This window comes from Enterobacter pseudoroggenkampii, assembly GCF_026420145.1.
Lineage (GTDB): Bacteria > Pseudomonadota > Gammaproteobacteria > Enterobacterales > Enterobacteriaceae > Enterobacter > Enterobacter pseudoroggenkampii.
This window is the reverse complement of the sequence record NZ_JAPMLV010000008.1, coordinates 1-57,235: the sequence shown is the minus strand read 5'-3', so window position 1 is coordinate 57,235 and position 57,235 is coordinate 1. Positions and strand designations below refer to the sequence as shown.

Below are 57,235 nucleotides of genomic sequence, written 5' to 3'. Positions count from 1 at the left end.
AGCGAGGTTCTTCTGCACCAGCTTATCGCCCTTCTTCAGCGGCTCACCGTCTTTCCAGAAGATCGCTTTGCTGTTTTCATGATTCGGAATGACTTCGCTACCGTAGGTTTTGAGATCGTCCGCCAGCGCATCGTTTACCACAAAGCCGTCCCGCGCCAGCTTGATGGCAGGCTGCACTACCTTGTTCAGCGGCAGGGTGCCGTATTTTTCCAGCGCCAGCGAGAAGCCCGCGACGGTGCCCGGCGTGCCGGTCGCGAGATGCGAGGTCAGGGATTTTTTGCTGTCAGGGTTACCCTGGTCGTCGAGGAACATATCGCGGGAGGCCTGAGCAGGCGCCATCTCGCGGAAGTCGATGGCCGTCGTTTTGCCGTCTTTGGTGCGCAGCATCATAAAGCCGCCGCCACCCAGGTTCCCCGCCTGCGGATGCGTTACCGCCAGCGCATAGCCGACGGCGACCGCCGCATCCACCGCGTTACCGCCCTGCCTGAGAATATCGACACCCACGCGGGTCGCCAGCGCATCCACCGACGCCACCATGCCGTGGGTTGCCCGCACGGGATGAAAGACATCTTCCTCCACGCCGTAAGAGACCGGAGGCGCCGCGGGCGGGTTGGCCGCCACGCTAAATGTACCGCCTGCCATCAGCGCGGCGAGGGCGACCCAGCGCAAAAACGTTGGTTTCATCATTATTGTTCTCCAGGTGAAGGGATCCATATTCCCCGCTTAAGCCTGGTTCACAACTCCTAAAAAATCATCGTCATGGTGAAATCAGGGTAAACTTAAGAGAGACCTCAAAAGGAGGAAATGACAATGAAACGCTTATTGATTCTGACGGCGCTGATGCCCTTTGCCGCGCTCGCACAGCCACTCAACACCATGAATAACCCGAACCAGCCGGGTTACGTTATCCCGAGCCAGCAGCGTATGCAGACCGAGATGATGAGCCAGCAACAGCAGCAAAAAGGGATGCTGAATCAGCAACTGAGAACACAGACCCAAATGCAGCAGCAAAGCCTGCAAAATCAGATGAACGCCAACACCCAGCGCGTGCAGCAGGGGCAGGTGCGCGAGCAGCCGTTGCCGAACAAAAACGGCGGAATGTTAGGTGGGATGACCTCGTCAGGCAGCGGACAGCAGCATATGCTGCCGCCGCAGTCGAATGGCAGTATGCTTAATCCGCAGAACTAAAGTCCGGGCCGATCAGGTCAATCGCATCGGTACAGATGCTGTCCACGCCCCAGCGCAGCAGTTCGGCCGCACGCTGGGGTTTATTGACGGTGTAAACCAGAATATGCAGGCCCGCGTCTTTCAGCATCTTCACCCGCGCCTCATCCAGCAGCTTGTGATTAAGATGAATAGAAACACACGCTAAGCGCGTCGTCAGCTCGCGCCAGTCCTCGCGCCACTCGTCAAGCAGCAGCCCGCGAGGCAGCTCCGGTACGGCCGCCTGTGCCGCTTCCAGTGCGTCAATTTCAAATGATGACAGCAGCGGCGCGGTCATCCCTTCCCACAGCTCGCGCGCGGCCAGAGCAATCACTTTGCCCGTCAGCGGCCCGGTACCGGTGGTCGGTTTAATTTCGATATTGGCCATCATGCCGTGCTGGCGACAGCGATCCGCCACTTCCGCCAGCAGCGGCAGCGGTTCGCCTTTGAATTCACCGCTGTACCAGCTTCCTGCGTCTACCTTCAGCAGGTCGCGCCACGGCAGCTCGCCCGCCACGCCCCAGCCGTTGCTGGTGCGCTCGAGGTTATCGTCATGCAGCAGGAAAATCTCGCCGTCTTTCGACAGCTTGGCGTCGAACTCGATCATCGTGTGACCGTAGCGCGCGCCAACGTCAATCGCCGCCAGCGTGTTTTCCGGCGCCAGCTTACCGCCGCCCCGGTGGGCGACGACGTGGGGATAAGGCCAGTTACTCATACTCGTTGTCCTGTTTCACCGTCAAACAGGTGCAGATGGTTTTCCGGCAGGTGGAGCCACAGCGTGCTGCCGGCTTTAGGGCGTTCCTGATGCGCCAGACGCACCACCATTTTTTGCTCGCCCCAGCGCCCGTGCGCCAGGTTATCTGCACCCAACATCTCCAGCGTGTCCATCACCAGCGGCACGCCGCCTTCCGCCTGAGAGGTTAAACCGATATGTTCCGGGCGGATACCGAGCGTCATCTTACGCCCGGCGTAGCCACGATAGTACCAGTTGATCGGCAATGCCATCCCGCTTTCCAGCTCAAAGTGCGAGCCCGCGCTGCTGATGCGCCCTTCCAGCAGGTTCATCGCCGGGCTGCCGATAAAGCTCGCCACAAAGCGGGTAGCCGGTTTCTCGTACACCTCCACTGGGGTGCCAATCTGCTCAGCGATGCCTTTGTTCATCACCATCACGCGCTGGGCGAGCGTCATGGCTTCGACCTGATCGTGGGTCACGTACAGGGAGGTGGTTTTCAGACGACGGTGCAGCTGCTGCAACTCAAGACGCATCTGCACGCGCAGCTTGGCGTCGAGGTTAGAGAGCGGCTCGTCGAACAGGAATACCGCCGGATCGCGCACGATGGCGCGCCCCATCGCCACGCGCTGGCGCTGTCCGCCGGAGAGCTCGCGCGGGCGGCGCTTAAGCAGGCCGTCGAGTTCCAGAATGCGGGCGGCCTCTTTCACGCGCTCGTCGATATGGCCTTTGCCCATGCCGCGGATTTTCAGCCCCCAGGCCATGTTCTCTTCCACGCTCATGTGCGGATAGAGGGCGTAGTTCTGGAAGACCATCGCGATGCCGCGGTCTTTGGGCTCCATCTCGGTGACGCGCTGGCGGTCAATCCAGATATCCCCGGAGGTCACGCTCTCCAGCCCCGCCACCATGCGCAGCAGCGTTGATTTGCCGCAGCCGGACGGGCCGACCATCACGATAAACTCCCCGTCCGCCACGTCGAGCGTCAGCGGCTGAATCACCTGGGTTTTACCGTCCCAGCTTTTGGTTACTGCCTGAAGTTTTAAACCTGCCATCTTATTTCTCGCTATCGACCAGGCCGCGGACAAACGCGCGCTGCATGGCTAAAACAATGACTACGGGTGGGATAAGGGTAAGCAGCATCGCCGCCATCACCTGGTTCCAGAGGGTGGTGCCTTCGCCGGTGGCGATCATGCCTTTGATGCCCGCCACGGCGGTGCCGAGGTTAACGTCCTGAATAATCAGCAGCGGCCACAGGTACTGGTTCCAGCCGTAGATAAAGGTGATCACAAACAGCGCCGCAAGGTTGGTTTTCGACAGCGGCAGCACAATGTCGCGGAAGAAGCGCATCGGCGACGCGCCGTCGATGCGCGCCGCTTCAATCAGCTCGTCCGGCAGGGTCATAAAGAACTGGCGGAACAGGAAGGTGGCGGTCGCCGAGGCCATCAGCGGCAGGGTTAAGCCCGCGTAGCTGTCGAGCATCTTCAGGTTGGCGATAACTTCCACCGTCGGGAAGATACGCACCTCCACCGGCAGCATCAGGGTGATAAAAATCATCCAGAAAAACAGATTACGCAGCGGAAAACGAAACCAGACGATGGCGAAGGCCGAGAGCATCGACACCGTAATTTTGCCGACCGTAATGCCGAACGCCATGATGAAGCTGTTGAGCATCATCAGCCAGAACGGCGCGCTGTTGGCGCCCACGCCCTGGGTCCAGATGGTCCTCATATTCTCGAAAAGATGCGTGCCTGGGATCAGCGTCATCGGCGTGTCGAACACCGCTTTGGTGTCCAGCGTGGCGGCGACAAAGGCCACGTACAGCGGAAACAGGATGACGATGATCCCTAAAATCAGCATGGTATGGCTGAAAATAGTCAGCCCGCGACGGTTCTCAATCATTGGTAGCGCACCTTACTTTCAACATAGCGGAACTGCACCACCGTGAGGATGATGACGAGGAACATCAGCACCACCGACTGCGCGGCAGAAGCGGAGAGATCCAGCCCGGCGAAGCCTTCGCGGTAGATCTTATAGATAAGCGTGGTCGTCGCCTGCACCGGACCGCCTGCGGTCGCCGCATCGATCACCGGGAAGGTGTCGAAGAAGGCGTACACGAGGTTAACCACCAGCAGGAAGAAACTCACCGGGGCGATCAGCGGCAGCGACAGCCTGAAGAAGCGACGAACCGGCCCTGCGCCGTCAATTGCCGCGGCTTCCACCAGCGAGCGCGGAATGGACTGCAGCGCGGCAAAGAAGAACAGGAAGTTATAGCTGATCTGCTTCCACACCGAGGCGAACACCACCAGGAACATCGCCTGACCGCTGTTCTGAGCGTGGTTCCAGTCGTAGCCGAACTCTGCCAGGAAATGGGTAATCAACCCACGGCCGGGGTTAAACAGGAAGATCCACAGTACGGCGGCGACGGCGGGTGCCACGGCGTAAGGCAGCAGCATCAGGGTCTGATACAGGCGGCTGCCGCGCACCACGTAGTCCACCAGCGCGGCGAAAAACAGCGAGGCGACAAGGCCGCTGACGGTGACCAGCGCGCTGAACTTCATCGTCGTCCAGAAGGCGTCCAGGTAGTAGCTGTCATGGAACAGCGCGGTGAAGTTGTCCAGGCCAACAAACTGGCTGGAGAGCCCGAACGGATCGACGCTTTGTACCGAGTACCACAGCGCTTCGCCCGCAGGCCAGATAAAGAAGATAACGGTGATGACCAGCTGAGGCGCGACCAACAGATACGGCAGCCAGCGGGAACGGAACACCGGACGGGATGATGACATAGGTTTGCTCTGTAGGTATTCACCCCTCACCCCGGCCCCCTCTCCCCAAAGGGGCGAGGGTGTAATCGTCCCCTCTCCCCTTTGGGGAGAGGGTTAGGGTGAGGGGGATTAGTTTGAATTACGATTTGGTCGACTGCTCAAAGCGGCGCAGCAGCTGATTTCCGCGCTCTACCGCAGAGTCCAGCGCCTGCTGTGGCGTTTTCTTCCCGGTCCACACGCTTTCCAGCTCCTCATCCACGATGGTGCGGATCTGCGGCATGTTGCCCAGGCGCAGGCCTTTAGTGAACGGCAACGGCGGCTTGTTCAGCATCTGGCGCGTCGCGATGTCCGCGCCTGGGTTCTTGCTGTAGAAGCCCTGCTCGCGGGTCAGGTCATACGCGGCTTTGGTGATCGGCAGGTAACCGGTCTTCTGGTGCCACTCGGCGGCGTTTTCAGGCTTGGCCAGGAAGTCGAGGAATTCGGCCACGCCTTTATAGGTGCCCTTGTCTTTACCCTGCATCACCCACAGGCTCGCCCCGCCGATGATGGCGTTCTGCGGCGCGCCCTTCACGTCAGCGTCATACGGCATCATGCCCACGCCATAGTTGAATTTGGCGTAGTGACGGATATCCGCCAGCGAGCCGGACGAGGCGGTGGTAATGGCGCAGTCGCCGTTGTAGAACTTCTCGGTGGATTCGTCTTTACGCCCGAAGTAGCTGAAGTCGCCCTTCTTGTTCAGGTCGGCAAGCAGCGCGATGTGCTTCACCTGCTCCGGCTTGTTGAACTCCAGTACCGCATCGGTGCCGTCGAAGCCGTTGTTTTTGGTCGCCACCGGCAGGCCATGCCAGGCGCTGAAGTTTTCAATCTGGATCCAACCCTGCCAGCCGCTGGCGTAGCCGCACTTCATCCCCGCCGCTTTCAGCTTCGCGGTGTACTCCGCCAGGTCCTGCCAGGTTTTTGGCGGCTGCTCCGGGTCTAAACCGGCTTTTTTGAAGGCGTCTTTGTTGTAGTAGAGCACCGGCGTAGAGCTGTTAAACGGCTGGGACAGCAGATGGCCGGTTTTGGAATCGGTGTAGTAACCCGCTACGGTCGGCACAAACTGGGATTCATCGAAGTTGATGCCCGCTTCTTTGAACACTTCATAGACCGGCTTGATGGCTTTGGAGGCCATCATGGTGGCGGTGCCCACTTCATAAACCTGTAACAGTGCAGGCGCGTTGCCGGTACGGAAGGCGGCGATGCCCGCGCTCAGGCTCTGCTCATAGTTGCCTTTGTACACCGGCACAATTTTGTAATCCGGGTGGGTGTCGTTGAAACGTTGCGCCAGGGAGTCAACTTCTTTACCCAACTCCCCTTCCATTGAATGCCAGAACGGAATGGTGGTGACAGCCATTGCGTTCGCCGCAAAAGCCAGACCCAGTGCCAGACCCAAAGCTGTGTGTCGTAACGATGTCATTGTCATCTCTCTTATTGTGCCGGATGCGCGATATCACGCGTTTTATGCTCGCGAGGTAACATGACATGCTCGAATTACAGAAAAATAACTGTTTGTTTACAGATAAGTGACAGCCAGGCGTCAGGGGGATGATGGTTGTGTGAAGGGGGTTGGGGGGTTGGATGGTTGGGTGCGGTCTGGTGCCCTGACCCCGGCCCTCTCCCACAGGGAGAGGGAGAAAACACTAAAAAAGGCAACTTGCGTTGCCTTTTTGCTTTTACCTATCCGCCCAGATACGCGCTCCGCACCGCTTCGTTCGCCAGCAGCGCGTCGCCGGTGTCTTCCAGCACTACGCGGCCGTTCTCCAGCACGTAGCCACGGTCAGCGAGCTTCAGCGCCTGGTTGGCGTTCTGCTCGACGAGGAAGATGGTCATCCCCTCTTTGCGCAGCTGCTCAATGGTGTCGAAGATTTGCTGGATGATGATCGGCGCCAGACCGAGAGACGGCTCGTCCAGCAGCAGCAGGCGCGGCTGGCTCATCAGCGCGCGGCCAATCGCCAGCATCTGCTGCTCACCGCCGGACATGGTGCCCGCACGCTGGATGCGGCGTTCCCACAGGCGCGGGAAGAGTTCGTACACCCACTTGATGCGGGTCTGGTATTCATCGCGGTGAGCAAAGAAGCCGCCCATCGCCAGGTTCTCTTCCACCGTCATACGCGAGAAGACCCGGCGCCCTTCCGGGACAATCGCCACCGCTTCACGCATGATTCTGGCGGTCTGCCAGTCGGTAATGTCTTTACCATCAAACACGATCCGCCCGCTGGTGGCGCGCGGGTCGCCGCACAGGGTGCCGAGCAGTGTAGTTTTACCCGCGCCGTTGGCTCCAATCAGGGTCACGATTTCACCCTGATTGATGTGCAGGCTGACGTCGTGCAGCGCCTGGATCTTGCCGTAGTGCGCGTTGACCTTGTCGAACGTTAACATCGCTTTTTCCATCTTATGCCTCACCCAGGTATGCGCGGATCACGTCCGGGTTGTTGCGGATCTCTTCCGGCGTGCCGTTTGCCAGCGGCGTACCCTGGTTAACCACGTAGATACGGTCCGAAATGCCCATCACCAGCTTCATGTCGTGCTCGATCAGCAGAATGGTGGTGTCGTGGTGATCGCGCAGTTCGGCAATCAGCTCGTCCAGCTCTTTGGTCTCTTTCGGGTTGAGCCCTGCCGCCGGTTCGTCGAGCATCAGGATCTCCGGCTGGGTCACCATGCAGCGCACAATCTCCAGACGACGCTGGTCGCCGTAGGCCAGGTTGCTCGCCTGACGGTTGGCGTGCTGCAGCAGGCCAATTCGGTCGAGCCAGGTCGCCGCGCGGTCAAGCGCTTCATCCTGCGCGCGGCGGAAGGCCGGGGTTTTCAGCAGGCCGGAGAACAGCCCGGTTTTCAGCTGCTGATGCTGAGCGACCAGCAGGTTCTCAATCACCGTCATCTCGCGGAACAGACGCACGTGCTGGAAGGTACGCACCACGCCCATGCGGGCAATCTGCTGGCCCGGCAGCCCTTCAAGATGCTTGTCGCGCAGCATGATGGTGCCGCCCGTCGGCTTGTAGAAGCCGGTCAGGCAGTTAAAGACCGTGGTTTTCCCCGCGCCGTTCGGGCCAATCAGGGAGACAATCTCTTTCTTGTGCAGATCCAGTGACACATTGTTGACCGCCAGCAGGCCGCCAAAACGCATCATCAGACCGTTAACGGATAATAATGGCTGACTCATGCCTGCTCTCCTTTCGCCTGAGTGCGTTTCAGCTTCAGCTGTGGACGAGTCATCGGCAGCAAGCCCTGCGGACGCCAGATCATCATCAGCACCATCAAACCACCCAGCATCAGCATGCTGTATTCGTTAAAGTCGCGCATCAGCTCGCGCGAGACCACCAGCAGGATGGCCGCGAGGATAACGGCGAACTGCGAGCCCATACCGCCCAGCACCACAATCGCCAGCACAAAAGCGGATTCGGCAAAGGTGAACGATTCCGGGCTCACAAAGCCCTGACGGGCGGCAAACAGCGTCCCGGCGAAACCGGCAAACGCGGCGCTGATGGTGAACGCGGTCAGCTTGATGCGGGTCGGGTTCAGGCCCAGGGAACGGCAGGCGATCTCATCTTCACGCAGCGCTTCCCACGCGCGGCCCAGCGGCATGCGCAGCAGACGGTTAATCACGAACAGGGTAATCACCACCAGCAGCAGCGCCACCAGATAGAGCCAGATCACGCGGTCGGATGGGTCATACTTCACGCCGAAGAAGTTACTGAAGGTGTCCCAGCCGCCTTCGCGGGCGGTACGGCTGAACTCCAGGCCAAAGAAGGTCGGTTTCGGGATCTGGCTGATGCCGTTCGGGCCGCCGGTCACTTCGGTGTTGTTAAGCAGCAGGATACGGACGATTTCGCCGAAGCCTAAGGTCACAATCGCCAGGTAGTCACCGCGCAGGCGCAATACCGGGAAGCCAAGCAGGAAGCCGGCAGCGGCAGAGACCAGCCCCGCCAGCGGCAGGCAGGTCCAGAAGCCGAGGCCGTAATAGTGGTTCAGCAGCGCGAAGGTGTAGGCGCCGATGGCGTAGAAGCCGCCGTAGCCCAGCACCAGCAGGCCGGAGAGCCCCACCACCACGTTCAGACCGAGACCGAGAATCACGTAGATCATGGTCAGGGTAGCGATATCTACGGTGCCGCGAGACACCACAAACGGCCACGCCACGGCGGCTACCAGCAGCGCCACGAGGAACAGCTTCTGCTTCACGGTAGACCCGTCGATGGCCGGCAGAACGAATTTCGGCCCGGAGACGTTTTTCAGCGATTTCTGGAACAGCGGACGCAGCAGCTGGAACAGGAACACCACGGCGGTGCCGATAAATACCCACTGCCAGCGGATGTCGGGGGCGGTATCCACCACCAGCTTCGTCCCGTCCAGACTTAACTGGACGCCCATAAAGACGCCCGCCAGCACGAAGAACATGGCGGCAGAGAGCAGCGCCATTGCAAAATGCATCGGTTTCATACTTTCTCTACCTCCGGACGGCCCAGAATACCGGTAGGCATCACCAGCAGAACCAGAATCAGCAGGGCAAACGACACCACGTCTTTATATTCCGTGCTCAGATACGCCGAGGAGAGCGCCTCCGCCACGCCCAGGATCAGGCCGCCAATCATGGCACCCGGAATACTGCCGATACCGCCCAGTACCGCCGCGGTGAAGGCTTTCATCCCGGCCATAAAGCCGATGTACGGGTTGATCACGCCGTAGAACTGGCCGAGCAGGACACCCGCCACCGCCGCCATCGCGGCGCCAATCACGAAGGTCAGGGCAATCACGCGGTCGGTGTTGATGCCGAGCAGGCTCGCCATCTTCAGATCTTCTGCGCAGGCGCGGCAGGCGCGTCCCATACGCGAGTAGCGGATGAACAGCGTCAGGGCGAGCATCGCAATAAAGGTCACGACCCAGATAACCAGCTGCATGGTGGTGATAGACGCCGCGAAGTTTTCGCTGGCCCCCACAATCCACTGGCCGTTAAACAGGCTTGGCAGCGCCACGTCGCGCGAGCCTTCGGTCAGGCTGACGTAGTTTTGCAGGAAGATCGACATCCCGATGGCGGAAATCAGCGCAATCAGACGCTTGGAGCTGCGCACCGGCCGGTAGGCCACGCGCTCAATGCTCCAGCCGTAGGCGCTGGCAATCACAATCGCGCCGACAAACCCGGCGGCGACCAGCAGCCAGCTGCTGTCGATGCCCATCATCATCAGGGCGGCAATAATCATAAAGGAGACGTAGCTACCGATCATGTAGACCTCGCCGTGGGCGAAGTTGATCATGCCGATAATGCCGTAAACCATCGTATAGCCGATGGCGATCAGCGCGTAGGTGCTTCCCAGCGTAACGCCGTTAAACATCTGCTGCAGGAAATAGAGAAACTGCTCGGACATATGCAAACCTTTTTATACCCGCCCGGCGGTCCGGGCGGTGGGATAATTATTTGGCGGCCGAGGACGAACCGTCGGCGTGCCACTTAAAGACACCAAACTCAAATCCCTTCAGATCGCCTTTCTCATCCCAGTTCAGCGGCCCAATCACGGTGTTCGCCCCGTGTGCTTTTAAATCTTTCACCAGATCCAGCGGTTCTTTGCTGCCGGAGCGATCCAGCGCGGCGGCCAGAGACTGTACGGCCGCATAGGTGATCCAGACGTACGGACCACTCGGATCTTTCTTCTGCGCCTTGAGCGCATCCACGATAGCCTTGTTGGCCGGATCCTGGTCATAGCGTTTTGGCATCGTCACCAGCATGCCTTCGGCAGAATCTCCGGCGATGTTTGACAGGGAGGCATTGCCCACGCCCTCTGGCCCCATAAACTGGGTTTTCAGACCGGTGGCACGCGCCTGACGCAGCATCTGTCCCATCTCCGGGTAGTAGCCGCCGTAGTAAACGAAGTCGATATTCTCTTTTTGCAGACGGGCGATCAGCGCGGAGAAGTCTTTCTCACCGGCGGTAATGCCGTCGAAGAAGACGATGTTCGCGCCGCCTTTTTTCAGGCCGTCCTGAACGGAGCGCGCCAGGCCTTCGCCGTACTGCTGCTTGTCATGAATAATGGCGATACGCTGCGGCTTAACGGTTTCAAGGATGTATTTGGCGGCGGTGGGCCCCTGAGAGGAGTCTAGACCGGCGGTACGCATAATGTGCTGATAACCGCGCTGGGTCAGCTCAGGGTTAGTTGCGCCAGGGGTGATCATCAGGATGCCTTCGTCTTCGTAGATATCAGACGCAGGCTGGGTGGAGGATGAACACAGGTGGCCGATCACATACTGGATGCCATCGTTGACGATTTTGTTGGCGACCGCGACGGCCTGTTTCGGATCGCAGGCGTCGTCATATTCCACGCCCACCAGCTTGTCGCCTTTGATGCCGCCCTTAGCGTTGATGTCTTTGATGGCCTGGCGCGCACCGTTGAACTCCATGTCACCCCACTGGGCAACAGGGCCGGACATCGCACCCACTACCGCAACTTTAATGTCCTCCGCCATAGCGGCATGCGAGATCGACAGTGCGACCATCCCCGCGATTAACGTCTTCGCGTTCCTTTTCATCTCTGAATCCCCATTCGTGATGTCGTGTTTATATTTTGTTTTATTATGGTTAAAAAGCATTCTGTACTTTTAATGAACAACGCTATTTTTACCAGTGCCTTTAATGGTTTAGCGCAGGTTTTTGTCAAAAACCAGACTAAAATCTCTATTTTTCAGGCGATTAAGCAAAGATAATATTCTGAAATCAGGCAGAGATAAACAAATAAAAGTGCAGTTTGCAGCATAAAATAACGGTACAAAGCGCCGAATAAATCACTACCCTTCAGGTTAAAATTCTGCTTATTTTTCGATCCATGTGTTTTCAAACTGCCCATCGCGTTGCCAAAAAACTAATCACCTGGTTAATGAGAATAAAAAGAGGAAGCCGCTGAGTGAATAAATTGAGTACACTGCCCCTACTGAATCTGATTTGGACAAGTAGCTAATGAAACTGACTATCGTGCGTCTGGTGACCTTTAGCGACCAGGATCATATCGACCTGGGCAAGATCTGGCCGGAATATTCCCCTTCGTCGCTACGCGTGGATGAGACCCACCGCATTTATGCCGCGCGTTTTAACGAGCGCCTGCTGGCCGCGGTTCGCGTCACCCTGAGCGGTACAGAAGGGGCGCTGGACTCGCTGCGCGTACGTGACGTCACCCGTCGTCGCGGTGTGGGACAGTATTTAATTGAAGAAGTGATCCGCGAAAACCCGAGCGTGACCTCATGGTGGATGGCTGACGTCGGCGTGGAAGACCGCGGCGTGATGGCGGCGTTTATGCAGGCGTTAGGGTTTACGGCGCAGGAGAGCGGTTGGGAGAAGCGTTTGGGGTGAATTGTGCGGGGTGATGCGTGCGGTGCGGCCTGATGCCCTCACCCCGGCCCTCTCCCACGGGGAGAGGGTGCAAACACTAAAATGGCAACCTTACGGTTGCCATTTGCGTTTATTTGGCGTCAGTAGCAGTCCCGTTAGCATGCCAGTCAAACACGCCGAACTCGAAGCCCTTCAGGTCGCCCTTCGCGTCCCAGGAGAGTGGCCCCATGACGGTCTGGACCGTGTTCGCTTTCAGCCAGGTGGCAATCTCAGCCGGTTCGGCTGACTGGTTCAGGCCCGCCTGCAGAGACTGCAGCGCCGCATAGGTGGTCCAGACGAACGCGCCGCTTGGATCCTGTTTCTTCGCCTTGATGGCATCTACGATAGGTTTGTTCGCTGGCACCTGGTCGTAGTTCTTCGGTTTGGTCACCAGCAGGCCTTCGGCTGATTCACCTGCAATGTTAGACAGGGAAACGTTCGCCACGCCTTCCGGACCCATAAACTGGGTTTTCAGGCCCGCAGCGCGCGCCTGGCGCAGGATCTGCCCCATTTCCGGGTGGTAGCCACCGTAGTAAACGAAATCAATATTCTCTTTCTTCAGACGCGCCACCAGGGTGGAGAAGTCTTTCTCACCGGCGGTGATCCCGTCGAAGAACACCACGTCGGCATTGGCTTTCTTGAGGTTGTCCTGCACTGAACGCGCCAGACCTTCACCGTACTGCTGCTTGTCATGAACGATGGCAATACGCTTCGGCTTCACTTTTTCAACGATGTATTTCGCCGCGGTTGGGCCCTGGTCAGAGTCCAGACCGGTGGTGCGCAGGGTCAGCTTATAGCCGCGCGCGGTCAGCTCCGGTGCGGTCGCCGCCGGAGTGATCATCAGGATACCTTCGTCTTCGTAGATGTCAGACGCGGGCTGAGTAGAGGAAGAGCACAGATGACCGATAACGTATTTGATCCCGTCGTTCACCACTTTGTTCGCGACCGCGACCGCTTGTTTCGGGTCACAGGCATCATCATATTTTACGATCTGCAGTTTTTCGCCCTTGATACCGCCCTTAGCATTAATGTCTGCAACCGCCTGCTCAGCGCCGGTAAATTCCTGGTCGCCGTACTGTGCTACCGGACCGGACATCGCGCCAACCACAGCCACTTTGATGTCTGCCTGTGCCATGGTGCTGAATGCCAACGCGATACATCCTGCCAGTAACGCTTTACCCTTCATGTTCATCCTGAGATTCCCCATTATTATGGTTATTACGATTGTTGTGATGTTGTTGTGCAGCGCTTTATGTCAGTTATAGGTGTGCTGTTCGCGCTTTTTCAGCATACTCTGCTAAAACATACCCGATTTTTATGATTTTGGAATAGCTAATTTGAAATGAATATATGCCAGGCCCGGCAGGGATTTTCGCCGGGCATATGGCTTTAACGTGTCAGCGAGGCGGAGATAATGTCCAGCGCTTTACGGAACTGCACTTCAGGGATCGTCAGCGGATAGAGGAAACGAATGACGTTGCCGTAGACGCCGCAGCTCAGAAGAAGCAGCCCTTCCTGCAACGCGCGCTCCTGCACCTGGCGGGTAAATTCCGGCGAAGGCTGGCCCGTTTGCGGGTCGTTAAACTCCACCGCCACCATTGAACCCTGGGCGCGAATGTCCGCGATATACGGGCAGTGTTCCTTCGCTTTGTTCAGCACTTCCACCAGGTGATGGCCCAGATGCGCCGAGCGCGTGCAGAGATCTTCCTCATCAATCACGTCGAGCACGGCATGCGCCGCGGCAATCGCCAGCGGGTTTCCGGCGTAGGTACCGCCCAGCCCGCCCGGCGCAGGGGCGTCCATCACCTCAGCACGGCCCGACACCGCCGAGAGCGGCATCCCGCCCGCCAGGCTTTTCGCCATGGTGATCAGATCCGGTTTCACGCAGTGGTGTTCCATCGAGAACAGCTTGCCGGTGCGGGCGAAGCCGCTTTGCACCTCGTCGGCAATCAGCAAAATGCCGTGGGTATCGCACAGGGCGCGCAGCGCCTGCATAAAATCAGCAGGAGCAATGTTGAAGCCGCCCTCCCCCTGAACCGGTTCGAGAATGATCGCTGCGACCTGGTCAGGAGCAATATCCGCTTTAAAGATACGTTCCAGGCTTTTCAACGCCTCAGCGGTGCTGACGCCGTGCAGTTCATTCGGATACTGCGCGTGATAAACCGAACCGGGGAACGGGCCAAAGCCGAGCTTGTACGGCGCAACTTTGCCGGTCAGCGCCATGGTCATAAAGGTGCGGCCGTGGAACGCGCCGCCGAAGGTGATAAGGCCGGGACGTTTGGTGTACGCCCGGGCAATTTTGACCGCGTTTTCGACCGCCTCTGCTCCCGTGGAAAAGAACGCCGTTTTGGCAGGGCCTTCAACGGGCACGCGTTCGTTGATACGTTCGGCAAGCGCCACATAGCCTTCATACGGCACGATCTGGTACGCCGTATGGGTAAAGGCGTGGAGTTGTTTTTCGATGGCGGAAATGACTTTGGGATGGCGATGGCCGGTATTCAGCACCGCGATACCGGCGGCGAAGTCGATGTACTCGTTGCCCTCGACGTCCCACACCGTGGCGTTTTCAGCTTTATCGGCATAGAAGTTACACATCACGCCGATGCCGCGCGGCGTCGCCTGTAAACGCCGGTCGTTCAGTTCGTTGTTTTTCACCCTGTCCCCCTGAGAAAGTCGCCTGCTTAGCGCATCAGTAAGTGTTTGCCAGGGGGAGGGAATTCGCCAGAGCGGGCGCTAAAAAAACAAAACCCCCGGATTCACATCCAGGGGCTCTCGTCATACTTCGCAGAAATTACGCTTCGATAGCGGCGCGAAGTTTTTTCATGGCGTTCTTTTCAAGCTGACGGACACGTTCCGCAGAAACGCCGTAGCGGTCGGCCAGCTCCTGCAGCGTGGACTTGTTGTCTTCGTCCAGCCAGCGGGCGCGGATAATATCCTGGCTACGTTCGTCGAGGCCTTCCATCGCATGGGTCAGCTTGTTCGCGGCCTGATCTTCCCAGTTATCCTCTTCGATGCCATCAGCAAAGTTAGAGGTTTTATCCTGCAGATACAGAACCGGTGCCATTGGCTGGCTGTCAGAGGCGTCGTCGTCGGAGGACATATCAAAGGTCATGTCCTGCGCGGCCATACGGGATTCCATCTCACGCACGTCTTTGCTGGTTACGCCCAGCTCGCGCGCCACCATTTCCACTTCATCCTGATTGAACCAGCCCAGACGCTGCTTGGTTTTACGCAGGTTAAAGAACAGTTTGCGCTGCGCTTTTGTCGTGGCGACTTTCACGATACGCCAGTTGCGCAGCACGTATTCGTGAATTTCTGCTTTGATCCAGTGCACGGCGAAGGAGACCAGTCGCACACCCACTTCCGGGTTAAAGCGACGTACAGCCTTCATCAGACCGATGTTACCTTCCTGAATCAAGTCCGCCTGCGGCAGGCCGTAGCCCGCATAATTACGAGCAACGTGAACAACAAAGCGCAGGTGAGACAGGATCAGCGTCTTAGCTGCTTCCAGATCGCCCTGGTAATGCAGCTTTTCAGCAAGCTCCTTTTCTTCCTCGGCCGTTAACATCGGCCAGGTGTTCGCAGCCCGGATATAAGATTCCAGGTTACCAACAGGGGCTAAAGCTAAAGTTTGCATTTCTTTGGTCATTCATTCCTCTCAATGTTTCTTCTGGTCCAGGTCGTCCCCGTCAGGCAACAACCATGCCAAAGCGTTTGAGCAACGAGATTAGCATTCACTCTTTTATCAGACAGTGATTTTATCCACAAGTTCCAGGCGCAACGGTGAATAAATTACGCACAAAATGTGACATGGAGATGATAACAGGGGAAGAGACAACAGGGACGCTTTCCCTGCAGAGCGAACATCTCGGTGCAGGGAAAGATTATATCACGCTTTTATTAGTCGGGAGTAAAGTGACGTAAATGTTGAACGGTTGCCAGCCAGGCTGCCACCCACCCAATCATCGAGCACACCAGCAGCAGTAACAGGCACTCATCGAAACCTAAGCCGCTGATATTAAACTTCGTTCCGAAAACCTGCGCCACTTCAGTCACGGCAGATGAAAGCCGCATCACCAAAATTTCTGACAATATCAGTGAAAGAAATGCGCCGGAAAAACCGAGCAGTGCGCCACCGTAAAGGAACGGTCGGAGGATGAAGCCATCCGTCGCACCAATCAGTTTCTGCACGTTGATGGTATCGCGACGGGCAAAGATGCTCAGGCGTACGCTGTTACCAATGACGAGGAAGACCGCCGCCACCATCAGCACGCCAATCATCGCCGCGACGCGTCCGACCAGCCCGGTCAGGGCTGAGAGACGCGCAAACCAGCTGTCATCCATGCGCACTTCATCAATGCCCTTAATGCGCGTGATGCGATCGCGCAGGGTGTTAAGCGAATCGGTCCCCTGGAAATCCAGCTTCGGGATCACCACCGCCACGGCGGGCAGCGGGTTCTCTTCGAGCATATCCAGCGCGCCGCCAAAGCCAGACCAGTTACGGAACTCGCCCAGCGCGTCTTCACGTGAGAGATAGTTGACCTTCTCCACGCCCTGCTCGGCCTGGATTTGCCCAACCACCTGCGCAGCGGCGTTATCGTCGAGCGCTTTATCCAGATAGACCGTGATCTGCGGGGACGGATAATACTGTGAAGCCGCCTGGTTGACGTTTTTATAGACCATATAGCAGACGCTTGGCAGCGTCAGGGAGATGGCAATCACCATCACCGTCAGGAACGTCGCCAGCGGTTTGCTTTTCAGGTCCTGCAGCGCGCCGTGGAAAGCGTAGCGTACCTGTTCGTTAAACACGTTGGTTTTACGGGAGGCCGGTTTTGTCGCGGCCTTCTGGCGCTTCGGCGCATTACGATTGCCGTCACCACCGCCCTGCGGCTTACGGAAACGGTCAAACCGGTTCCCGAACTGCCGAATCTGGTTTATTGCATCACGCTTGTTCACCGTGGCCTCCGTGCAAATGCCCGTCGCTCAGGGTCAGCATGCGGTACGAACGACGGGAAATGAGCCCGATATCGTGCGTCGCCATCAATACGGTGACCCCTACGCGGTTGAATTCCTCAAACAGACGCAAAATCCCTTCTGAAAGGGCATCGTCCAGGTTACCGGTCGGTTCATCCGCCAGCAGCACGGCAGGCTTGTTCACCACCGCGCGGGCGATGCCCACGCGCTGCTGTTCACCGCCGGAGAGCTGGATCGGGAAGTTCTTCGCTTTGTCCAGCAGCCCGACCTTATCCAGCGCCGCAGAGACGCGACGGCGGATATCGTCATAGCTGGCGCCGGCAATAATCAGCGGAATGGCCACGTTATCGAAAACGGTGCGATCCATCAGCAGGTGGTGATCCTGGAAAATCATGCCGATCTGACGACGCAGGAACGGCACTTCGCGGTTTTTCAGGCGGCTGATCTCATGCCCGCCGAAAAAGATTTTCCCGGCGCTTGGCCGCTCGATCCCACAGATAAGCTTGAGCAGGGTACTTTTCCCCGCGCCGGAATGGCCGGTCAGGAATGCCATCTCGCCCGGCTGCAGGTGGAATGTCACCCCCTGCAGCGCTTGTCTCCCACCGAGATAGGCCTTGCTGACGTGTTCAAAGCGAATCATTGTTAGTCCTCTCGGGCAAATAATGCCTCAATAAAGTCGTCCGCCTTAAACGGACGCAAATCCTCAATACGCTCGCCCACACCGATGTAACGGATAGGAATGCCGAACTGGTCGGCCACGGAGAAGATCACCCCGCCTTTCGCGGTGCCGTCCAGCTTGGTCAGCGCGATCCCCGTCAGTCCTACCGCTTCAGTGAACAGCTTCGCCTGACTGATGGCGTTCTGTCCGGTGCTGGCGTCAATGGTCAGCATAATTTCATGCGGTGCGTCTTCGTCCAGCTTCTTCATGACGCGAACGATTTTCTTCAACTCTTCCATCAGGTGCGATTTGTTCTGCAAACGCCCTGCGGTATCGGCAATCAGCACGTCCACGTTGCGCGCCTTCGCCGCCTGAATGGCGTCGAAGATCACGGACGCGGAATCCGCGCCGGTATGCTGGGCAATCACCGGAATGTTGTTGCGCTGACCCCAAACCTGCAGCTGCTCAACCGCCGCCGCACGGAAGGTGTCGCCCGCCGCCAGCATCACCGATTTGCCCTGCTGCTCGAACTGACGCGCCAGCTTGCCGATGGTGGTGGTTTTACCCACGCCGTTCACGCCGACCATCAGAATAACAAATGGCGTTTTGCCTTCAATATTAAGCGGTTCGTCAACTTTTGCGAGAATTTCACCCATCTCGTCTTTCAGCAGGCCGTACAGCGCTTCGGCGTCGCGCAGCTGTTTGCGGCTCGCCCCTTCGGTCAGATTGGCGATGATCTTACGGGTGGTTTCCACGCCGACGTCCGCAATCAGCAGCTGTTCTTCCAGCTCTTCAAAGAGATCGTCGTCGATCTTCTTGCCGCGGAACAGACTGATAAATCCGGAACCTAAGTTTTCTTTGGTTTTGAGCAGGCTGCGCTTCAGGCGGGCGAAGAAACCTTCTTTGGTCGGTTTTTCCTGCTCCTGAACGATCTCTTCTTCCGGTTCTTCTTCCACCGGCACCACGATGACCGCTTCTTCAGCGGCTTCCGCCGCCAGCGCCTGGGCTTCAAGCTCTTCGTCGGTCAGTTCTGGCTCGAGCGCCGCTTCTTCTTCCACCGCCTCAACGATTTCAACGGTTTCCGCTTCGGCCTGCCACTCTTCGGCAGACACCTCTTCGGCTTTCACCTCTTCCGGCAGCGGCAGCTCTTCATGCTCGATAACGGCCTGCGGCGCTTCGGTAATGTCATCAACGACAACCGGTTCTGGCTTCTCGCTCTCCTGAACCTGTTCCGTGACCTCAACCACCTCTTCTGCAAAGGATTCAACCTCTTCTTTGCTGTGCGCCGTTTCTTCCGCGTCGACTACCGCGGCGGTTTCTACAGGCGTTTCAGGCGGTGACTGCTCTTCAACGGCTTGTTGCTCTTCGGTTTTCTGTTCTGTTTCTTGCTCTTTTTCACCGAAGCCCAGCCAGGAAAAGAAGCCACGTTTTTTTTGTTTTGCCATCTGCGACTACACTCCTCGCGGCGCTATATACATGGAAGCTAAAAAAATGATGAAATAGTCTAACACTTTACTTAATTGACATCACCGCCCGCAATCGCAGGCCAATTGTTAACAGAGCTTTCCTGAGATGAAGAAACCCAACCGCGCCCCGGCCGGTCAAATTCGTATTATCGGCGGTCAGTGGCGAGGCCGGAAATTACCGGTGCCGGACAGCCCCGGTTTACGCCCTACTACCGACCGCGTGCGCGAGACGCTGTTTAACTGGCTGGCCCCGTCAATGGTAGACGCCCACTGCCTGGACTGCTTCGCCGGAAGCGGCGCGCTCGGTCTGGAAGCGCTGTCGCGCTATGCCGCCAGCGCCACGCTGCTGGAGATGGAGCGCGGCGTAGCGCAGACGCTGCAGCAAAATCTGGCGACGCTGAAGGCGGGCAACGCCAAAGTCGTGAACACCAACACGCTGAGTTTTCTTGCGCAGAAAGGCACGCCGCATAACGTGGTGTTTGTCGACCCGCCGTTCCGTAAGGCGCTGCTGGAGGAGACGCTATCCCTGCTGGAGCAAAACGGCTGGCTGGCGGATGACGCGCTAATTTACGTTGAAAGCGAAGTGGAAAACGGTTTACCGCCGGTTCCCGCTCACTGGGATCTGCACCGTGAAAAAGTCGCGGGTCAGGTTGCTTATCGTCTGTATCACCGTCAGGCACAAGGAGGATCCGATGCCGGTACTGATTAATCTGGGACGTTTGCTGATGCTGGGCGTCTGGGCGTTTTTGATTCTGAATCTGGTGCACCCGTTCCCGCGCCCGATGAACATTTTCGTTAACGTCGCGCTGATTTTCACGTCGTTTATGCACGCCCTGCAGATGGTGATGCTGAAAAACGGCCTGCCGAAAGACGGCCCGCAGATGACGGGCTGGCAGCAGCTGCGCGTGTTTATCTTCGGCGTATTTGAGCTGCTGGTGTGGATGAAGAAATTTAAGGCGCAGGCGAAGAAATAAGGTGCGGGCTGATGCCCTCACCCTACCCCTCTCCCACAGGGAGAGGGAACCGTTCGTGCATTATTCCGTACTGAACCCTTCAAATCGCGACCCTTTGTAGCTCAGCGTTCCTTTCTCTCCCACTGTCAGCTGATGGTACTGCTGCGCCTCCAGGCGGAAGGTCATCTCCAGGCCGCCCGTTTCCGGCTTAAAGCTCGCTTCATAGCGCATTGTTGTGCCCGCAGGCGTCACCTGCTGCTGGCGTGAGCGGCGGTCATTGAGCGGTTTCTCGCGTTTGTTGGTCACCACCACGCGCTTTTGCATCAGGGGTGCGGCATCGTTATCCGCCTTCTCGCGGCGCTGCTGTACGAAGCGGAACGAGGCGGCAATGACGATAATCGCCACCACGATAATGAAAAACAGCGGCATCTTGCTCATTCTACAATCCCATCAGATTATGCGGAATTCAGGATACCCTGCCTTCCCCGCCATTGCCAAACGCCCGCCCGCGTCACTACACTGGATCAGAAACTGATTATTCAGACTTAACAGATACAGGGAGTTAATATGCTTTGGTCATTTATCGCTGTCTGTTTTTCCGCATGGCTTTATGTCGATGCGTCGTACCGCGGTCCCACCTGGCAGCGCTGGTTGTTTAAACCGGTCACGCTGTTGCTCCTGCTGCTGCTGGCCTGGCAAGCGCCGATGTTCAACGCCGTCAGCTATCTGGTGCTCGCCGGGCTGTGCGCCTCCCTCATTGGCGATGCCTTAACCCTGCTGCCGCGCCAGCGCCTGCTGTACGCCGTTGGGGCGTTCTTCCTGTCGCATCTGCTGTATACCATCTACTTTGCCAGCCAGATGACGCTCTCCTTCTTCTGGCCGCTGCCGTTGGTGCTGCTGGTGATTGGCGCGCTGCTGATTGCGGTGATCTGGTCACGTCTGGAAGAGATGCGTTTGCCGGTCTGCACGTTTATCGCCATGACCCTGGTAATGGTGTGGCTGGCGGGCGAGCTGTGGTTCTTCCGTCCGACCGCTCCGGCGATGTCCGCGTTCTTCGGTGCCGCGCTGCTGCTGATCGGGAATGTCGTCTGGCTGGGCAGCCACTATCGTCGCCGCTTCCGTGCGGATAACGCGATTGCCGCCGCCTGCTACTTTGCCGGGCACTTCCTGATCGTGCGTTCGCTGTATATTTAAATAAGTCTTGACTCTGGAGTCGACTCCAGAGTGTATGCTGCGGTTAATGAGAAAATTATCATTACCGGAGACTGCCATGTCGACTCCAGAAACATCTAAAAAAGTTCCACAATTCTCGGCAATTAAGCTCAGTCCGGTTCCGCCTAAAGACGACTGCTGCTGCGAAGGCGTGTGCGAAACGCAAACTGAAATGCTGCCTAAAAGCGGCAACCGCTACAGCTGGGTCGTTAACGGCATGGACTGCGCCGCCTGTGCGCGCAAAGTGGAAAACGCCGTCAAACAAGTGCCGGGCGTGAGTCACGTTCAGGTGCTGTTCGCCACGGAAAAGCTGCTGGTTAGCGCCGATAACGACGTCAGCAAACAGGTGGAAGCCGCCGTCAGCAAGGCGGGCTATACCCTTCGTAGCGAAACGGCGCCCGCTGAAAAAGCCTCTTCCCTGCAAGAAAACCTGCCGCTCATTACCCTCATCATCATGATGGCCCTGAGCTGGGGGCTGGAACAGTTCAACCACCCGTTCGGCAACCTGGCGTTTATCGCCACCACGCTGGTCGGGCTGTTCCCGATTGCCCGTCAGGCGCTGCGCCTGATGAAAAGCGGCAGCTGGTTTGCCATCGAAACGCTGATGAGCGTGGCGGCTATCGGGGCGCTGTTTATTGGCGCAACGGCAGAAGCGGCGATGGTGCTGCTGCTGTTCTTAATCGGTGAACGCCTTGAGGGCTGGGCAGCGAGCCGGGCGCGTAAAGGGGTCAGCGCGCTGATGGCGCTGAAGCCGGAAACCGCCACGCGCGTGGTAAACGGCACGCGTGAAACGGTCGCCATCACGACCCTTCGTCCGGGCGACGTGATTGAAGTCGCGGCAGGCGGACGCTTGCCTGCAGACGGTGCGCTGCTTACCGCCACCGCGAGCTTCGATGAAAGCGCCCTGACCGGCGAGTCCATTCCGGTTGAACGTGAGGCGGGTGAAAAAGTGCCTGCGGGTGCCACCAGCGTCGACCGTCTGGTACAGCTCACCGTGCTTTCCGAGCCGGGCGACAGCGCCATCGACCGTATCCTGAAGCTGATTGAAGAGGCCGAAGAGCGCCGCGCGCCGGTCGAACGCTTTATTGACCGCTTCAGCCGGATCTACACGCCCGCCATTATGCTGGTGGCTCTGCTGGTTACCGTCGTCCCACCGCTGTTCTTTGGCGCGCCGTGGGAGGGCTGGATTTATAAAGGGCTGACGCTATTGCTGATCGGCTGTCCGTGCGCGCTGGTGATTTCCACCCCGGCGGCGATTACCTCCGGGCTGGCTGCGGCGGCGCGTCGCGGGGCGCTGATTAAGGGCGGCGCGGCGCTGGAGCAGCTGAGCCAGGTTCAGCAAATCGCGTTCGATAAAACCGGTACGCTGACCGTGGGCAAACCGCAGGTGACCGGCGTATATCCGCAGGATATCGGTGAAGATGAACTGCTTACGCTGGCCGCCGCCGTTGAGCTGGGTTCCACTCACCCGCTGGCGCAGGCGATTGTGCGTGAAGCGCAGTCGCGCGGGCTGAACATCCCTCCGGCAACCGCCCAGCGGGCGCTGGTCGGGTCAGGGATTGAGGCCACCGTTGACGGTAAAAAGGTACTGATTGTCGCGGCTGGCAAGTCTTCTACTCCAGAGGTGGAGGCGTTAGAACAAACCGGACAAACTGTTGTGAGCGTGATGCAGGACGGCGTCGCAAAAGGGATGCTGGCGCTGCGCGACACCCTCCGCGATGACGCAAAAGAAGCCGTGGCGGCGCTGCATCAGCTGGGCGTGCAGGGGGTGATTCTCACCGGTGATAACCCTCGCGCAGCGGCAGCGATTGCCGGTGAGCTGGGGCTGGAGTTTAAAGCCGGATTGCTGCCTGCGGATAAGGTCAGCGCGGTAACGGAGCTGAACGCTCAGACGCCGCTGGCGATGGTCGGTGACGGGATTAACGATGCTCCGGCGATGAAAGCGTCCACCATTGGTATTGCGATGGGCAGCGGGACCGACGTGGCGCTGGAAACGGCTGACGCGGCATTGACCCACAACCGCCTGACCGGGCTGGCGCAGATGATCGATCTTGCGCGCGCGACGCGGGCCAATATCCGTCAGAACATCGGTATCGCGCTGGGGTTGAAGGGGATTTTCCTGGTTACCACGCTGCTTGGCATGACCGGGCTGTGGCTGGCGGTACTGGCGGATACCGGGGCAACGGTGCTGGTGACGGCGAACGCGCTCAGGTTGTTGCGTCGCCGGTAAAAAAACGCCCGGTGGCGCTGACGCTTACCGGGCCTACATATCCTGCTAAATCGTAGGCCGGGTAAGGCGAAGCCGCCACCCGGCTTTTTTTATATGAAGTAGCTCATCGCCAGGCCTAAAAACAGCACCAGACCGACGTAGTTATTGTTCATAAACGCCTTGAAGCAGGCGTCGCGTTCGCGCTTCGCAATCAGCTTTTGCTGGTACGCAAACAGCAGTCCCGCCACCAGCACGGACCAGTAGAACTCCCAGTTCAGCCCGTTCAGACGACCAATCGCCACCATCAGCGCCAGTACCGCAACCTGCAGGATACCGATAATCAGCTTGTCCTGACGGCCAAAGAGGATGGCGGTTGATTTGATGCCAATTTTCAGGTCATCGTCGCGGTCAACCATCGCGTACTGGGTGTCATACGCCACGGCCCAGAGAATATTCGCCAGGAACATCAGCCAGCAGCTGAGCGGTAAGGACTCACTAACCGCCGCAAACGCCATCGGAATCGACCAGCCAAACGCCGCCCCCAGCACCACCTGCGGCAGATGGGTGTAGCGCTTCATAAACGGATACACCCAGGCCAGGGCCAGCGCCGCAACGGAAAGCAGAATGGTCATGGTGTTGAGGGTTAACACCAGCAGGAAAGAGAGCAGCACCAGAACAATAAACAGCACGCGGGCTTCTTTCCCGGTCACCTGCCCGCTGGGTAACGGACGACCGGCAGTACGCTTAACATGACCATCGAATTTACGATCGGCATAGTCATTCACCACGCAGCCCGCCGCACGCATCAGCCAGACGCCGGCAACGAATACGCCAAGGATCCACAGCGGCGGCACGCCCGGCGTGGCGAGCCATAGCGCCCAGAGGGTCGGCCACAGCAACAGTAACGCGCCAATGGGTTTATCGGTACGCATTAAGCGGTGATACGCCAGCAGCTTATTCTGCGTCAGGCTCCACTCCATTTTTTCTTCCTCTTAGTACAACGGTGATGCCGGTAAAAAAAGCTCCGTCAGAATTAACGGTTTACCGCTCAGGCGAAGGCGGGAACGACGCCCCCAGAGTTCGGCATCACGACCAATCTCAATAAAATCCCGGGTAAGCTCAGACGAGGTGAAAAGGTAACGCCCCAGCGGCGTTTTCCCCAGACGTTGCAGCGCCAGCTCGGGCCCGGAAAGGGTGGACTCGGGCACTACCGTTCGCCCGGCAAGCCACGGCTCACCGTCAGCACAAAGTAAAATTTCACGCAGCCAGTAACGTGGCTCTTGCGGCAGCAGCGGCAGCTCGCTGGCAATCTCATCGCCAGAGACAAACCCTTCCTGAATCAGGGTCACCGTAACCGTTTTACCCTGCTGCTCAAAACGTTTCGTCATGGAATCTTCCAGCAGCAACCAGTCCAGTTGCTGCGGTTCAAGCGCAGGTATTTGGTCGAAATAGCGCAGCGCACGCAGTTGCGTTAGCGCAGGGTGTGACATGCCAGACTCTCCGATACATAACGTAATGGCATTGTATCGCAGAAACACGGATTGAGGGGGGCCAAACGTTATTTAACGATCACGATCGCAACAAGAGTGCAACAGCCTGGCGGAGACGAAAAAAAGTGCGCCCACTCAGGCGCACCAAACGACTAACAAATCAGCACTGCGGGGAAACGGTTACCCCTTGCCTTTTACACTGCTGATAAAGGTGGAACGGGCAGTGGTTGAACCTAAACGTTCGGCTTCATCAAGCAGTTTCAGCGCTTTATCGACATCGCCGCGCTTCACCGCCTGCTTAATGGCGTTGTTGAAGTATTCTTCGGTGTCGTTCAGTACCGGCTCCGCTTTCTTCGCCGGGGCCGGTGCTGCGGTCGCTACCGGTGCGGCTGCCGTGGCAGCTGGCGCGGTATAGGCAGGCGCAGCGGTGTTGCCTACGGTGACAGGGCCGGTACCGGAGGAGCCAAACAGCGGGCCGACCAGGACGCTGGACGCACTATTGGTAGACACTTTCAGCTTCACAAGACCGTCAGTGGTGTGGCGGGCGATTGGGTCCGGGATATCCGGCACGGCGTTACCTACGCCTTTGGCATAGGCCTTAGCGGGATCAAGCAGCGTAGTGGTTTGCTGCAAATCTTTTTCCGTGGTGAAGACGAGTACATAAATTTTCTGCTGACCCAGCGCAGGCGTCAGTCGCATTACCCCTTCGAGGCGGTCTGCGCTCATGACACCAGGCTCCTGATAGGTAAAGTATTCGCTAGGGAAGAACGCAGAAGGCGTCATGTTCTGGTCAAGAATGAGCACGTTCGGTGCAAAAACGCTGGTCTGCTTGTTAACTTCACTTGTGAGCGTCAACGTCAGTTCGCCAATGTTTGCAGGCACACTGTATGCAACCACCGGACCACTGATGCCCGGAACATTAAGTGGTTGCCCCCCCGTCGAGAGCTGGGTCGTTTGGGCTTTAGATTGATCGACAGGCGTCCAGACCAGCTGTTGCAACGCAGCGGCCGGAATGGCCGGCGCGGATGTTGTGTTTTGCGGAACGAAATTCACATTAGCGAGCGTTACTGCTGGCGCGCTTGCCAGCAGCCCTGCGGATAAACAAAGAGCAAGGAGAGTTTTGTTCATTTTCATTGTTATCACCTCAAAATGCACAGGTCAGCGGTAGCCAGGCAATAGCGCGCCGTCCCAAGGATTGAGGGGCTTGCGCCCCTCAGTTTGGTCATTACGTCAGGTTAAGACGGGATTACCACCAGATTTCCATCTGGGCGCCGAAGGACCACTCATCGCTATCACCACGGCTAGTGGTGGTGAAGCCGGAGTTATTGTCGGCTGCGTATTTCAGGACCTTATCGCCGTTTTTGATGTAACCCCAGTTCTCATCCCACTTGGCATAAGTTGCAAAGATACGCAGCGCCGGACGAGACCAAATGCTGTCACCAGCCTGCCACTGTTGTGCCAGGGTAATTTTGTACTGATTGTTACGATCGCCAGTCTGCTGAGACTTGACGTTGTCGTAACCGACTTCAAGCAGGGTACTCATGATTGGCGTCCACTTGTACATTGGACGAACGCCCACGGTCCACCAGTCGGTACCCAGGTCGTTATCAAGATCCAGTTTCTGGTACATACCGACGTACATCAGATCCCATTTATCGCCGAGGGAGATGGCACCGTGATCCAGCACGCGCCACAGCTTACCGTTGTTGTTGATGTAGTCATCAACATAGTGGGTGACCGAGCCATCGTCATTTTTAATATCGAAGGTCGAACCGTAGGAACCTTGTGAAAGGCCTTTACCCTGAGTGGTCATCGCATCCGTTGCATACTGAACAACGAACTTGTTATAGCCCTTCAGCATGCTCTGGGTGTGTTCAGCGGTGAACATCCAGCCGTCTTTCGACGCGCCGTCTGCATAGCTGTAACCATCAGTTTTATTGGAACGTCCATAGTCGACGCCCAGTTCCAGAGTACCGTTCGGGTTGGTCTCCAGCCCCGCCAGACGCATGTCAAACACGTCGTTCGCCGTATCTTTCGATTTGTCATAGATATTCTGGCTGCTAAAGGTGTAGGAACCACCCGCTTCCTGAGAACGGGTCGCTGCCAGAGACAGTTTACCGAAGCCCAGATCGACGTTTTCGATACCCGCACCAGGACCAGAAATATCCCAGTAGTAGAAGTCGATCATGTGGACGTCATGACGCTGATAGAAGCGCTTACCGGCCCAGATAGTCGAACCTGGCAGCCATTCAATCAGGTTTTTTCCCTGCACGTTGGCTTCACGGAACGCCGGGTTAGTGGCTTCCCAGTCGTTCTGCTGCCCCACGGAGTATGCTACGTTGGTGTCGAAGTAGAAGCTCTTATCACCTTCTTTCCATACTTCCTGGCCCAGCTTCAGTTCCGCATAGGTTTCACATTCGTTACCCAGACGGTATTTACTTTGAGCACCGGTTGCCTGGAAGCACTGTTGTTCGCCGCCACTCCCCGTCCAGCCGATACCGGAACGAGCATAACCATGGAAATCCACGGCCATTGCCTGAGCAGACATTACGCCCGCTGCGACGGCAACTGCCAGAGGAAGTTTGCGCAGAGTAATCATCATTCTATCTCCTGAGATCATTGCTTTTCTTTGAACACTTCACCTGTCGGTTTCGTGTCTTCTTTTGGGATTGCTTAAACGCCTGGCTCTTTGTGCAACCGACGACATGCAGTGCCATCCTCACGGAACAGATGGCAACGCTCTGGCGGCAAGCCGATAGCGAATCTGGCACCCTCTTCTACCAACACCACGTCGTTCTGGCGGTAGACCAGGTTCTGACGGATGGCGGGGATCTGGATATGAATCTGTGTTTCGTGACCAAGCTGTTCGACGACCTGAACGTCACCTTCCAGGGTCACATCGGCGATGTGGCTCGGCAGCAGGTGCTCAGGACGAATACCGAGGGACATGTTTGCCCCGACCTGTACGTTGGCGCTGTCGACCGGCAGCCAGACCTGCTGGCGGTTTGGCAGCTCCACCTGTACCTGTTCAATCGCGGTCGCGGTCACTTTGACGGGCAGGAAGTTCATCTTTGGCGAGCCAATAAAGCCCGCAACAAAGCGGTCTGCCGGGTAGTGATACAGCTCCAGCGGTTTGCCCACCTGCGCCACGCGACCGGCATCCAGCACCACGATTTTGTCGGCGAGGGTCATCGCTTCGACCTGATCGTGGGTGACGTAAATCATCGTGCGGCCAAGACGCTTGTGCAGACGGGAGATTTCGATACGCATCTGGACGCGCAGGGCGGCATCCAGGTTAGAGAGAGGTTCATCAAGCAGGAACACGCGCGGTTCGGCCACCAGGGTACGGCCAATCGCCACACGCTGACGCTGGCCACCGGAGAGCGCTTTCGGCTTACGCTCCAGCAGGTGCGCCAGCTGTAACACTTCCGCCACCTGCGTCACGCGCTGGTTAATAACCTCTTTCTTCGCGCCGGCCAGCTTCAGGCCAAAGGACATGTTCTCGGCAACGGAAAGATGGGGATAGAGAGCATAAGACTGGAACACCATACCGACGCCACGTTCGGCAGGTGGGATGTCGTTCATTCGGGTATCACCGATCAGCAGGTCGCCGCTGGTGATGGTTTCAAGACCGGCAATCATACGCAGCAGAGTAGATTTACCACAGCCTGATGGGCCAACAAACACCACGAATTCGCCTTCGTTGATGTCCAGATTGATGTCTTTCGACACCACAACGTCACCCCAGGCTTTCGTTACATTACGCAGCTGTACGCTCGCCATGCCCTTCTCCCTTCGTTACAACCTGTCACCGACAGAAACATTCAAGATAAGTTCACTATGGGGTATCCATTACTTTCCCGAATCCTCCACCCCCCGCCTTTTTTATGGGGGAGGAGGCGGGAGGATGAGAGAGCAGGCTCTGCGACCGCGGCTGGGGGGCTGAGGCAAAATTCGTGAAGCCGCCTGCAAAATTCGGTGGGTTTTTATGTGCGCCAGCACTCATAACTTAAATTTATGCAACGGAGATCACACAAACGGGGGGTGGGGCGTAGGGGTTGGGAGGATGGAAAGAGGATGTCAAATAAGGAGACTGAGACACGTTGAACCACTGAAGTCATACCACGAGACATCACCAAAAAGGATGGCAGCTATGAATATCAAGACTGGCGCACGCGTTTTCGCATTGTCCGCCCTCGCAGCAATGATGATTTCCGCACCGGCGCTCGCCAAAATTGAAGAAGGCAAACTGGTTATCTGGATTAACGGCGACAAGGGCTATAACGGCCTGGCCGAAGTGGGCAAAAAATTCGAGAAAGATACCGGCATCAAAGTGACCGTAGAGCACCCGGACAAACTGGAAGAGAAATTCCCGCAGGTTGCGGCAACCGGCGATGGCCCGGACATCATCTTCTGGGCGCATGACCGTTTCGGGGGTTACGCGCAGTCTGGCCTGCTGGCTGAAGTGACGCCAGACAAAGCCTTCCAGGACAAACTGTTCCCGTTCACCTGGGACGCCGTTCGCTATAACGGCAAGCTGATCGCTTACCCAATCGCGGTTGAAGCCCTGTCTCTGATTTACAACAAAGACCTGGTCCCTAACCCGCCGAAGACCTGGGAAGAGATCCCGAAACTGGATAAAGAGCTGAAGGCGAAAGGTAAATCCGCCCTGATGTTCAACCTGCAAGAGCCGTACTTCACCTGGCCGCTGATTGCTGCCGACGGCGGTTACGCGTTCAAGTTTGAAAACGGCAAGTATGACGTGAAAGACGTGGGCGTGGACAGCGCAGGTGCGAAAGCGGGTCTGACCTTCCTGGTTGACCTGATCAAGAACAAACACATGAACGCGGATACCGACTACTCCATCGCGGAAGCGGCGTTCAACAAAGGCGAAACCGCGATGACCATCAACGGTCCGTGGGCCTGGACCAACATCGATAAGAGCAAAATCAACTACGGCGTGACGCTGCTGCCAACCTTCAAAGGCAAGCCGTCTAAACCGTTCGTTGGCGTGCTGAGCGCGGGCATCAACGCTGCCAGCCCGAACAAAGAGCTGGCGAAAGAGTTCCTGGAAAACTACCTGCTGACCGATCAGGGTCTGGATGAAGTGAACAAGGACAAACCGCTGGGTGCCGTCGCGCTGAAATCCTTCCAGGATCAGCTGGCGAAAGACCCACGTATCGCGGCCACCATGGATAACGCCCAGAAAGGCGAAATCATGCCGAACATCCCACAGATGGCCGCGTTCTGGTACGCCACGCGTACCGCGGTTATCAACGCTGCAAGCGGTCGTCAGACTGTCGATGCCGCGCTGAAAGATGCTCAGGGTCGTATCACCAAGTAAGCAGAAAAACGGCGGGTGGCGCGTGCGCTTACCCGCCCTACGACTACGGCACGATCCGTAGGTCAGGTAAGCGCAGCGCCACCTGACGATAAGATTCCACCGTTGTAGAGGAAGAACCCCATGGATGTCATTAAAAAGAAACGCTGGTGGCAAAGCGACGCGCTGAAGTGGTCAGCGATCGGTCTGCTGTGCCTGCTGGTGGGTTACCTTGTTGTTTTAATGTACGTACAAGGGGAATATCTGTTCGCCATCATGACGCTGATTTTAAGCTCTGCTGGCCTGTATATTTTCGCTAATCGTAAAGCCTATGCCTGGCGCTATGTCTACCCGGGCGTGGCCGGGATGGGGCTGTTTGTCCTGTTCCCGCTGATTTGCACCATCGCCATTGCGTTTACCAACTACAGCAGCACCAACCAGCTTGCACAGGAACGCGCGCAGCAGGTGCTTCTGGACCGCTCATACCAGGCAGGCAAGACCTTTAACTTCGGCCTGTATCCCGCAGGCAACGAATGGAAGTTAGCGCTTACTGACGAAGCAAGCGGTAAATACTATGTCTCTGACGCCTTCAAATTTGGCGGCGAGCAGAAGCTGGCCTTAAAAGAGGCACAGGCCCTGCCGGAAGGTGAACGTGCCAACCTGCGCATCATTACCCAGAACCGTCAGGCGCTGACTCAGCTCACCGCCGTACTGCCAGACGAAAGCAAAGTGACCATGAGCTCGCTGCGCCAGTTCTCCGGCACGCAGCCGCTCTATACTCTGGCGGATGACGGCACGCTGACCAATAACCAGAGCGGCGTAAAATATCGTCCAAACAACGACATTGGTTTCTATCAGTCCATTACTGCCGACGGCAAATGGGGTGATGACAAACTCAGCCCGGGCTATACCGTCACCATCGGCTGGGACAACTTTACCCGCGTGTTTACCGACGAAGGCATTCAGAAACCGTTCTTCGCCATCTTCGTCTGGACGGTGGTCTTCTCCGTACTGACCGTGATCCTGACCGTTGCCGTGGGTATGGTGCTGGCCTGCCTCGTCCAGTGGGAATCCCTGAAGGGCAAAGCGATTTACCGCGTGCTGCTGATTCTGCCGTATGCCGTGCCGTCGTTTATCTCGATTCTAATTTTCAAAGGGCTGTTTAACCAGAGCTTCGGTGAAATCAACATGATGCTGAGCGCGCTGTTTGGCATCAAACCGGCCTGGTTCAGCGACCCAACCACCGCCCGCTCGATGATCATCATCGTCAATACCTGGCTGGGCTATCCGTACATGATGATCCTGTGCATGGGCCTGCTGAAGGCTATCCCGGACGATCTGTACGAAGCCTCGGCGATGGACGGCGCGGGCCCGTTCCAGAACTTCTTTAAGATTACGCTGCCGCTGCTCATCAAGCCGCTCACCCCGCTGATGATTGCCAGCTTCGCCTTTAACTTTAACAACTTCGTGCTGATTCAGCTGTTGACCAACGGCGGCCCGGACCGCCTGGGCACCACCACGCCGGCAGGTTATACCGACCTGCTCGTGAGCTACACCTACCGTATCGCCTTCGAAGGCGGCGGCGGTCAGGACTTCGGTCTGGCGGCGGCGATTGCCACCCTGATCTTCCTGCTGGTAGGCGCACTGGCGATTGTGAACCTGAAAGCCACACGTATGAAATTTGACTAAGGAGGGCATCGATCATGGCAATGGTACAACCCAAATCTCAGAAGCTGCGCCTCCTGGCGACGCACTTAGGCCTGCTGATTTTCATCGCGGCGATCATGTTCCCGCTGCTGATGGTTATCGCCATCTCCCTGCGTTCGGGTAACTTCGCTACCGGGAGCCTGATCCCGGACGAAATCTCCTGGGAGCACTGGAAGCTCGCGCTGGGCTTCAGCGTAGAGCACGCGGATGGCCGCGTCACGCCGCCGCCGTTCCCGGTGCTGCTGTGGCTGTGGAACTCGGTGAAAATCGCAGGTATTACCGCGATCGGTATCGTGGCGCTGTCCACCACCTGCGCTTACGCCTTTGCTCGTATGCGTTTCCCGGGCAAAGCGACGCTGCTGAAAGGGATGCTGATTTTCCAGATGTTCCCGGCCGTGCTGTCGCTGGTGGCGTTGTATGCCCTGTTTGACCGTCTGGGCCAGTACGTACCGTTTATCGGTCTGAACACCCACGGCGGCGTTATCTTCGCCTATCTTGGCGGTATCGCACTGCATGTATGGACCATTAAAGGCTATTTCGAAACCATCGACGGCTCGCTGGAAGAAGCGGCGGCGCTGGATGGGGCAACCCCGTGGCAGGCGTTCCGCCTGGTACTGCTGCCGCTGTCGGTGCCGATTCTGGCGGTGGTGTTTATCCTGTCGTTTATCGCCGCCATCACCGAAGTACCGGTTGCCTCACTGTTACTGCGTGATGTGAACAGCTACACCCTGGCCGTGGGTATGCAGCAATACCTCAACCCGCAAAACTACCTGTGGGGTGACTTTGCCGCGGCGGCCGTACTTTCCGCCATCCCGATTACCGTGGTGTTCCTGCTGGCGCAGCGCTGGCTGGTCAACGGCCTGACGGCGGGCGGTGTGAAAGGTTAAGTTTCATTTTGTTATGCCACTGCAACCCTCAACTTTAGACGTATTGTATTGACCCAACTTGTGACTGTTGTTAGGCGGCCTCCGGGCCGCCATTTTTTTATTCGCGTTTCAGCCGCTTCGAGTTACACAGCCAGAGGGTGATCACCAGCAGCAGGATCGCCGCCGAGTAGATCAGCACGTCGAGCGGGGATTTATGATCGACGATGATCAGCCGCACAATCGCGGTGATCCCAATGTAGACAAAATAACGCAGCGGGAAGTGAAAGCCGGACTGAAAGTACTTCACAATCAGGGCGATAAATTCAAAGTAGAGAAAGTAGACCACCAGGCCTTCCACCAGCGCATATTTGCTGGTTTGTTCAGGGGCAAACAGTACATCCGCCAGATGCACCGTCTCTTTACCCAAAAAGACGACCAGTATCAGGCCAAGGCTCAACAGACCGAGGTTCAGCACGGTCTGGAGGATAGTTGAGATAAACTCAACGCGCGGGCGAGTCAGGGATGTCATACAGCACCTCATTCTCCAGGGCGAGGTTTCTGTATAACGCAAAAATGTGACGGAGATCTATATTTTTTAATTATGTTTTATGTAGGGAGGTAACCGATGGATCGTAAACCAACCGGGGTTCGCAACGTGACGTGCGGCGACAATGTGACCGTATATGAACCCACTAATCTTTACGACTGTGTACTGGGCAACGGCGTATTCGTCGGCCCGTTTGTTGAAATCCAGGGCAATACGCGCATCGGTGACGACAGCAAAATTCAGTCGCACACCTTCATCTGTGAGTATGTGACCATTGGTAAGCGTTGCTTTGTTGGCCATGGCGTGATGTTTGCCAACGATATGTTTCGTGAGGGGAAACCGAACGCCGACCGGGCCAGCTGGGGCCATATTACTATCGGAAATGATGTGTCGATTGGCAGCGGTGCCACCATTCTGGCGGTCTCCATTTGCGACGGAGCGGTGATTGGGGCGGGAAGCGTGGTGACAAAATCGATCGTCGAGAAAGGTGTCTATGCCGGGAACCCGGCAAGGCTGCTGCGCCGCTTGTAGTTCGCCCGGTGGCGCTGCGCTTACCGGGCCTACAAAAACCGTAGGCCGGGCAAACGCAGTGCCGCCCGGCGTGAAGCATCAGCGGAAGTTAATGTTCTTGTCGCTGGTCATGTCGTACAGCTGGAACTTACGCCCAAGCTGCTGACCACCGTCGCGCGTCAGCGGTGTCCAGCCGATGGCCGCACGGCTGCGGGTTGGGCCTGACGAGAACAGATCCAGCGGAATCGACACGTAAACCCCTTTGGTGAAGTCCCCTTCCCCATATTCGTCCGGCGAGACGTTGGTGATGGTGGCGTAGCCGCCCACCACGACGCCGCTGTCGAAGTGTTTGGAGATGTCCAGCGTGCCGCCCTTATCGCCCGCCAGGTACTGGCCGACGCTGGCTTTCACCAGCACATCAGGTGCAAACGACGGCGTCCAGTAGGCGGTCAAATGGCCCGTTTTGACGCTGTAGTCGGTGAACTTCATCATGTCCTGGGCGCTGCGCCAGTCACGCTGCTTGACGTAGTTGGCATCAACCCCGAACGCCCAGTTGCTGTCGACAGGACGATAAAGCACTTCCGCCCCCGCGCCGCCGTACATGGTTTCCAGATACCCACCGTACACCTGGCCGTAGAAGCCGTTGCCGAAGTACTGGAAATAGTTGGCCTGCAGGTTATTCACGTAGGCATCGTTCTGCACGTACTCACGTACGCGGGTACGCACGCGCGGCAGCTGTGAGTCTTTTGGCGGGTTGGTATAGTTGAACTTGTCGTAGTTGTTAGCGATGTTGCCAAACAGGCTGCCGGTGGTCAGCAGGTGGTCGGTAAGCCACAGATCCGCCGTCGCCATAACGCCCAGCTGATACATGTAGAAGTTTTCCGGCCCGCCGACGGACTGGTTCAGCACCGGATCGATATGGAAATCGAAGCGCGACTTGTCGATATACCAGCCCTGCTCGGTGGTCTCCGGCACGATCGGCTCAACGCGTTTTTGTACCAGCTCGGTTTCATGCCCAAGCGGTTCGCCCTCCAGGTGGCGCTTAAGGCTGGCAACATCCGTTTCCGTCGTCACCTGCGGCAGGTTGAGACGATTCTCCGTCACGCGGATCGTGCGGATCCCGTCCGGGAGATCGTTCATGATGATCCGGTTGGCGCGTTCGATCCCTTCACGCGAGTCGCGGTATTTCACCTGCTCGCCGGTGACGTACAGCGTATCGCCTTTCACCTGAATTTTCGGATCCGCCAGACCGGCATTGTATTTCAGCAGCGTCAGCTGGTTTGCCACCACGGAGTGCTGCAGAATCGCATCCTGCGGCTCCGGCTGGTATGCAGGCCGCGCGTTATCATTGTAGTGCGGCCGCATGTCGTTAAAGTTGGTGCGCAGCGTGAAGCCAAACATCACCGTATTGCCGCGCTCGTAGCTGAGGTTAACGTCGGCCCAGTCGGTGACGCGATAAATGGCGCCGACGTTAAACTTGCTCTTCTGCTCAATCTTCCCGGCGAAGTCCTGCGAGTAGTCATTCCCCTCGTACTCCAGCTTCAGGCGTAACGGCTGCCAGGGCGTCTGATATTCAACGCCGCCAAACAGTGACGCCGGACCGTGGAACATCTGGTCACCGTTGATGGATCCCGCTTTCTGGTAGCTGTTATCGCGGTAACAGTATTTATCGCTGTAGGAGCAAAACGGGTTTTTCACGTTGCCGCTGGTGCCAAGATAGCCCCATCCCAGACCGAGTGAGAAATCAAACGGTCCCCAGGCCTTGCTGGCCACGATGTATTCCGCGTCAAACAGGCCGGTACCGCCGATATCTTTGGCGCCCACGGAGACCTGCGGCATCCAGTAGCTCTCTTCCCACAGGCGCAGCTTGACGTCGAAGGCTTTATCTTTGTAGGTCTGATCGCCTGAGAACGCCTCGACGCTGCTGTATTGTTTCGTCCGCACGTCGGTATAGCGCAGCGTGGTTTCAAGCCACGGGAACAGCTGCACCGACGCCGAGTAGTAGCGATACTGGTCGTTATCACGGTAGTTAAGGCTAATTTCCCCTTCACGCGCCATACGCGCGGTGGGCGTTTGCAGTAAACCGACGCCGCCGAAGTCTGACTGAGACGGGCCAATGGGTGCCGGATACGTTTCTGCATGGCAGGCGGCACTCACGCAGAGCGCCAGCATGCTGTAGAGATAGGTTCTTTTCATTATTCCGGTATCCGCTGAATCAGGGAGTGAAGGATATCGGCGTTAAGCCCGTCATACGCCTTCGTCCAGAAATGGTCGGCAAAACCGACAAAAATAATGCTGCCCGGCATGGGTTCGATATGACGCTTATTCCAGTAAGCGACAGGGGCTTTTTGCGTGTGGCCGTCAGGGTAAACCACCCAGGCGTAGCTGTTATCCGCGCCGCTCAGCAGACTCTGCTCGTCGAGATAGCTCGCCACGTCACGACCGGGGGTAAAGGGCTTCTTACCTGGGCTGCTGATAAGCCCCATCACGGTCACCGTCGTCGGCTTCGCCGGAAGCCAGAGCGTATAGTCCCCTTCCAGCGTGGGGTTGTCGTTTTCCGTGACGCGCACGTCATCCGGATCAAGATTGACGTTCTGTCGGCCCGTCACCTTCAGCGCCTGCAGCTGCTGACGGACGCTATTAATGGCCGCCGCGTCGTCGCCATCTTCCTGCTCCGCGAGTCCCGTTAGCCTGGCAAGAAGCGCCTTGTGCTGCTGTTCCGCTTCCACGGTCTTCTGCCGTTCAGCGATGACCGCGCCTGGCCACCAGCTGTTGGCGAGCCTTGGCTGTCCGACAAGATCGAGCAGATGCTCGGCGTGGGTTAAGGTTTTGGGTTTTTCACTGTCCGGCGTGTAGACCTTTACTGTCCCGGCGGACCATGCCAGCGGCGCGGCAAAACTGGCGATAAGCGCAACGTGAATGAGCGTTTTCATGATTTCGCCGCCTTGATCAGGGTGGTTTTGACCGGGAAGAAACCGGCACCGAGATACTGTAAGGACTGACGGATCTGCCCTTCCTCGTCGATCCAGAAGCGGTTGTGCCAGGTGGCCTGGTCGGTGGTGACCTCTTCATCCAGCACGCGAACCTGCGTTTCGTCGCTGCCGACTTTCACGCTGTCGGTGCCGTCCCAGCGGAAGGTCGAGCGTGCCGTGGCGTAACGCACCTGCTTGTGTTCGGTCCAGCCCATCGTGCGCGTCCAGCCTGCGCCGTCGGCGATCTGGTTCGGCTTGATCAGCGGGTCGTCGGCGATATTATTCACCTCCAGCAGGTTATCGCCGCCCAACAGGGTTTTCACGATACGGCCATGCTGCGTCACGATGGTGGCCTGATCCTGCGTCACCCATTTCTGCTGCCCGTTTTCATCGAAAGCGAGCACCACAAACAGTTGCGGGCCATCGTTAAGCTGCATGTACTGACTGGCATAGGGCATGTTCTGAAGTTCGTCATCGGTCAGATGCACGCCCGGTGTGCCGAACAGGCTTTCCCACAGTGAGTTTCCCAGCCCTTTAGTGGTGGCCGAGCACGCCTGCAGCAGCAGGCAAATCAGAATGATTGCAGGTCGCTTCACGACTCTTCTCCGAAGGGGCGAAATAACCACACCGAAGTGTGGTTATGATTAAAACACCCGCTATTACTGGGTGCTGGTTGTCGTGGTGGTCGTGGTTCCGGTGTTGGAGCCATCACCGCCACCGGTTGCCGCCAGCGCGACACCCACGGCTGAACTTACGGTGCTGGCGCTGGCTGCGGTAGAACTCCCCGCAGACGCAGACGTCGCAGCCGACCCTGCCGCTTCCCCGACCTGAACCGGAGCTGCATAGACAGATGTCGCCGCAAGCGCAGATATGGCAAAAATGCCATACAGTACTTTCTTCATAACAATTTCCCTTCAATGAATGAATGGAGATTTGCCCGAAAAGAATTTCAGGCGGAATCGAGTATACACAACTACTGCCGTGGGTTTGCCGTAAGGGGAAATAGGGAGAGGGTTTTCGGACTAATGGTTAAAATGGAAATGAAAGACAAATGACATAAATATATAATTTATAAAAATCAATAAGTTATAATATAAATATATTAATGAACTACTGCGTATTTTCTTAAAATAAACCGCAGCAATTAACGGGTTAACCGTCTTTTTCGGATTAAACTCAGAACCAGAATTTGAGTTAACTAACAGACATCAGGAATTATCCGATAAAAAAATGCCGGCATTTCGCCGGCACGTTTTCATGACGTTTTAATTACGCACGCCATGCTTTATAACGGTTGATCAAACCATTGGTCGAGCTGTCATGGCTGGTAATCGCTTTATCATCACCCAGCTCTGGCAGAATACGGTTTGCCAGCTGTTTGCCCAGCTCAACGCCCCACTGGTCAAAGGTGAAGATGTTCAGGATCGCGCCCTGCGTGAAGATTTTGTGCTCGTACAGAGCAATCAGCGCACCCAGGCTGAACGGCGTGATTTCGCGCAGCAGGATGGAATTGGTTGGACGGTTGCCTTCGAATACTTTGAACGGCACCACGTGGTCCAGCGTTGCCGGATCTTTACCCTGGTCGCGGTATTCCTGCTCAACCACCTCGCGGGATTTACCGAACGCCAGCGCTTCGGTCTGGGCGAAGAAGTTGGACAGCAGCTTCGGATGGTGATCGGACAGCGGGTTATGGGTGATAGCCGGCGCGATGAAATCGCACGGTACCATTTTGGTGCCCTGGTGAATCAGCTGGTAGAAAGCATGCTGGCCGTTAGTACCCGGCTCGCCCCAGATGATTGGGCCAGTCTGGTAGTCCACCGCGTTGCCATTACGGTCAACGTATTTACCGTTGGATTCCATGTTGCCCTGCTGGAAGTACGCAGCAAAGCGGTGCATATACTGGTCGTACGGCAGGATCGCTTCGGTTTCAGCGCCGAAGAAGTTGTTGTACCAGATCCCGATCAGCGCCAGCAGCACCGGCAGGTTTTTCTCAGGCGCGGTGGTGGAGAAGTGTTTGTCCATCGCGTGCGCGCCGGAGAGCAGCTCAACGAAGTTGTCGAAGCCCACGGACAGGATGATAGACAGGCCAATTGCAGACCACAGAGAATAGCGGCCACCAACCCAGTCCCAGAACTCGAACATGTTCGCGGTGTCGATACCGAACTCGCTGACGGCTTTACCGTTGGTAGACAGCGCCGCGAAGTGTTTCGCCACGTGCTTGTTGTCGCCCGCGGTTTTCAGGAACCAGTCGCGCGCGCTGTGGGCGTTGGTCATGGTTTCCTGGGTGGTAAAGGTTTTAGACGCAACCAGGAACAGGGTGGTTTCCGGGTGCACGTTCTTCAGCACTTCGGCGATGTGGGTACCATCGACGTTAGACACAAAGTGCATATTGAGGTGGTTTTTGTACGGACGCAGCGCTTCGGTCACCATGAACGGGCCGAGGTCAGAACCGCCGATACCGATGTTTACCACGTCGGTGATCGCTTTGCCGGTGTAGCCTTTCCAGCTACCGGAGATGATCGCTTCGGAGAAGGTTTTCATCTTTTCCAGCACCGCGTTCACTTCCGGCATAACGTCTTTGCCGTCAACGATGATTGGCGTATTGCTACGGTTACGCAGAGCGACGTGCAGCACGGCACGGTCTTCGGTGCGGTTGATCTTCTCACCGGAGAACATGGATTTGATGGCGTCCGCCAGCTCGGTTTCTTTCGCCAGATCCTGCAGTTTTGCCAGCGTCTCTTCGGTAATGCGGTTTTTAGAGAAATCCACCAGCATCAGGTCGTCGAAGGTCGCGGAGAACTTGTTGAAACGATCGGCATCTTTCGCGAACAGATCCGCGATGGTGACGTCTTTCATTTCATCAAAATGTTTCTGGAGTGCCTGCCAGGCAGCGGTCTGCGTTGGGTTGATGTTTTTCATTAGCAATACTCTTCTGATTTGAGAATTGTGACTGCGGTCGATTGTAGCGCCTGCAAATAAAAATTGTGATGGTTTTTATGCCATTGCCCTGGCCTGCATCAAACGCAGGTGAAAAGACCCGAAAAGTATAGCTGCTGAAACGCCCTCCCGGGGCGGCGAAATGTCGGTCAAAATGCCCTAAAACGGAGCATAAAATCTGGCTCTGTTATAAGTCCTGTTTCTCAGGGGTACCCCCCCATAAAAAATCCGCATAATCCCAGCATTGACAGGACCTCCCCCGCATTTTATTTATAGGGCCGTATTTTGCGCCTGCACCTGTTTTCGTTTCACTCTTGTGCCAAGGTCGCTTATTCATTCCCTGACACGAGGTTGTTATGACGAGTTTTGTGGTCGCCAAGTTTGGCGGCACCAGTGTGGCCGATTACGATGCCATGAACCGCAGCGCCGATGTGGTGCTGGCCGATCCGAATACCCGCCTGGTGGTGCTGTCTGCATCTGCCGGCGTGACGAACCTGCTGGTTTCTCTGTCTGAAGGACTGGAAGCGACAGAACGTTTCGTGAAGCTGGATGCACTGCGCAAAATTCAGTTCGACATTCTTGAGCGTCTGCAGAACCCGAACGTCATCCGCGAGGAAGTGGAACGTCTGCTGGAAAATATCACTACCCTGGCAGAAGCCGCCTCTCTGGCCACCTCCACCGCCCTGACCGACGAGCTGGTCAGCCACGGCGAGCTGATGTCCACCCTGCTGTTTGTTGAAATCATGCGCGAGCGTAACATTCAGGCGCAGTGGTTTGACGTGCGAAAAGTGATGCGTACCAGCGACCGCTTTGGCCGTGCCGAGCCGGACGTTGAAGCACTGGCCGAACTGACCAATCAGCAGCTGGCCCCGCGTCTGGCAGACGGTATCGTGATCACCCAGGGCTTTATCGGCAGCGAAGCGAAAGGCCGCACCACCACGCTTGGCCGTGGCGGCAGCGACTACACCGCCGCGCTGCTGGGCGAAGCCCTGCATGCCACGCGCGTGGATATCTGGACTGACGTGCCGGGCATTTACACCACCGATCCGCGCGTCGTTTCTGCGGCGAAACGTATTGACGTGATCGCCTTTGAAGAAGCGGCGGAAATGGCCACCTTCGGTGCGAAAGTTCTGCATCCGGCAACCCTTTTGCCAGCCGTACGTAGCGATATTCCGGTCTTCGTTGGCTCCAGTAAAGATCCGAAAGCGGGCGGGACGCTGGTCTGCAAGAAAACGGAAAACCCACCGCTGTTCCGCGCCCTGGCCCTGCGCCGTCGCCAGACGCTGGTCACCCTGCACAGCCACAATATGCTGCACTCCCGCGGTTTCCTGGCGGAAGTGTTTGGCATTCTGGCACGCCACAACATCTCCGTGGATCTGATCACCACCTCTGAAGTGAGCATTGCGCTGACGCTGGACACCACCGGTTCTACCTCCACCGGCGACACCCTGCTGACGCAGTCGCTGCTGATTGAGCTGTCCGAGCTGTGCCGCGTGGAAGTAGAAGAAGACCTGGCGCTGGTTGCCATCATTGGCAACAAGCTGTCGCGCGCCTGCGGCGTGGGCAAAGAGGTGTTTGGCGTGCTCGACCCGTTCAGCATCCGCATGATCTGCTACGGCGCGTCCAGCTATAACCTCTGCTTCCTGGTGCCTGCCGATCAGGCCGAGCAGGTCGTGCAGAAACTTCATCAGAATTTGTTTGAATAAAATTCGTTAGCACGATAAACAATACCTATAAGCCGGGCACAGACCCGGCTTTTTTATAACTAAACAACACGACAATACTGCAAGGAATCCACTATGTTATCCGCTATTACGCGGCTGTTCCCGTTATGGGCGCTGCTGCTCTCCGTACTCGCGTATTACACGCCCACCACGTTCACCGGTATTGGTCCGTGGGTCACCACGTTGCTGATGCTGATCATGTTCGGTATGGGCGTGCATCTGAAAGTCGACGACTTCAAACGCGTGCTGTCTCGCCCTGCGCCCGTCGCGGCAGGAATATTTCTGCACTACCTGGTGATGCCGCTCGCGGCGTGGCTGCTGGCGATGGCCTTTAAGATGCCGCCCGACCTTTCCGCCGGGATGGTGCTGGTGGGCAGCGTGGCCAGCGGCACGGCGTCCAACGTCATGATCTATCTGGCGAAAGGTGACGTGGCGCTCTCCGTCACTATCTCGTCCGTCTCTACGCTGGTGGGCGTGATTGCCACGCCGCTGTTAACCCGCCTGTACGTGGATGCGCATATTCAGGTGGACGTGATGGGCATGCTGCTGAGCATTCTGCAAATCGTGGTGATCCCGATTGCGCTGGGGCTGGTCATTCACCATCTTTTCCCGCGCGTGGTGAAGGCCGTTGAGCCATACCTGCCCGCATTTTCGATGGTCTGTATTCTGGCCATCATCAGCGCCGTGGTGGCGGGCTCCGCCTCGCACATTGCTTCCGTAGGCTTTGTGGTGATCGTCGCGGTGGTGCTGCATAACACCATTGGTCTGCTGGGCGGCTACTGGGGCGGGAAACTGTTTGGCTTCGACGAATCGACCTGCCGCACGCTGGCTATTGAGGTAGGGATGCAGAACTCCGGCCTGGCGGCGGCGCTTGGTAAAATTTACTTCTCCCCGCTGGCGGCCCTGCCTGGCGCGCTGTTCTCCGTCTGGCACAACCTCTCCGGCTCGCTGCTGGCGGGCTACTGGTCCGGCAAACCGATTGATGAACAAACAAAAAAAGATGCGGTGAAGCAGGGTTAATTTACGCTGCTTGCTTTACACTGAAGCCTCTCTCTCAGGAGGCTTCAGCAATGGCTACACCACGTTTGACCCAGAAAGACATGACCGAAGCCGAGCAGCGCGAACTGAAAACGCTTCTCGACCGCGCCCGTATCGCACATGGCCGCACGCTGACGAACGCCGAAACCAATCAGGTGAAAAAAGAGTACATCGATAAGCTGATGGCGCAGCGTGACGCCGCGGCGAAAAAAGCCCGCAAGCTGAAAAAAGAGCAGGCTTATAAACCGGATGCAGAGGCGACCTTTTCCTGGTCGGCCACAACGTCTACCCGTGGAAGGCGCTAATCAGCGCCCTTTCTTTTTGCGCCCCGGCTGGGTAAAGCGTTTTCCGTTACCCGGCTTGCCGCGCCCTTTCTCTTCCGCCTGCGGCGCCTTCACCACCGGACGCTTAATCGCCTGGGTTTTCGGTTTGGCTTTGGCCTTCGGCTTCGCTTCGGACGAGGAATTCTCGATAAGCTTGAACAGCTCGATCAGTTCGTCATCCGTTAAGTCGCGCCATTCGCCCAGCGGAATGCCGGACAGGCTGACGTTCATGATGCGCGTGCGCTCAAGCTTCGTCACTTCATAACCGAAATGTTCGCACATGCGGCGGATCTGGCGGTTTAAGCCCTGCACCAGGGTAATACGGAACGCGAACGGCGCTTCTTTCTTCACCTTACACTTTTTCGTAACGGTACCGAGGATCGGCACACCGGCGCCCATACCGCGAATAAAGTCGTCCGTGACCGGCTTATTTACCGTCACAATGTACTCTTTCTCGTGATCGTTACCGGCACGCAGGATCTTGTTGACCAGATCGCCGTGGTTGGTGAGGAAAATCAGCCCCTGAGAGTCTTTATCCAGACGGCCAATCGGGAAGATACGGCTGCTGTGGTTCACGAAATCAACGATGTTGTCCCGCTCACCGTCTTCCGTGGTGCTGACAATCCCAACCGGTTTGTTCAACGCGATAAACACCAGGTCTTCAGCATCACGCGGTTCGATGACCTGACCATTCACTTTAACCACATCGCCAGGCACCACCTGATCGCCGATGGTGGCGCGTTTGCCGTTAAGAAACACGTTACCTTGTTCAATGTAACGGTCAGCCTCGCGACGTGAGCAGATCCCGCTCTCGCTAATGTATTTGTTTAATCGGGTTGATTGAGTTGGCAGCATAGTTTCTCCTGTGAAGGGCGAAATATACCTTACCTTGCGGCTGACAAAAAAGTGTTAGTAACCGTTGATCAAAAAATCGAGTGCATCCCGCAATGAAGCACGGTTTTGCGTAAGATCGGCGACACGCTCGCCTAACTCTTTTGGCGATATGCCTGCCATCATGTGCATCATTACCACACAGGGTTTACCCGCTATCTCAACGACAGGGCACACTTTCGCAGGTGGCTGAATGCCTCCCAGATGGCTAAGTTCAACTGCGGGGGCGACCAGAACATGCTTCATCACATTAGCCACGGGATGCTGCATATTGATTAGCCAGGGATAGGCAGTTTTCCCCTTACCTTCATTCTCATAAGCAAAATATTGCTCCATCAGAACGACCTCTGAAAGTCACTAAAGGAGCCGTTTTCATCAACCCATTGGTTAATGGCCTCGATAGAAGCTTTATTTTCTGCTAACCACTCTGCACGCTGATGCGCACGAAACTGCTCCTGCAGTGCAGCCGTGAGCACGGCAGAGAGATTAAGTTTAAGCCGTCGCGCCTCTTCAAGGATTTCAGGTGCTAACGACACGTTGACTGATTTTTTAATGCCATGAGTAGTGCGCATGAAAACCCCCATCGGAATGCGCATGAATTGGCGAAGTGTAGCGTAATAAACGACCATTTTCTATTCCCTAAAAAACGTAAGGTCTGAAGGGTAAATGGCGCTTGATAAGGTGTCACGCCTCGCAACAAGGTTTTGCGAGGCGCTTTCAGAGATTAATACTCATCCCGCTCGTCGTCTTCATCCGGCTGTTCCATCACGCTGTACGCCACCGCGCAGAACAACGAGTTGAGACGCTTCATATCGCCCAGCAGTCCCAGGTGGAGTGAGCTGGTTTCGATACTCTGCACGTTCTGCTGGTGCAGACGCTCAACGTGGGCGTGCGAGTAGCGGCGGTTCAGAATACGGAAACGATGCTTGTTGCGGCGCAGGCGGCGCGCGCTCGGCACATCGCTGGAGAAGAATACCGACATCGCCAGCTTGAGGTTGCTGACAAGCTGTTCGTGCAGCGCTTCCAGCTCCTTCAGGCCTTCACCTGAAAACGCACGACGCGCGGCAAGGGATTTGTCGGCGATCTCGCTGCCCATGCGTTCAACGATATCCGAAGCCTGCTCAAGGTTAAGCGACATCTCGATAATTTCCGCCCAGCGGCGGGACTCCTCTTCCGCCAGCTCGTCCTGCGGCATGCGCGCCAGGTAAAGCTTGATGGCGGTATAGAGCACGTTGATATCGTCAGCTAACCTGCGCAGCTCTTTCTCTTCACGCGGCTCGCCGTGCATCACCTTTTGCAGACCTTCGAGCATGGTTTCCATCGCGTCGCCCATGCGCAACGTCTCGCGCGCGGCATTCGCCAGCGCCAGCGCCGGGGTATCCAGCGCGGACGTATCCAGGTGCTTCGGTTTCAGGCGCGCATCCAGCTCCGGTTCGTCCTGAATGAGGCGTTCGCAGAAGCGGGCCATCGACCCGGCAAAAGGTACCATCGCCAGGCAGCGCACCAGGTTGTAGAACACGTGGAAATAGATCACCAGCTCCGCTTTCGGCAGCGGGAGGTTGTCCATCAGGTTCGCCAGCGGGTGGATAAAGGGCAGGATAATCAGGCTGCCCACCAGCTTAAACAGCAGGCTGCCGAGGGCCACACGGCGGGCGGCGGCGTTGGCCGCGCTGTTATTGAGCATCGCCAGCAGGCCCGAGCCGAGGTTGGCACCGATCACCAGGCACAGCGCGACCGGGAAGGAGATCGCCCCGGCCGCGGTGAGTGTGGCCGTCAGCAGCACGGCCGCCAGGCTGGAGTAGCTGACGATAGCAAACACCGCGCCAATCAGAGCATCCAGCATAATGTCCCCGGTCAGGGAGGCGAAGATGACCTGAACACCGTTGGCTTCGGTAATAGGCGTGACCGCCTGCACAATCAGCTCCAGCGCCAGCAGGATCAGCCCCAGGCCAATCCCTACGCGCCCGAGCTGACCGGCGCGGGTCTGTTTGCGGCCGAGGAAGAAGATCACGCCTATAAAAATCAGCAGCGGTGACAGCCAGGAGAGATCGAACGTCAGGATACGCGCCATCAGCGCGGTACCCACATCAGCCCCCAGCACAATGACCAGAGCCGGGGCCAGCGCCACCAGATCCTGCGCCACAAAGGAGGTGACAAGCAGGGTTGTGGCGTTGCTGCTCTGAACCAGTGCCGTTACGCCAATACCCGCGCAGAAGGCGAGCGGCTTCTTCTCAACGCTGCTGCTGAGAACGGTACGTAAACGGGCGCCAAAAACGCGCATCACACCGGTACGGACGATATGGGTGCCCCATACGAGCAGTGCGACTGCAGAGAGCAGATGTAACAGGGTCAGCACGGAAGGTTTTCCTCCTTATCGTTATTCGTTTTCCATAGGTTCAGTATAAGGGTTTAAGCGTAAGAAAGAGACAAGGCACCATTGAGGTGCCCTGTTTGTTGTAAGGAAAAGTGATTTTAGTCGGCGTCGTAGCCGAGATTAGGGGCCAGCCAGCGCTCCACTTCTGATACGCTCATCCCTTTGCGCAAGGCGTAATCTTCGATCTGATCCCGCTGCAGCTGCGCCACGGCGAAGTACTTGCTGTCCGGATGGCTGAAGTACCAGCCTGAGACTGACGCGCCCGGCCACATGGCGAACGACTCGGTGAGCTTCATACCTGTATGCGCTTCTACGTCCAGCAGTTTCCAGATGGTGCCTTTTTCGGTGTGTTCCGGGCAGGCCGGGTATCCCGGCGCCGGGCGAATGCCCTGGTAATTTTCACGGATCAGATCCTCATTGCTGAGGTTTTCGTTCGCCGCGTAGCCCCAGTGCACCTTACGCACACGCTCGTGGAGATACTCGGCGAAGGCTTCCGCCAGGCGGTCGGCAATCGCTTTCACCATGATTTTATTGTAATCATCGTGCTGCGCTTCGAACGCGTCCGCCAGGGCATCTTCTTCCAGACCGCCGGTCACGGCAAAGGCGCCAATATAGTCGGCTTTACCGCTCAGCTTCGGCGCGACAAAATCGGCCAGGCAGTAGTTGGCAAAGCCCACTTTCTCGGTTTGCTGACGCAGATGGCGGCTGACCGCCAGTACGTGAGTGCGGGTTTCATCGCGGTAAATTTCGATGTCGTCACCCACACGGTTAGCCGGGAACAGGCCCACGACGCCGCGCGGGTTAAGGGTTTTCTCCGCACTCAGTCTGTCGAGCATGTCGTTGGCATCTTTAAACAGGCGTTTCGCCTCCTCACCTACCACCTCATCTTCCAGGATCCGCGGATATTTGCCCGCCAGCGACCAGGTCATAAAGAACGGCGTCCAGTCGATGTAGTTGCGCAGCGTTTCGATGCTGGCGCTGACTTCCTGAACGCCCAGACGATGCGCGACCGGCGGCGTATAGCTCGACCAGTCAAAGGCCAGATCGTTGTCGCGCGCCGCCTGGAGTGAAACAGGCGGGGTGCGCGGCTTCTTACGGCCGTGCTGGATGCGGACGGTTTCGTACTCTTTGCGGGTGCGCTCAACAAACTCGTCGCGCTGGGTGTCAGAGAGCAGCGCGGAGACCACGCCCACGGTGCGCGAGGCGTTCTGCACGTAGACCGTCGGCCCGCTGTAGTTCTGCTCGATTTTCACCGCCGTGTGCGCTTTGGAGGTGGTCGCGCCGCCAATCAGCAGCGGAATGGTGAAGCCCTGACGCTCCATCTCCTTCGCCACGTTAACCATCTCGTCCAGCGACGGCGTAATCAGGCCGGAGAGGCCAATCAGGTCGGCGTTCACTTCGCGCGCGGTCTTGAGGATTTTATCCGCCGGGACCATCACGCCGAGGTCGATAATTTCGTAGTTATTGCACTGCAGCACCACGCCGACGATGTTCTTGCCGATGTCGTGCACGTCGCCCTTCACGGTGGCAATGACCATCTTGCCGTTGCTGGATCCTTTCTCTTTGCTGGCTTCGATGTAGGGCTCAAGATACGCCACCGCCTGCTTCATCACGCGGGCGGATTTCACCACCTGCGGCAGGAACATTTTGCCTTCGCCAAACAGATCGCCGACCACGTTCATGCCGTCCATCAGCGGGCCTTCAATCACCTCAATCGGGCGGGCTGCCTGCTGGCGCGCCTCTTCGGTATCGAGCTCGATAAATTCGGTAATGCCTTTAACCAGCGAGTATTCCAGACGCTTTTTCACGTCCCAGGAACGCCACTCGGCCTGCTGAACGTTTGCCGCCTCATCCGATTTGCTGCCGCGGTATTTCTCCGCCAGGTCCAGCATGCGCTCGGTGGCGTCGTCGCGGCGGTTAAGGATCACGTCCTCGACGGCATCGCGCAGCTCGGCAGGAAGGTCGTCGTAAATCGCCAGCTGTCCGGCGTTAACGATCCCCATGTCCATGCCGTTGCGGATGGCGTAGTAGAGGAACACGGCGTGGATCGCTTCACGCACCGGGTCGTTACCGCGGAACGAGAACGACACGTTCGATACGCCGCCGGAGATCAGCGCATGCGGCAGCTCGCGCTTGATGTCCTCGCACGCGCCGATAAAGTCCTGAGCATAGTTATTATGCTCTTCGATGCCGGTCGCCACGGCGAAGATGTTCGGGTCAAAGATGATGTCTTCCGGCGGGAAGCCCACCTCTTCGGTCAGTATTTTGTACGCGCGGCGGCAAATCTCAATTTTACGCGCGCGGGTATCGGCCTGGCCCACTTCGTCGAAGGCCATGACCACCACGGCGGCACCGTAGCGGCGGACCATTTTCGCGTGGTGGATAAAGATATCAACGCCCTCTTTCATAGAGATAGAGTTGACGATGCCTTTACCCTGAATGCACTTCAGCCCTTTTTCGATGACTTCCCATTTGGAGGAGTCAATCATGATCGGCACGCGGGCGATGTCCGGCTCACCGGCGATCAGGTTGAGGAAACGCACCATCGCCGCTTCGGCGTCGAGCATCCCCTCATCCATGTTGATATCGATAATCTGCGCGCCGCTTTCCACCTGCTGGCGGGCAACGTCCAGCGCTTCGCTGTACTTCTCTTCTTTGATCAGGCGCTTGAACTTTGCAGAACCGGTGACGTTAGTACGCTCACCCACGTTTACAAACAGGCTATCGTCGCCGATGGTCAACGGCTCGAGTCCGGAAAGGCGACAGGCAACCGGCAGCTCGGGCAGCCTGCGCGGCGGCAGTCCGGCGACGGCGTTGCTCATGGCCGCGATGTGCTCCGGCGTGGTGCCGCAACAGCCGCCGACAATGTTCAGGAAGCCAGACTCGGCCCACTCGCGGATTTGCGCCGCCATGGTGTCGGCATCGAGATCGTATTCACCGAACGCGTTCGGCAGACCGGCGTTCGGGTGGGCGGTGACGTAGCATTCCGCGATACGGGACAGCTCCTGCACGTACTGGCGCAGTTCATCCGGCCCCAGCGCGCAATTAAGGCCAAAGGAGAGCGCTTCGGCGTGGCGCAGGGAGTTATAAAACGCTTCGGTTGTCTGGCCGGACAGGGTGCGGCCGGAGGCGTCGGTGATGGTGCCGGAAATCATGATCGGCAGGTCAACGCCCAGCGCCTCAAACTCCTCTTTCACCGCGTAAATTGCGGCTTTGGCGTTGAGGGTGTCGAAGACGGTTTCAATCAGGATCAGGTCGGAGCCGCCTTCCACCAGCGCTCTGGTCGATTCGCGGTAGGCGGCAACCAGCTGGTCAAAGGTGATGTTACGAAACGCCGGGTCGTTGACGTCCGGTGAAATCGACGCGGTGCGGTTCGTCGGGCCTAGCACCCCGGCAACGTAGCGAGGCTTGTCCGGCGTGCGGGCCGTCCACTCGTCGGCGCAGGCGCGCGCCAGCTTCGCGGCTTCCAGGTTGATTTCCGCCGACAGGGATTCCATCTGGTAATCCGCCATGGCGATGGTTGTCGAGTTGAAGGTGTTGGTTTCAACGATATCCGCACCCGCTTCGAAGTAGGCGTTGTGGATATCCTTAATCACGGACGGCTTGCTGAGCACCAGCAGGTCGTTGTTTCCTTTCAGGTCGCATGGCCAGTCGGCAAAGCGCTCGCCGCGGAAATCGTCTTCACTCAGACGATAGCTCTGGATCATGGTGCCCATGCCGCCGTCCAGCACCAGAATTCGTTCATTTAACTGCGCACGCAGTTGCTCTACTTTGCTGCTCACACTTGCTCCCGACAACGCTCAACAAGGCCAAAAGGCTGCGTTCCATACTGGCACAATCTCGCAGGGTGGAAAAGCCACTCAGGGGTAACATGAGACATGTTCACCATCACTCCTCCGATCAGTCAGGATAACGGTTGCAAATTCACCAAATAAAACGAAAATGATTTCCACGATACAGAAAAAGGAGATCGCCATGGTCGCGACCGTTCCCGCCAAACGCGGCAGAAAGCCTGCTGCCACCACCGCCGCACAACAGGGCGGACAGGTTCAATCGCTCACGCGCGGTCTGAAGCTGCTGGAGTGGATAGCCGAGTCGCACAGCAGCGTGGCCCTGACGGAGCTGGCCCAGCAGGCTGGCCTGCCGAACTCCACAACGCACCGCCTGCTGACCACCATGCAGCAACTGGGCTTTGTGCGTCAGGTGGGCGAGCTGGGGCACTGGGCGGTGGGCGCGCACGCGTTTATCGTCGGCAGCAGCTTCCTGCAGAGCCGCAACCTGCTGGCGATTGTGCACCCGATTCTGCGCAAGCTGATGGAGGAGTCCGGCGAGACGGTAAACCTGGCGGTACTGGACCAGAGCGATCATCAGGCGATTATCATCGACCAGGTGCAGTGCACGCAGCTGATGCGCATGTCCGCACCGATTGGCGGCAAGCTGCCGATGCACGCGTCCGGGGCGGGGAAAGCATTTCTCTCGCAGCTGAGCGAGGAGCAGGTAACGGGGCTGCTGCACCGTAAAGGGCTGCACGCCTACACCCACGCCACGCTGGTGTCGCCCGTGCATCTGAAAGAAGATCTGGCCCTGACCCGCAAGCGCGGCTATTCGTTTGATGATGAAGAACATGCCCTGGGCCTGCGCTGCCTCGCGGCCTGCATTTTCGACGAACACCGCGAGCCGTTTGCCGCCATCTCCATCTCCGGGCCGATTTCACGCATGACCGACGACCGCGTGACCGAGCTCGGTGCGCTGGTGATTAAGGCGGCGAAAGAGGTGACGCTGGCGTACGGTGGAATTCGTTAAAATTGAGTGTGACCTGATGCCCTCACCCCGGCCCTCTCCCTCAGGGAGAGGGAGAAAAGCGGATGCAAAACCGCTGCTTGCGGCGGTATGCATACACATCTTCCACGTGCCCGTTTTTGATCCGCGTTTGCAGTCCGCGCCAGTAGCTGGCGCGAAACAGATCGGCATGCATCTCTTCGAATAGCGGTCCGATGCGCGGATCGGCACACAGCCAGTGACGAAACTCTTCGGGAAACACATCGCCCGGCGAGACGCTGTACCACGGCTCGCTGGAAAGCTCATCTTCCGGGTAGCGGGGCGGTGGGATATCGCGGAAATTCACTTCGGTCATGTAGCAAATTTCGTCGTAATCGTAGAACACCACCCGCCCGTGTCGGGTGACGCCGAAGTTTTTAAACAGCATGTCGCCCGGGAAAATATTGGCGGCGGCAAGCTGGCGAATCGCGTTGCCGTACTCTTCAATGGCATCCCGCAGCGCCTGACCTTCGGACTGCTCAAGCCAGATATTCAGCGGCACCATGCGGCGCTCAATATAGAGATGGCTAATCACGATTTTGTCACCCAGATCGGTGATTTTCGCGGGCGCTTCCTGCATCAACAGCGCCATGAGCGCCGGGTCGATCTGCTGTTTATCCAGCACAAAGTTTTCGAATTCCTGAGTATCCGCCATGCGCCCGACGCGATCGTGCTCTTTAACCAGCTGATAGCAAGCGCGAACGTGCGCGGCGGTCATCTCTTTCTGCGGGGCGAATCTGTCCTTAATCACCTTAAAGACCCGGTCGAAACCCGGCAGCGTAAAGACCAGCATCACCATACCGCGAATGCCTGGCGCTTCGATAAACTGCTCATCGGCCGTGGTGACATAGCGCAGGTACTCCCGGTAGCTTTCCGTCTTGGCGTGCTTCTGGCAGCCAATGGCCATATACAGCTCGGCGGTGGTTTTTCCCGGCAGGATCTCGCGCAGCCACTCCACCAGCGCGGCAGGCAGCGGGGCGTACACCATGAAATAAGAGCGGGCGAAGCCAAACACGATGCTGGCCTCGGCGCCGGTGGTCAGGCAGGTATCGACAAACAGTTCCCCGTCGTCGGTACGGTGAATCGGCAGCAGAAACGGCACAATGGCGGTTGGCGTAACCAGTTTGCCCACCAGCCAGGCGGCTTTATTGCGGTAGAAAAGCTCGTTGGCCACCTGCAAATGGCTGTGGCTGAGCACCTCCGCGCCGAAGGTTTCGTTGAGATGGGCGTAGATATAGCCGATATCCCGGGTTTTATTCTCCCAGGGCAGGCGCAGCGGCAAATCCGTTAGCACGCGGTGCAGGAGCTTTTCCCATCCGCGATCGGGAAAGAAATCTTTCGCCAGCGGACGTGGGATGGTTCGAAAGCGCCGCTCGGGCTGGGAGCTGAAGATAAATAACCGCTCAGGAGATAATGAGCGGTGGTCAAATAACCGGCAATAGACGGAGTTGAAAAAGCTCTCCGCAATCTCGAAGCGAGGGTAGTCGGGTAACAAATGGGTGTAGTGCTCCTTCACGCGCAGTAAAAATTCCGCGTCGGGACTTTTACCGTCGGTAATACAGCGCAGCTGCTCCACCACCAGACCCACGTGGTGATCATAGAGATGGATACGCTGCTTCATGGCCTGCTGAACCGCATGCCAGTCTGCATGTTCAAAGCGCTGCTGCGCGCCGGATGTCACTTCAAGAAAACGACCATACTGGGCATCAAAGCCCTGCAAAATAGTTTGGGCAATCAGTAATTCCAGGCCACGCGACATATATTCCCCTTACCCAACCCTCTCCCCAGAGGGGAGAGGGGGGAAAAGATTAGAACTGTGCTTCTTCCGTTGAACCCGTTAAGGCGGTGACGGAGGAGGTGCCGCCCTGAATAATCGTGGTCACATTATCAAAGTAGCCGGTTCCCACCTCCTGCTGGTGAGACACGAAGGTGTAGCCGTCTTTACCCGCGGCAAACTCCGGCTGCTGCACCTTCTCAACGTAGTGCTTCATGCCCTCACCCTGCGCGTAGGCGTGCGCCAGGTCGAACATGTTAAACCACATGCTGTGGATGCCTGCCAGAGTAATGAACTGGTATTTGTAGCCCATGTCGGACAGCTGCTGCTGGAAGCTGGCGATCGTTTTGTCATCCAGCTTTTTCTGCCAGTTGAAGGACGGCGAGCAGTTGTAGGCCAGCAGTTTGCCCGGGTATTTCGCATGGATGGCGTCGGCAAAGCGTTTTGCCAGCGCCAGATCCGGCGTGGAGGTTTCACACCAGACCAGGTCCGCGTACGGCGCGTACGCCAGGCCGCGGCTGATCGCCTGCTCAATGCCGGCATGTGTGCGGTAGAAGCCTTCGCTGGTACGCTCGCCGGTGATGAATTCGCTATCGTACGGGTCGCAGTCAGAGGTGATCAGGTCAGCCGCGTCGGCATCGGTACGGGCAATCACCAGCGTCGGCACGCCGAGCACGTCAGCAGCCAGACGCGCGGCAACCAGCTTCTGCACGGCTTCCTGGGTAGGAACGAGCACCTTACCGCCCATGTGTCCGCATTTCTTCACTGACGCCAGCTGGTCTTCGAAGTGAACGGCCGCTGCACCGGCCTCAATCATCGATTTCATCAGCTCGAAGGCATTCAGCACGCCGCCGAAGCCCGCTTCCGCATCCGCGACGATCGGCAGGAAGTAGTCAATAAAGCGCGGATCGCCAGGTTCGATACCGGCAGCCCACTGGATCTGATCCGCACGGCGGAAGGTATTGTTGATCCGATCCACAACCGACGGCACGGAGTTAGCCGGATAGAGCGACTGATCCGGGTACATGCTGGAGGCCAGGTTGGCGTCCGCCGCGACCTGCCAGCCGGAGAGGTAAATCGCCTCAATACCGGCCTTCGCCTGCTGCAGCGCCTGACCGCCGGTCAGCGCGCCGAGGCTGTTGATGTAGCCTTTTTTAGAGCCACCGTGCAGCAGCTTCCACATTTTCGCCGCGCCATTTTGCGCCAGCGTGCATTCCGGATTGACCGAGCCGCGTAATTTCACCACTTCCTCCGCGCTGTAAGGACGGCGGATGCCTTCCCAGCGAGGTTGTGTCCACTCTTTCTTTAACTCTTCGATTTGTTGGGTACGGGTTTTCATGTGCAGATGCTCCATATTGTTATGTGGTGAGTTACGCCAGGAAGCGGTAGCCCGGCAGGGTCAGGAAGTCGATTAAGTCATCTGATGTGGTGATTTGCTCCATCAGGCGCGCAGCGTCGTCAAAACGCCCGCTGCTGAAGCGGTGTTCGCCCAGCTCGTCCTGGATCACCCGCATCTCTTCGGCCAGCATCTGGCGGAACAGAGATTTGGTCACCGGCTTGCCGTTGCTGAGCGTTTTTTGATGGTGGATCCACTGCCAGATGGAGGTACGTGAGATCTCTGCCGTCGCGGCATCTTCCATCAGGCCGTAGATCGGCACGCAGCCGTTGCCGGAGATCCACGCTTCGATGTATTGCACGGCGACGCGAATATTGGCACGCATGCCCTCTTCCGTCCGCTCGCCCGCACACGGAGCAAGCAGCTGTTCTTCAGCCGTTGGGGCATCCTCTTCGCGCGTGACAAACAGCTGGTTTTTATTGTCACCGAGTACGCGGTTGAAAACCTCCATCGCCGTATCGGCCAGGCCGGGATGGGCAATCCACGTGCCGTCGTGACCGTTACGGGCTTCAAGCTCTTTGTCGGCCTTCACCTTGTTGAGCACCTGATTGTTGCGTTCTGCGTCTTTGCTCGGGATAAATGCCGCCATGCCGCCCATCGCAAAGGCACCGCGCTTGTGGCAGGTTTTGATCAGCAGACGCGAGTAGGCGCTCAGGAACGGTTTATCCATGGTCACGACCTGGCGATCCGGCAGCACGCGATCGGGATAGTTTTTCAGGGTTTTGATGTAGCTGAAAATATAGTCCCAGCGTCCGCAGTTCAGGCCGACAATGTGGTCTCTCAGGGCGTGCAGAATTTCATTCATCTGGAACACGGCGGGCAGCGTTTCAATCAGCAGCGTGGCCTTGATGGTGCCCCGCGGCAGGTTGAAACGATCTTCCGCATAGCTGAAGACCTCGCTCCACCAGGCCGCTTCCTGCCAGGCCTGCGTTTTTGGCAGATAGAAATACGGGCCGCTGCCCTTCGCCAGCAGGGCTTTGTAGTTGTGGAAGAAATAGAGCGCAAAATCAAACAGGCTGCCCGGAATGGCTTCCCCACGCCAGGTGACATGTTTTTCAGGCAGGTGCAGCCCGCGTACGCGGCAGATCAGCACCGCCGGGTTCGGCTTGAGCTGGTAAATTTTGCCGGCTTCATTGGTATAGCTGATGGTGCCGTTCACGGCGTCGCGCAGATTGATCTGCCCGTCGATAACTTTGTTCCAGTCAGGCGCCAGTGAGTCTTCAAAATCGGCCATAAAGACTTTAACGTTGGCGTTCATGGCGTTGATCACCATTTTGCGCTCTACCGGACCGGTGATCTCAACGCGACGATCCTGTAAATCTTCAGGGATGCCGCGGATTTTCCACTCGCCACGACGAATGGAAGCGGTTTCCGAAATGAATCCAGGCAACTTGCCATCGTCAATTTCCTGCTGCTGATGAATACGTGCCGCCAGCAGCTTATTACGCTGCGGCGTAAAGCGAGTCACCAGTTCAGTCAGAAATTCTACCGCTTCCGCCGTCAAAACTTGCTGTTCTTGCTCGCCATACGGCTGGGTAAAGGCCAGTTCATCGACCGTCGTTGCCTGTTGAGTCATTACTCTGCTCCTCATCAAAGATCCAAAATCACGCTCCCGATGCGAACGAAAGATCGTTGGGTAGTTTTCGCTCAGCAGAATTAAGACTATCTCTATTTTTTCCAAAATCAAAAACAATTTCCATTTTAATTGTCAATTGCAATTAATTATTTGATTTTATTGAGATTAAAGTTTGACTGAATGATGAGCGGTATTTCGGAAATAAAAAAGGCACCCGAAGGTGCCTGATTTGAATAGCTGAAACGCTTTAGGATCGTTTAGTGCAGACGATTACTCCAGCGTTGGATTCATGTGACGCAGATCGTATGGCGTTATCTGATAGACGTAATAGTTGAGCCAGTTAGTAAAAAGCAAATTCCCGTGGCTGCGCCAGGTTGCTCTCGGTTTGTTTTGCGGATCGTCTTTCGGGAAATAGTTGTACGGCACATCCGGATTAAGACCCGCTTCGACATCACGGAAATACTCTGACGCAAGGGTATGCGGATCGTACTCAGGATGCCCGGTTACGAATGCAATGCGTTTATCCTTGCTGGCAAACAGATAAGCATCTCCATCTTCCGTTTCGGCCAGGATCTCCAGATCGGTGTAATCACGAATCAGCTGGGCCGGGAAGTCAGCGTAGCGAGAATGCGGGGCCAGGAAAGAATCATCAAACCCGCGCGTCAGCAACGCATGTGGATGGAGAATATGGTGTTCGTATACGCCGGAGAGCTTTTCAGTGCGGGTTTGCTTGGGGATGCCATAGAGAATATTCAGTGCGGCTTGTACCGCCCAACAGACAAACAATGTGGACGTGACGTGATCTTTTGCCCACTCCAGCACCTGTTTGATTTGCGGCCAGTAGGCGACATCGTTAAATTCAACCAGACCCAGCGGGGCGCCGGTCACAATCAGTCCGTCGAAGTTTTCACCCTGGATGTCATCGAAGTTGCAGTAGAAGTTGTTCAGATGCTCAGAAGGCGTGTTACGTGACTCACGGGCGTCGATTCGCAGCAGCTGGATATCGACCTGCAGCGGGGAGTTCGACAGCAGACGCAGGAACTGGTTTTCTGTTTCGATCTTTTTTGGCATCAGATTGAGAATAAGCACCTTCAGCGGGCGAATTTCCTGACCTGTCGCACGCGAAGCCGTCATGACGAAGACGTTTTCTTCACGCAAGAAATTGACGGCTGGTAGCTCGTCCTGCACCCGAATCGGCATAGCTTTATATCCTCACAGCATACGTATAAACGTTTAGACATCCAGATAGCTAACGATACCCAGAAATGGTTTGAATGTCGAGTCTGCAAGCAGAAGGTGAGAAAGTTTCAAGGAAGGGGAAAGACAAAAGCAAAAAACCCCGCACCTTTCGGTACGGGGTTCTTCTTAATTGATGCCTGGCAGTTCCCTACTCTCACATGGGGAGACCCCACACTACCATC

52 protein-coding genes (1 of these 52 cut by a window edge) are annotated in these 57,235 nt (G+C 57.1%); 14 read left to right on the top strand and 38 right to left on the bottom strand.

The window, feature by feature from the left end:
• A protein-coding gene (gene ggt, locus OTG14_RS21775) for a gamma-glutamyltransferase (RefSeq protein ID WP_267215737.1) crosses the window boundary here: on the bottom strand, window positions 1-687 show its beginning. 1,059 nt of this gene lie to the left of the window's left edge; the window shows 687 of its 1,746 coding nt (coding positions 1-687); its start codon is at window positions 685-687; its stop codon lies beyond the left edge, outside the window.
• Window positions 688-810: 123 nt separating this feature from the next.
• Here ggt and OTG14_RS21770 point away from each other — a divergent pair, with 123 nt between their 5' ends.
• A complete protein-coding gene (locus tag OTG14_RS21770) occupies window positions 811-1,188 on the top strand; it encodes a DUF2756 family protein (RefSeq protein ID WP_048030211.1) in 378 nt (125 codons plus the stop codon).
• Here OTG14_RS21770 and ugpQ read toward each other — a convergent pair.
• From ugpQ to livK, 10 genes are all read right to left on the bottom strand, one after another.
• A complete protein-coding gene (ugpQ, locus tag OTG14_RS21765) occupies window positions 1,172-1,918 on the bottom strand; it encodes a glycerophosphodiester phosphodiesterase (protein ID WP_021242741.1) in 747 nt (248 codons plus the stop codon). The genes OTG14_RS21770 and ugpQ overlap by 17 nt on opposite strands.
• Complete coding sequence (locus tag OTG14_RS21760; RefSeq protein WP_267215736.1) at window positions 1,915-2,985, bottom strand: sn-glycerol-3-phosphate import ATP-binding protein UgpC; 1,071 nt, start codon at window positions 2,983-2,985, stop codon at window positions 1,915-1,917. Before OTG14_RS21760 ends, ugpQ begins: the two co-directional genes overlap by 4 nt.
• A gap of 1 nt (window position 2,986) precedes the next feature.
• Entirely contained in the window at window positions 2,987-3,832 is an 846-nt protein-coding gene (gene ugpE / locus OTG14_RS21755; RefSeq protein ID WP_048989807.1) for a sn-glycerol-3-phosphate ABC transporter permease UgpE, read from the bottom strand.
• A complete protein-coding gene (gene ugpA / locus OTG14_RS21750) occupies window positions 3,829-4,716 on the bottom strand; it encodes a sn-glycerol-3-phosphate ABC transporter permease UgpA (protein ID WP_267215735.1) in 888 nt (295 codons plus the stop codon). Before ugpA ends, ugpE begins: the two co-directional genes overlap by 4 nt.
• Before the next feature lie 118 nt (window positions 4,717-4,834).
• A complete protein-coding gene (gene ugpB / locus OTG14_RS21745) occupies window positions 4,835-6,151 on the bottom strand; it encodes a sn-glycerol-3-phosphate ABC transporter substrate-binding protein UgpB (RefSeq protein ID WP_047743093.1) in 1,317 nt (438 codons plus the stop codon).
• 260 nt (window positions 6,152-6,411) lie between these two features.
• Window positions 6,412-7,125 carry a high-affinity branched-chain amino acid ABC transporter ATP-binding protein LivF gene (gene livF, locus OTG14_RS21740; protein ID WP_008500102.1) on the bottom strand — a complete coding sequence of 238 codons (714 nt, stop codon included), beginning with the start codon at window positions 7,123-7,125 and terminating at the stop codon, window positions 6,412-6,414.
• Between the two features lies 1 nt (window position 7,126).
• Window positions 7,127-7,894, bottom strand: a complete 768-nt coding sequence (gene livG / locus OTG14_RS21735; RefSeq protein WP_024906698.1) for a high-affinity branched-chain amino acid ABC transporter ATP-binding protein LivG — start codon at window positions 7,892-7,894, stop codon at window positions 7,127-7,129.
• Window positions 7,891-9,168 (bottom strand): high-affinity branched-chain amino acid ABC transporter permease LivM, encoded by a 1,278-nt coding sequence (locus OTG14_RS21730; RefSeq protein ID WP_267215734.1) that lies wholly within the window; start codon window positions 9,166-9,168, stop codon window positions 7,891-7,893. Before OTG14_RS21730 ends, livG begins: the two co-directional genes overlap by 4 nt.
• Complete coding sequence (gene livH, locus OTG14_RS21725) at window positions 9,165-10,091, bottom strand: high-affinity branched-chain amino acid ABC transporter permease LivH (RefSeq protein ID WP_008500099.1); 927 nt, start codon at window positions 10,089-10,091, stop codon at window positions 9,165-9,167. Before livH ends, OTG14_RS21730 begins: the two co-directional genes overlap by 4 nt.
• 46 nt (window positions 10,092-10,137) lie before the next feature.
• Window positions 10,138-11,247: a high-affinity branched-chain amino acid ABC transporter substrate-binding protein LivK gene (gene livK, locus OTG14_RS21720; RefSeq protein ID WP_267215733.1), complete on the bottom strand. Its 1,110-nt coding sequence runs from the start codon at window positions 11,245-11,247 to the stop codon at window positions 10,138-10,140.
• A 424-nt stretch (window positions 11,248-11,671) separates the two neighbouring features.
• On the opposite strand from livK, the gene panM reads away from it, so the two are divergent.
• The gene (gene panM / locus OTG14_RS21715) at window positions 11,672-12,061 is read left to right on the top strand and encodes an aspartate 1-decarboxylase autocleavage activator PanM (protein WP_024906695.1); all 390 of its coding nucleotides are present in this window, start codon (window positions 11,672-11,674) and stop codon (window positions 12,059-12,061) included.
• 109 nt (window positions 12,062-12,170) lie between these two features.
• Here panM and livJ read toward each other — a convergent pair whose 3' ends face one another.
• From livJ to ftsY, 6 genes are all read right to left on the bottom strand, one after another.
• Window positions 12,171-13,271, bottom strand: a complete 1,101-nt coding sequence (livJ, locus tag OTG14_RS21710; protein ID WP_024906694.1) for a branched chain amino acid ABC transporter substrate-binding protein LivJ — start codon at window positions 13,269-13,271, stop codon at window positions 12,171-12,173.
• 197 nt (window positions 13,272-13,468) lie between these two features.
• The gene (locus OTG14_RS21705; RefSeq protein WP_267215732.1) at window positions 13,469-14,734 is read right to left on the bottom strand and encodes a 4-aminobutyrate--2-oxoglutarate transaminase; all 1,266 of its coding nucleotides are present in this window, start codon (window positions 14,732-14,734) and stop codon (window positions 13,469-13,471) included.
• 136 nt (window positions 14,735-14,870) lie between these two features.
• On the bottom strand, window positions 14,871-15,728 hold the full coding sequence (gene rpoH, locus OTG14_RS21700) for an RNA polymerase sigma factor RpoH (RefSeq protein ID WP_024906692.1): 858 nt from the start codon (window positions 15,726-15,728) through the stop codon (window positions 14,871-14,873).
• 251 nt (window positions 15,729-15,979) lie between these two features.
• The gene (ftsX, locus tag OTG14_RS21695; protein WP_024906691.1) at window positions 15,980-17,035 is read right to left on the bottom strand and encodes a permease-like cell division protein FtsX; all 1,056 of its coding nucleotides are present in this window, start codon (window positions 17,033-17,035) and stop codon (window positions 15,980-15,982) included.
• Window positions 17,022-17,693, bottom strand: a complete 672-nt coding sequence (gene ftsE / locus OTG14_RS21690) for a cell division ATP-binding protein FtsE (RefSeq protein WP_023310016.1) — start codon at window positions 17,691-17,693, stop codon at window positions 17,022-17,024. Before ftsE ends, ftsX begins: the two co-directional genes overlap by 14 nt.
• Before the next feature lie 2 nt (window positions 17,694-17,695).
• The gene (gene ftsY / locus OTG14_RS21685) at window positions 17,696-19,156 is read right to left on the bottom strand and encodes a signal recognition particle-docking protein FtsY (protein WP_148770054.1); all 1,461 of its coding nucleotides are present in this window, start codon (window positions 19,154-19,156) and stop codon (window positions 17,696-17,698) included.
• A gap of 127 nt (window positions 19,157-19,283) precedes the next feature.
• Between ftsY and rsmD the strand changes: the two genes are divergently transcribed.
• On the top strand, window positions 19,284-19,886 hold the full coding sequence (rsmD, locus tag OTG14_RS21680) for a 16S rRNA (guanine(966)-N(2))-methyltransferase (protein WP_048990594.1): 603 nt from the start codon (window positions 19,284-19,286) through the stop codon (window positions 19,884-19,886).
• The gene (locus OTG14_RS21675) at window positions 19,870-20,151 is read left to right on the top strand and encodes a DUF1145 family protein (RefSeq protein WP_090420791.1); all 282 of its coding nucleotides are present in this window, start codon (window positions 19,870-19,872) and stop codon (window positions 20,149-20,151) included. The genes rsmD and OTG14_RS21675 overlap by 17 nt, the downstream gene beginning before the upstream one ends.
• A gap of 60 nt (window positions 20,152-20,211) precedes the next feature.
• Here OTG14_RS21675 and OTG14_RS21670 read toward each other — a convergent pair whose 3' ends face one another.
• Entirely contained in the window at window positions 20,212-20,568 is a 357-nt protein-coding gene (locus tag OTG14_RS21670) for a DUF2500 domain-containing protein (RefSeq protein ID WP_061716152.1), read from the bottom strand.
• A 129-nt stretch (window positions 20,569-20,697) separates the two neighbouring features.
• On the opposite strand from OTG14_RS21670, the gene OTG14_RS21665 reads away from it, so the two are divergent.
• Complete coding sequence (locus tag OTG14_RS21665; protein ID WP_024906687.1) at window positions 20,698-21,324, top strand: lysoplasmalogenase; 627 nt, start codon at window positions 20,698-20,700, stop codon at window positions 21,322-21,324.
• A gap of 76 nt (window positions 21,325-21,400) precedes the next feature.
• Window positions 21,401-23,572 carry a Zn(II)/Cd(II)/Pb(II) translocating P-type ATPase ZntA gene (zntA, locus tag OTG14_RS21660; protein WP_267215731.1) on the top strand — a complete coding sequence of 724 codons (2,172 nt, stop codon included), beginning with the start codon at window positions 21,401-21,403 and terminating at the stop codon, window positions 23,570-23,572.
• An 89-nt stretch (window positions 23,573-23,661) separates the two neighbouring features.
• On the opposite strand, the gene ubiA is transcribed toward zntA, so the two are convergent.
• The 5 genes from ubiA to malK all read right to left on the bottom strand — a co-directional run bounded on the left by ubiA (window position 23,662) and on the right by malK (window position 28,824).
• Window positions 23,662-24,531: a 4-hydroxybenzoate octaprenyltransferase gene (gene ubiA, locus OTG14_RS21655; RefSeq protein ID WP_024906685.1), complete on the bottom strand. Its 870-nt coding sequence runs from the start codon at window positions 24,529-24,531 to the stop codon at window positions 23,662-23,664.
• A 12-nt stretch (window positions 24,532-24,543) separates the two neighbouring features.
• Window positions 24,544-25,041: a chorismate lyase gene (gene ubiC / locus OTG14_RS21650; protein ID WP_024906684.1), complete on the bottom strand. Its 498-nt coding sequence runs from the start codon at window positions 25,039-25,041 to the stop codon at window positions 24,544-24,546.
• Window positions 25,042-25,221: 180 nt separating this feature from the next.
• Window positions 25,222-26,175 carry a maltose operon protein MalM gene (malM, locus tag OTG14_RS21645; protein WP_267215730.1) on the bottom strand — a complete coding sequence of 318 codons (954 nt, stop codon included), beginning with the start codon at window positions 26,173-26,175 and terminating at the stop codon, window positions 25,222-25,224.
• 112 nt (window positions 26,176-26,287) lie between these two features.
• Window positions 26,288-27,643: a maltoporin gene (locus OTG14_RS21640; protein ID WP_024906682.1), complete on the bottom strand. Its 1,356-nt coding sequence runs from the start codon at window positions 27,641-27,643 to the stop codon at window positions 26,288-26,290.
• 71 nt (window positions 27,644-27,714) lie between these two features.
• A complete protein-coding gene (gene malK, locus OTG14_RS21635) occupies window positions 27,715-28,824 on the bottom strand; it encodes a maltose/maltodextrin ABC transporter ATP-binding protein MalK (RefSeq protein WP_032650555.1) in 1,110 nt (369 codons plus the stop codon).
• A gap of 370 nt (window positions 28,825-29,194) precedes the next feature.
• Here malK and malE point away from each other — a divergent pair, with 370 nt between their 5' ends.
• The 3 genes from malE (at window position 29,195) to malG (ending at window position 32,955) form a co-directional block, all read left to right on the top strand.
• Complete coding sequence (malE, locus tag OTG14_RS21630; protein ID WP_267215729.1) at window positions 29,195-30,385, top strand: maltose/maltodextrin ABC transporter substrate-binding protein MalE; 1,191 nt, start codon at window positions 29,195-29,197, stop codon at window positions 30,383-30,385.
• 120 nt (window positions 30,386-30,505) lie between these two features.
• Entirely contained in the window at window positions 30,506-32,050 is a 1,545-nt protein-coding gene (gene malF, locus OTG14_RS21625) for a maltose ABC transporter permease MalF (protein WP_267215728.1), read from the top strand.
• 14 nt (window positions 32,051-32,064) lie between these two features.
• The gene (gene malG, locus OTG14_RS21620; RefSeq protein WP_023310002.1) at window positions 32,065-32,955 is read left to right on the top strand and encodes a maltose ABC transporter permease MalG; all 891 of its coding nucleotides are present in this window, start codon (window positions 32,065-32,067) and stop codon (window positions 32,953-32,955) included.
• Between the two features lie 97 nt (window positions 32,956-33,052).
• On the opposite strand, the gene psiE is transcribed toward malG, so the two are convergent.
• Entirely contained in the window at window positions 33,053-33,463 is a 411-nt protein-coding gene (gene psiE, locus OTG14_RS21615) for a phosphate-starvation-inducible protein PsiE (protein WP_000202963.1), read from the bottom strand.
• 96 nt (window positions 33,464-33,559) lie between these two features.
• On the opposite strand from psiE, the gene OTG14_RS21610 reads away from it, so the two are divergent.
• Window positions 33,560-34,012 (top strand): acyltransferase, encoded by a 453-nt coding sequence (locus OTG14_RS21610; protein WP_048990582.1) that lies wholly within the window; start codon window positions 33,560-33,562, stop codon window positions 34,010-34,012.
• 78 nt (window positions 34,013-34,090) lie between these two features.
• On the opposite strand, the gene OTG14_RS21605 is transcribed toward OTG14_RS21610, so the two are convergent.
• The 5 genes from OTG14_RS21605 to pgi all read right to left on the bottom strand — a co-directional run bounded on the left by OTG14_RS21605 (window position 34,091) and on the right by pgi (window position 39,882).
• Window positions 34,091-36,187: a YjbH domain-containing protein gene (locus OTG14_RS21605; protein WP_267215727.1), complete on the bottom strand. Its 2,097-nt coding sequence runs from the start codon at window positions 36,185-36,187 to the stop codon at window positions 34,091-34,093.
• The gene (locus OTG14_RS21600; RefSeq protein ID WP_267215726.1) at window positions 36,187-36,924 is read right to left on the bottom strand and encodes a capsule biosynthesis GfcC family protein; all 738 of its coding nucleotides are present in this window, start codon (window positions 36,922-36,924) and stop codon (window positions 36,187-36,189) included. Before OTG14_RS21600 ends, OTG14_RS21605 begins: the two co-directional genes overlap by 1 nt.
• Window positions 36,921-37,559: a YjbF family lipoprotein gene (locus tag OTG14_RS21595; RefSeq protein WP_024906676.1), complete on the bottom strand. Its 639-nt coding sequence runs from the start codon at window positions 37,557-37,559 to the stop codon at window positions 36,921-36,923. Before OTG14_RS21595 ends, OTG14_RS21600 begins: the two co-directional genes overlap by 4 nt.
• Window positions 37,560-37,622: 63 nt before the next feature.
• Window positions 37,623-37,865, bottom strand: a complete 243-nt coding sequence (yjbE, locus tag OTG14_RS21590; protein WP_008503423.1) for an exopolysaccharide production protein YjbE — start codon at window positions 37,863-37,865, stop codon at window positions 37,623-37,625.
• Window positions 37,866-38,232: 367 nt separating this feature from the next.
• Window positions 38,233-39,882, bottom strand: a complete 1,650-nt coding sequence (gene pgi, locus OTG14_RS21585; RefSeq protein WP_267215725.1) for a glucose-6-phosphate isomerase — start codon at window positions 39,880-39,882, stop codon at window positions 38,233-38,235.
• A gap of 374 nt (window positions 39,883-40,256) precedes the next feature.
• Between pgi and lysC the strand changes: the two genes are divergently transcribed.
• From lysC to OTG14_RS21570, 3 genes are all read left to right on the top strand, one after another.
• Window positions 40,257-41,606, top strand: coding sequence for a lysine-sensitive aspartokinase 3 (gene lysC, locus OTG14_RS21580; protein ID WP_023334126.1), 1,350 nt, complete (start codon window positions 40,257-40,259; stop codon window positions 41,604-41,606).
• 93 nt (window positions 41,607-41,699) lie between these two features.
• A complete protein-coding gene (gene panS / locus OTG14_RS21575; RefSeq protein WP_048990573.1) occupies window positions 41,700-42,644 on the top strand; it encodes a ketopantoate/pantoate/pantothenate transporter PanS in 945 nt (314 codons plus the stop codon).
• 50 nt (window positions 42,645-42,694) lie between these two features.
• Window positions 42,695-42,967, top strand: a complete 273-nt coding sequence (locus OTG14_RS21570; protein WP_023309994.1) for a YjbD family protein — start codon at window positions 42,695-42,697, stop codon at window positions 42,965-42,967.
• Here the strand turns inward: OTG14_RS21570 and rluF are convergent, their stop codons facing one another.
• The 5 genes from rluF to metH all read right to left on the bottom strand — a co-directional run bounded on the left by rluF (window position 42,968) and on the right by metH (window position 50,032).
• Complete coding sequence (rluF, locus tag OTG14_RS21565; RefSeq protein WP_048990571.1) at window positions 42,968-43,840, bottom strand: 23S rRNA pseudouridine(2604) synthase RluF; 873 nt, start codon at window positions 43,838-43,840, stop codon at window positions 42,968-42,970.
• A 54-nt stretch (window positions 43,841-43,894) separates the two neighbouring features.
• On the bottom strand, window positions 43,895-44,212 hold the full coding sequence (locus OTG14_RS21560; protein ID WP_029740630.1) for a CcdB family protein: 318 nt from the start codon (window positions 44,210-44,212) through the stop codon (window positions 43,895-43,897).
• The gene (locus OTG14_RS21555) at window positions 44,212-44,505 is read right to left on the bottom strand and encodes a type II toxin-antitoxin system CcdA family antitoxin (protein WP_048990569.1); all 294 of its coding nucleotides are present in this window, start codon (window positions 44,503-44,505) and stop codon (window positions 44,212-44,214) included. Before OTG14_RS21555 ends, OTG14_RS21560 begins: the two co-directional genes overlap by 1 nt.
• Window positions 44,506-44,600: 95 nt before the next feature.
• Window positions 44,601-46,232 (bottom strand): Na/Pi cotransporter family protein, encoded by a 1,632-nt coding sequence (locus OTG14_RS21550; RefSeq protein WP_048990567.1) that lies wholly within the window; start codon window positions 46,230-46,232, stop codon window positions 44,601-44,603.
• A gap of 116 nt (window positions 46,233-46,348) precedes the next feature.
• Window positions 46,349-50,032, bottom strand: a complete 3,684-nt coding sequence (gene metH / locus OTG14_RS21545; protein WP_267215724.1) for a methionine synthase — start codon at window positions 50,030-50,032, stop codon at window positions 46,349-46,351.
• 193 nt (window positions 50,033-50,225) lie between these two features.
• Here metH and iclR point away from each other — a divergent pair, with 193 nt between their 5' ends.
• Window positions 50,226-51,053: a glyoxylate bypass operon transcriptional repressor IclR gene (iclR, locus tag OTG14_RS21540; protein ID WP_075201537.1), complete on the top strand. Its 828-nt coding sequence runs from the start codon at window positions 50,226-50,228 to the stop codon at window positions 51,051-51,053.
• Window positions 51,054-51,093: 40 nt separating this feature from the next.
• Here iclR and aceK read toward each other — a convergent pair whose 3' ends face one another.
• From aceK to metA, 4 genes are all read right to left on the bottom strand, one after another.
• Entirely contained in the window at window positions 51,094-52,827 is a 1,734-nt protein-coding gene (gene aceK, locus OTG14_RS21535; protein WP_267215723.1) for a bifunctional isocitrate dehydrogenase kinase/phosphatase, read from the bottom strand.
• A 49-nt stretch (window positions 52,828-52,876) separates the two neighbouring features.
• Window positions 52,877-54,181 (bottom strand): isocitrate lyase, encoded by a 1,305-nt coding sequence (aceA, locus tag OTG14_RS21530; protein ID WP_024906665.1) that lies wholly within the window; start codon window positions 54,179-54,181, stop codon window positions 52,877-52,879.
• Window positions 54,182-54,212: 31 nt separating this feature from the next.
• A complete protein-coding gene (gene aceB / locus OTG14_RS21525; protein WP_048990563.1) occupies window positions 54,213-55,814 on the bottom strand; it encodes a malate synthase A in 1,602 nt (533 codons plus the stop codon).
• A gap of 270 nt (window positions 55,815-56,084) precedes the next feature.
• The gene (metA, locus tag OTG14_RS21520; RefSeq protein WP_024906663.1) at window positions 56,085-57,014 is read right to left on the bottom strand and encodes a homoserine O-acetyltransferase MetA; all 930 of its coding nucleotides are present in this window, start codon (window positions 57,012-57,014) and stop codon (window positions 56,085-56,087) included.
• Between the last annotated feature and the right edge of the window lie 221 nt (window positions 57,015-57,235).

Excerpts from the sequence above, each read along its gene's own strand:
- panM (WP_024906695.1), top strand. The coding sequence starts at position 11,672 with ATGAAACTGACTATCGTGCGTCTGGTGACCTTTAGCGACCAGGATCAT.
- OTG14_RS21730 (WP_267215734.1), bottom strand. The coding sequence starts at position 9,168 with ATGAAACCGATGCATTTTGCAATGGCGCTGCTCTCTGCCGCCATGTTC.
- malG (WP_023310002.1), top strand. The coding sequence starts at position 32,065 with ATGGCAATGGTACAACCCAAATCTCAGAAGCTGCGCCTCCTGGCGACG.
- rpoH (WP_024906692.1), bottom strand. The coding sequence starts at position 15,728 with ATGACCAAAGAAATGCAAACTTTAGCTTTAGCCCCTGTTGGTAACCTG.
- malF (WP_267215728.1), top strand. The coding sequence starts at position 30,506 with ATGGATGTCATTAAAAAGAAACGCTGGTGGCAAAGCGACGCGCTGAAG.
- metA (WP_024906663.1), bottom strand. The coding sequence starts at position 57,014 with ATGCCGATTCGGGTGCAGGACGAGCTACCAGCCGTCAATTTCTTGCGT.
- OTG14_RS21555 (WP_048990569.1), bottom strand. The coding sequence starts at position 44,505 with ATGGTCGTTTATTACGCTACACTTCGCCAATTCATGCGCATTCCGATG.
- lysC (WP_023334126.1), top strand. The coding sequence starts at position 40,257 with ATGACGAGTTTTGTGGTCGCCAAGTTTGGCGGCACCAGTGTGGCCGAT.
- OTG14_RS21665 (WP_024906687.1), top strand. The coding sequence starts at position 20,698 with ATGCTTTGGTCATTTATCGCTGTCTGTTTTTCCGCATGGCTTTATGTC.
- malE (WP_267215729.1), top strand. The coding sequence starts at position 29,195 with ATGAATATCAAGACTGGCGCACGCGTTTTCGCATTGTCCGCCCTCGCA.
- malM (WP_267215730.1), bottom strand. The coding sequence starts at position 26,175 with ATGAAAATGAACAAAACTCTCCTTGCTCTTTGTTTATCCGCAGGGCTG.
- OTG14_RS21640 (WP_024906682.1), bottom strand. The coding sequence starts at position 27,643 with ATGATGATTACTCTGCGCAAACTTCCTCTGGCAGTTGCCGTCGCAGCG.
- ugpA (WP_267215735.1), bottom strand. The coding sequence starts at position 4,716 with ATGTCATCATCCCGTCCGGTGTTCCGTTCCCGCTGGCTGCCGTATCTG.
- OTG14_RS21670 (WP_061716152.1), bottom strand. The coding sequence starts at position 20,568 with ATGAGCAAGATGCCGCTGTTTTTCATTATCGTGGTGGCGATTATCGTC.
- OTG14_RS21560 (WP_029740630.1), bottom strand. The coding sequence starts at position 44,212 with ATGGAGCAATATTTTGCTTATGAGAATGAAGGTAAGGGGAAAACTGCC.
- livF (WP_008500102.1), bottom strand. The coding sequence starts at position 7,125 with ATGGAAAAAGCGATGTTAACGTTCGACAAGGTCAACGCGCACTACGGC.
- yjbE (WP_008503423.1), bottom strand. The coding sequence starts at position 37,865 with ATGAAGAAAGTACTGTATGGCATTTTTGCCATATCTGCGCTTGCGGCG.
- ugpQ (WP_021242741.1), bottom strand. The coding sequence starts at position 1,918 with ATGAGTAACTGGCCTTATCCCCACGTCGTCGCCCACCGGGGCGGCGGT.
- OTG14_RS21610 (WP_048990582.1), top strand. The coding sequence starts at position 33,560 with ATGGATCGTAAACCAACCGGGGTTCGCAACGTGACGTGCGGCGACAAT.
- aceA (WP_024906665.1), bottom strand. The coding sequence starts at position 54,181 with ATGAAAACCCGTACCCAACAAATCGAAGAGTTAAAGAAAGAGTGGACA.
- OTG14_RS21770 (WP_048030211.1), top strand. The coding sequence starts at position 811 with ATGAAACGCTTATTGATTCTGACGGCGCTGATGCCCTTTGCCGCGCTC.
- OTG14_RS21760 (WP_267215736.1), bottom strand. The coding sequence starts at position 2,985 with ATGGCAGGTTTAAAACTTCAGGCAGTAACCAAAAGCTGGGACGGTAAA.
- rsmD (WP_048990594.1), top strand. The coding sequence starts at position 19,284 with ATGAAGAAACCCAACCGCGCCCCGGCCGGTCAAATTCGTATTATCGGC.
- ubiC (WP_024906684.1), bottom strand. The coding sequence starts at position 25,041 with ATGTCACACCCTGCGCTAACGCAACTGCGTGCGCTGCGCTATTTCGAC.
- aceB (WP_048990563.1), bottom strand. The coding sequence starts at position 55,814 with ATGACTCAACAGGCAACGACGGTCGATGAACTGGCCTTTACCCAGCCG.
- aceK (WP_267215723.1), bottom strand. The coding sequence starts at position 52,827 with ATGTCGCGTGGCCTGGAATTACTGATTGCCCAAACTATTTTGCAGGGC.
- panS (WP_048990573.1), top strand. The coding sequence starts at position 41,700 with ATGTTATCCGCTATTACGCGGCTGTTCCCGTTATGGGCGCTGCTGCTC.
- livG (WP_024906698.1), bottom strand. The coding sequence starts at position 7,894 with ATGAGTCAGCCATTATTATCCGTTAACGGTCTGATGATGCGTTTTGGC.
- malK (WP_032650555.1), bottom strand. The coding sequence starts at position 28,824 with ATGGCGAGCGTACAGCTGCGTAATGTAACGAAAGCCTGGGGTGACGTT.
- OTG14_RS21605 (WP_267215727.1), bottom strand. The coding sequence starts at position 36,187 with ATGAAAAGAACCTATCTCTACAGCATGCTGGCGCTCTGCGTGAGTGCC.
- ftsE (WP_023310016.1), bottom strand. The coding sequence starts at position 17,693 with ATGATTCGCTTTGAACACGTCAGCAAGGCCTATCTCGGTGGGAGACAA.
- psiE (WP_000202963.1), bottom strand. The coding sequence starts at position 33,463 with ATGACATCCCTGACTCGCCCGCGCGTTGAGTTTATCTCAACTATCCTC.
- rluF (WP_048990571.1), bottom strand. The coding sequence starts at position 43,840 with ATGCTGCCAACTCAATCAACCCGATTAAACAAATACATTAGCGAGAGC.
- zntA (WP_267215731.1), top strand. The coding sequence starts at position 21,401 with ATGTCGACTCCAGAAACATCTAAAAAAGTTCCACAATTCTCGGCAATT.
- iclR (WP_075201537.1), top strand. The coding sequence starts at position 50,226 with ATGGTCGCGACCGTTCCCGCCAAACGCGGCAGAAAGCCTGCTGCCACC.
- ubiA (WP_024906685.1), bottom strand. The coding sequence starts at position 24,531 with ATGGAGTGGAGCCTGACGCAGAATAAGCTGCTGGCGTATCACCGCTTA.
- livH (WP_008500099.1), bottom strand. The coding sequence starts at position 10,091 with ATGTCCGAGCAGTTTCTCTATTTCCTGCAGCAGATGTTTAACGGCGTT.
- ugpB (WP_047743093.1), bottom strand. The coding sequence starts at position 6,151 with ATGACATCGTTACGACACACAGCTTTGGGTCTGGCACTGGGTCTGGCT.
- OTG14_RS21675 (WP_090420791.1), top strand. The coding sequence starts at position 19,870 with ATGCCGGTACTGATTAATCTGGGACGTTTGCTGATGCTGGGCGTCTGG.
- livK (WP_267215733.1), bottom strand. The coding sequence starts at position 11,247 with ATGAAAAGGAACGCGAAGACGTTAATCGCGGGGATGGTCGCACTGTCG.
- ugpE (WP_048989807.1), bottom strand. The coding sequence starts at position 3,832 with ATGATTGAGAACCGTCGCGGGCTGACTATTTTCAGCCATACCATGCTG.
- OTG14_RS21570 (WP_023309994.1), top strand. The coding sequence starts at position 42,695 with ATGGCTACACCACGTTTGACCCAGAAAGACATGACCGAAGCCGAGCAG.
- pgi (WP_267215725.1), bottom strand. The coding sequence starts at position 39,882 with ATGAAAAACATCAACCCAACGCAGACCGCTGCCTGGCAGGCACTCCAG.
- livJ (WP_024906694.1), bottom strand. The coding sequence starts at position 13,271 with ATGAACATGAAGGGTAAAGCGTTACTGGCAGGATGTATCGCGTTGGCA.
- OTG14_RS21600 (WP_267215726.1), bottom strand. The coding sequence starts at position 36,924 with ATGAAAACGCTCATTCACGTTGCGCTTATCGCCAGTTTTGCCGCGCCG.
- ftsY (WP_148770054.1), bottom strand. The coding sequence starts at position 19,156 with ATGGCAAAACAAAAAAAACGTGGCTTCTTTTCCTGGCTGGGCTTCGGT.